The following is a 57,671-nucleotide window of genomic DNA, read 5'->3' as shown; positions in this document are numbered from 1 at the left end:
GACCGGCAGGCCCGCCACCGGCGATCAGCACATCGCAGAAGGCATAGCGGCTGGCATAGGTGTCGGGATCGGGCTCGGAAGGCGATTTGCCAAGACCGGCCGCGCCACGGATGAATGGCTCATAGACCTTGTTCCAGAAGCTCTTCGGCCACATGAAGGTCTTGTAGTAAAAGCCTGCCGAGAAGAACATGTAGAAGGCGTCGTTGATCGCGCCGACATCGTGCTTCAGCGACGGCCAGTGGTTCTGGGTTTCGGCCTTGAGGCCGTCATAGAGTTCCAGCACCGTTGCGCGGGTGTTCGGCTCGAAACGGCCCGGTCCGCGTGAAACGCCCATCAGCGCATTCGGCTCTTCGGAACCGGCGGAAAGAATGCCGCGCGGGCGGTGATATTTGAACGAACGACCGGCCAGATGCTCGCCATGGCTAAGCATGGCGGAAGCCAGCGTATCGCCCTCGAAGCCGGAATAGGACTTGCCGTTGAAGGTGAACCGCACGGACTTGGCCTTGTTGACGCGGCCTTTGTTATGAATGCGCATATCGGTCATTATTTCGTCTCCGCAGCCGGAGTTTCTGCCAAAGCAGGACGGGGTTCACCGGCCTTGTAGGTCATCGCGAACTTGTCGCTCACCGTGTCGCGCACCGCATTGAAGAAGCGGCCGCAGCCATTGATATGCCGCCAGCGTTCAAAATGGGTGCCGCGCGGATTGGAGCGCGTGAACAGGAAATCGCGCCATTCGTCGTCGGAAAGCGTCGATGGGTCGGCAGGGCGCGCAATATGCGCTTCGCCTGCATAGGCAAATTCCAGTTCCGGACGTTCCATCTCGCAATAAGGGCAACGGATTAAAAGCATATCATACCTCCCTTAGTGCGCGACGGCGGCGGCAGCCGCTTCGTCGATCAGGCGACCGGTGGTGAAGCGTTCAAGCGTGAAGGGTGCGTTGATCCAGTGCGGCTCATCGCGGGCAATCGTATGCGCGAAGACATGCGCCGAACCCGGCGTCGCCTTGAAGCCGCCCGTGCCCCAGCCGCAATTGACATAAAGCCCCGGCACCGGCGTCTTGCCGATGATCGGGGAGCGATCCGGCGTGACGTCGACGATACCGCCCCATTTGCGCAGCATCCGCATGCGGGTGAAGATCGGGAAGACTTCGCAGATGGCCGCAAGCGTATGCTCGATCAGCGGCAGGCCGCCGCGCTGGCTGTAGGACACATACTGGTCGGTGCCGGAACCGATCACCAGTTCGCCCTTGTCTGACTGGCTGATATAGGCGTGGACCGTGTTGGACATGACCACGCAGGGGAAGATCGGCTTGACCGGCTCGGACACCAGCGCCTGCAGCGGGAAGCTTTCAAGCGGCATGCGAACGCCTGCCGTGTCCATGACAATCGACGTGCTGCCCGCAGCAGAAACCGCCACCTTCTTCGCCTTGATGAAACCGCGTGGCGTATCGACGCCGGTGACGCGGCCCGAAGCATCGCGGCGGATAGCCGTGACCGGGCAATTCTGGATGATATCGACGCCGCGCTCGGTCGCGCCGCGCGCATAGCCCCAGGCGACCGCATCATGGCGGGCCACGCCGCCGCGCCGCTGCAAGGTGGCGCCCACAACCGGATAACGCGCAGTGGGGGAAATATCGAGCGGCGGGCAATATTCCTTCGCCTGCTCCTTGGTCAGCCATTCATTGTCGATGCCGTTGAGGCGGTTGGCATGGATATGACGCTTGAAGCTCTGCACGTCATGCACCGTATGCGCCAGCATCATGACGCCGCGCTGCGAGAACATGACGTTGTAGTTGAGGTCCTGGCTCAGCCCCTCCCACAGCTTCATCGCATGTTCGTAGAGATGCGCGCTCTCGTCATAGAGATAGTTGGAGCGGATGATGGTGGTGTTGCGGCCCGTATTGCCGCCGCCGAGCCAGCCCTTTTCGATGACGGCGACATTGGTGATGCCGTGCTCCTTGGCCAGATAATAGGCGGCACCCAGGCCATGCCCGCCCGCGCCGACGATGATTACGTCATATTCGGCCTTGGGTTCGGCATTGGGCCATTGCGGCTTCCAGTTCTTGTTGCCGGACAGCGCATTTTTAATAATCGAAGCTGCAGAAAAACGGGACATAGACAACCACCAGTTTCGCGACCGCAAGCGCCCTTCCGGCACATGCGAAGCCTTTGATGATATTTCTATTGTTTCCGTTTCAAACCCGACAGCAGGCTTGCGTCAAAAGACGCCACAAATACGACATGGCCACCATTTCGCGACATCCCGTCCGACGCCGGCGAGCCTGCCTGCGCCTGCAGCGGAACGGTAAAGCAGTTTCAAAAATGGCCCCTGTAAAATAGGACAACATTATTGTCCTTTTTCCTTTTCTTTTGTTGCGCAAAGGTCTACGCATTCTTTCGTAAAATCGCGTCCAAAATAAAAGAAACGCAAGAAAGGTGATTCCGTGACTAAGGAGAATCTACTCGAAAGCGCACTCGTTCGTCTGGACGAGGCGGCAAGCCACATCAACATCGATGCGGATGTCATCGAGAAGCTGAAATATGCACGTGAGACCATGAAAGTGCGACTGATGATTCGCATGGACGATGGCTCGCGCAAATCCTTTCTTGCGTGGCGCTGCCGCTACGACGACACGCGCGGACCGACCAAGGGCGGCATTCGCTACCATCCGGAATCGACCGCCGAAGAAGTCGAGACGCTGGCCTTCTGGATGACGTTCAAATGCGCGGTCATGAACCTTCCCTATGGCGGCGGCAAGGGTGCCATCCAGGTCGATCCGCGCCAGCTTTCTAAGGCTGAGCTTGAGCGCCTTTCGCGCGCCTATATCCAGGCTTTCTCCGGCATCATCGGCCCGGACCGCGATATTCCCGCACCCGACGTCTACACCAATTCCATGATCATGGGCTGGATGGCCGACGAATATTCCCAGATCGTCGGACAGTCCTCGCCTGCCGTCATCACCGGCAAGCCGCTGGCGCTCGGCGGTTCGCTCGGCCGCAACGATGCGACGGCGCGCGGCGGCTTCTATCTCGTGCGCCATCTGGCGCAGGATCTGGGCCTTGCTTCGCAGCTTCGCGTCACGGTTCAGGGTTTCGGCAATGCCGGACAGTTCATCGCCAAGCTGATGGCCGGCGACGGGCACAAGATCGTCGCCGTTTCGGATTCGTCCGGCGCCGTCTACTGCGCCGGCGGCCTTGATCTCGACCTGCTGATGCAGGCCAAGGAACAGGGCAAGTCGGTCGTTTCCACCGCCGGCAAGAATGGCCACGAAGCCATCTCCGCCGATGAGCTGCTTGCAGCCGAATGTGATGTTCTGGTGCCGAGCGCCATGGAAAACATGATCCATGCGGACAATGCGGCATCCATCAAGGCCAGGCTGATCGTCGAGCTCGCCAATGGCCCGGTGACGCCGGAAGCCGACAGGATACTGGGAGAAAACGGCGTCGTCGTTCTGCCGGATATTCTCGCCAATGCCGGTGGCGTGACGGTTTCCTATTTCGAATGGGTGCAGAACCGCCAGGGCTATTACTGGACGCTCGAAGAAATCCATGAGCGCCTGAAAACCATCATGGAACGCGAAGGCCGCGCCATCTGGAACCATGCCAAGCAGCATAATGTGACGGTCCGCTCGGCAGCCTATGTCCACGCGCTGCAGCGCCTTGCACAGGCCATCGAAGCACACGGCACGCAAAGCGATTTCATCGGCTGATCGAGCCCCCTGACATCACCCCTCCTGCCAGCCCGCTGTCAGGAGGGGTGTCGAACGACGGTTTCCTTTTCCCGCTCGCGCTATAGTTTACCTTCACGAGGAAAAACCAGCGCGATGGGATGAAAAGCATGTCGTACGGAAATCTATTCAAGGGAAGTGCCGTCGCACTTGCCCTCCTTGCGGGCGCAATCCAGTTTTCCAGCGTCGCGCATGCACAAGTGGTCGTCTCTTCCAAGATCGACACGGAAGGCGGCGTTCTCGGCAACATCATTCTGGCCGTTCTCAACGCAAACGGCATCCAGACCACGGATCGCATCCAGCTTGGCGCCACGCCCGTGGTGCGCAAGGCGATCACCGCAGGCGAAATCGACATTTATCCCGAATATACCGGCAATGCGGCCTTCTTCTTCAACAAGGCGGACGACCCGCTGTGGAAAGATGCCGCCAAGGCGTTCGAGACTGCGAAAAAGCTCGACTACGATGCCAACAAGATCGTCTGGCTCGCCCCCTCGCCGGCAAACAACACCTGGGGCATTGCGGTGCGCAAGGACGTCGCCGACGAAAACAAGCTTACGAATTTGAGCGAATTCGGAAAATACATTTCAGGCGGCGGAAAGGTCATTCTGGCCGCATCGTCGGAATTCGTGAATTCGGCGGCCGCCCTGCCAGCCTTCCAGACCGCCTACAGCTTCACCCTGAAACCCGACCAGCTGATCACGCTTTCAGGCGGCGACACGGCCGCGACCATCGCCGCCGCCGCCAACCAGACCAACGGCGCCAATGCGGCCATGGTCTACGGCACCGATGGCGGCATCGCGCCTTCCGGGCTTGTCGTGCTCGAGGACGACAAGCATGTGCAGCCGGTCTATCAGCCCGCCCCGATCATCCGGGAAGAGGTTTTGAAGAAAAACCCGAAAATCGAGGAGCTGCTGAAGCCGGTTTTCGCAAAGCTCGATCTCACGACCCTTCAGGAACTCAACGGCCGTGTGCAGCTCGGAGGTGAACCGGCAAAGGCGGTCGCTGAGGAGTTTCTCAAGACCAACGGTTTTCTGAAATAGGCGCGGGTATTTGCCGGGCATGAGTGCAGCAAATGAGACGATCCGGGCAAATGGCACGAAGGGCTTGCTTGCCCATATCGACAAGCTCGGACTGGTCATTGCGGCAATCGGCTTGTCGGGTTTGCTCCTGCCTTTTGCGAACTTTCGGGCAAACCGCATCGTTCACGGTGAGCCGCGCCATGTTTTCGACGCCCTGCCGACCGAACTGGCGCTGGCGCTTGCCGCTATCGTGGCGGGAGGGCTGCTGATCGGGCTTGTTCGCAGCAACAATTGGCTGCGGCTCGTGGCGGCTCTGTTCTGTCTTGCGACTGTGCTGGCGGCGATCGGGCTCACCGCGACATATCTCTCGCCCGAAGGAAACAATTACGCACGCGTTTCTCCGGCTTCCGGCTTCTGGCTATTGTTTTTTGCCAGCGCCCTTTATGTCGCCGATGGGCTGGTGCGGCTGCGGGCCGGTCCGTTCCTGCGTGTGGGACTGCTGGTCGTTGCAGGTCTGCTTCTGGCGCTTCTGCTTTCGTCGGGCCTGTGGGACAGCATCTCCTTCATGAAGGAATATCAAGGCCGGGCGGACAGCTTCTGGAATGAAGCACAACGGCACATAGCGCTGGCACTGGGCTCGCTCCTCGCGGCCACGGTGGTGGGCATTCCGCTCGGACTTGTCTGCCATCGCGTGCCCAAACTGCGCGCTTTCGTTCTGAACAGCCTCAATATCGTGCAGACCATTCCGTCGATGGCGCTGTTCGGCATCCTGATTGCGCCGCTGAGCTGGGTCGCCACCCAGTTTCCATGGGTCGGCGCCCTCGGCATTCGTGGCATCGGCGCGGCACCGGCATTCGTCGCGCTTTTTCTCTATTCGCTGCTGCCAATCGTGGCCAACACCGTGGCAGGGCTGGCGCAGGTGCCGGAGCCGGTGACGGATGCCGCGCGCGGCATGGGCATGACCCGCCTGCAACGCCTCTTCAAGACCGAGTTTCCGCTGGCATTTCCCGTTATCCTCACCGGCATACGCATCGTCATGGTGCAGAATATCGGCCTGACGACCATCGCGGCGCTGATCGGCGGCGGCGGCTTCGGAACTTTCGTCTTTCAGGGGATCGGCCAGACGGCGATGGACCTCGTCCTGTTGGGCGCCCTGCCGACCGTTCTTCTCGCCTTTGCAGCCGCCGTCATCCTCGATGCCGCGATAGAAATCACGGAGAAAGGCAGCTCCCTATGATCGAGTTCGACCATATCACGAAGCGCTATAACGGGCGCGCAGCGGTCGACGCCGTGTGCTTCACCATCGAGCCGCACAGCATCGCCGCCATTGTCGGGACGTCGGGATCGGGCAAAACCACCCTGCTGCGGATGGTCAATCGTCTGGTCGAGCCGACCGATGGAGAAATCCGCATCGATGGGCGCAGCATCATGGATGAACCCGGCCATGTCCTGCGGCGGCGGATCGGCTATGTCATCCAGCAGAACGGGCTTTTTCCGCACCGCACCGTGGCGGAGAATATTGCAACAGTTCCGCTGCTGCTCGGATGGGATAAACCGCGCATCGACAGACGCGTCGATGAATTGCTGGACCTCTTCCAGCTCGAGGCTGCCGACTATCGCGACCGCTATCCGCACGAACTTTCCGGAGGGCAGCAGCAGCGCGTCGGCGTGGCGCGAGCGCTTGCCGCCGGGCCGAACATTCTTCTCATGGACGAGCCCTTCGGGGCACTCGATCCGGTTATCCGGGCCAAGGCGCAGGAAGACCTGAAGGCGATCCAGAAGCGGCTCGGCACGACCATAATCCTTGTCACGCACGACATGGAGGAAGCGATCTCGCTGGGCGACCGGATCGCCGTCATGGATGATGGAAAACTGCTGCAATATGGTCCACCGGCGGAAATCCTTGCTCGTCCGGCAACCGATTTCGTCGAGCGTCTTGTCGGTACGGGCGAACGGCCCTTCCGTCTCCTTTCGCTGATGGACCTGAAAACCGTGCTCCAGCCGGGTGATGCGAGCGGTGAAACCCTGCCGGTAACGGCATCGCAACGCGATGCGCTTGCCGCACTCCTGTGGTCCGGGCGCAAGGCGCTTCCCGTTCTCGACGCGGAAGGACGCCCTCTCGGCCGGGTCACGCTCGACAGGCTTCTGCATCAGGCAGAGCGTCCGGCATGAGATTGCTCGTGTCCATTGTCCCGCGCCTCATGCTTCTGGGCATCCTGCTCCTGTTCCTGGCGCGGCCCCGGCTGTTCGAGCCGCTGTTTCGCCCGCTCGTCGATGAAGGCGTGCCAGCCATCTATGATCGCGCCAGCTTCGTGACATTGACCTTGCAGCATCTGGGCCTCGTGGCGCTCGCAACACTGGCCGCGACACTCGTGGCCGTCTCGTTGGCGATCTTCGTGACCAGAAAGCACGGCGCGGAGTTTCTGCCGCTTTCACGCAGCCTCGTGAACATAGGGCAGACTTTTCCTCCGGTCGCGGTGCTGGCGCTGGCCGTTCCCATCTTCGGTTTCGGGGACAAGCCGACCCTGATCGCCCTCTTCCTCTATGGCCTGCTTCCGATCTTTGAAAACACGCTGACAGGGCTGACCACCTTGCCATCGCCGGTTGTCGAAGCCGCGCGCGGCATGGGGATGACCAGCGCCCAAAGGCTAGTGAAAATCGAGGTTCCGCTGGCCATGCCGGTCATTCTGGCGGGCATCAGGCTTTCCGCCGTGATCAGCCTTGCGACTGCCACCATCGGGTCCACGGTCGCTGCCAGAACCCTTGGCGAAGTCATCATTGCCGGGCTGATTTCCAACAATCTCGCCTTCGTTTTGCAGGGCGGGCTCGTCGTGGCCGCACTTGCCATACTCATCTTCGATGGGTTTCAGGCAATTGAGCATTATCTCCTGAAACGTACCGGACGAACCGGAACCGCTCTTTGAAAGATGCCTCTGCATTCCTATATCCTTGGCTGGAACCAGCCAGCGAGGAACGGGATGAACATCGGGCAGGCAGCTGCAGCATCTGGCATATCGGCGAAGATGATCCGCCATTATGAAACAATCGGGCTCATCGAAGCCGCCGAGAGGACCGGTTCGGGTTACCGCGTCTATACGCAGAAAGATGTCGAAACCCTGCGCTTCATCCGCCGCAGCCGCGATCTCGGTTTTCAGGTTGAGCAGATCAAGGAACTGCTGGCGCTCTGGCGTGACCGCAACCGCGCATCGGCTGACGTGAAGAAGGTGGCGCTTGGGCATGTCGAGGAGCTGGAAGCCAAGATGCGCCAGTTGCAGGAAATGGCCGATACGCTGCGCTACCTCGCCAAGAACTGCCACGGCGACAACCGTCCCGATTGCCCGATCATCCACCAGCTTGCCGAAAACAGTGCCGAGGGCCGCAAACGTCCGGCTCCGCGCAAAGGCGAATTGCTGCACGGCAAGATCTGAGACCGTCAAATGAAAACGCCGGAATTGCTCCCGGCGTTTTTCATTCATATCGCTGCCTCAGCTCTTCGGCAGCGTATAGGCGATTACATAATCGCCCGGTTTGGTCCCGACCGAACCATGCCCGCCCGCCACCATCAGGACGAACTGCTGGTCGCCGACCGTATAGGTCATCGGGGTCGACTGGCCGCCAGCCGGAAGGCGGGCCTCCCAGAGCTGCTTGCCGGAAGTCAGGTCATAGGCGCGCAGATAGTCGTCCACCGCCGCGCCCAGGAAGACGACGCCGCCCGCGGTGATCATCGGGCCGCCGATACCCGGGACGCCTACCTTCAACGGAAGCGGAACCGGCGACATGTCGCGGATCGTCCCGTTGCGATGCTTGTAGGCAATCTTGCCGGTGCGCAGGTCCACCCCGGCGACATAGCCCCATGGCGGCGTCTGGCAGGGAATGCCGAGCGGACCGAGGAACGGCCCCATGAACACGCCATAGGGCGCGCCATCATTGCGGTTCAGGCCCTGCTCGCTTCCCTTTTCATCCTGTCCTTTCGGCGGAATATCGGCGCGTGGAACCAAACGGGAGGTGAAGGCGAGATAGGTCGGCATGCCGAACATCACCTGCCGGACCGGATCGACCGCCACGCTACCCCAGTTGAACACGCCGAAATTGCCGGGATAGACAATCGTTCCCCGCAATGAAGGCGGCGTGTAGCGGCCTTCGTAAAACAACTGGTGGAACTTGATGCGGCAGGCGAGCTGATCGAACATCGTCACGCCCCACATGTCGCTTTCGCGCAAGGGCGGCGGGCTGAAAGTCAGATCGGAGATCGGCTGCGTGGGAGCCGTATGGTCTTCCGGTATAGCGCCTGTCGGCGCCGGGATTTCCCTGACCGGAATGATCGGTTCGCCGGTGCGCCGATCGAGGACATAGAGATCGCCCTGCTTGGTCGGGCCGACCAGCGCCGGGACACCGTTGATATCCAGCAGGACCGGCTGGGCCGGAACGTCCATGTCCCACAGATCATGGTGGACCGTCTGGCGCACCCAGCGAACCTGTCCGGTGTTCACGTCGAGCGCAACGATGGAGGAGGAATATTTCTCCACATTCTCGCTGCGGTCCATGCCAAGCTGGTCCGGCACCTTATTGCCGAGCGGCACAAAGACCAGTCCGAGCTTTTCATCCACACTCGAAACGGACCAGCTGTTCGGCGAGTTCGTCGTATAGTGCTCGCCTTCGGGGAGCGGCGTGGTCACATCCGGATTGCCGGAATCCCAATTCCACAACAGCTGCCCGGTGCGGATATCGAAGGCGCGAATGACGCCCGACTGTTCCTGCGTCGAGTAATTGTCATTGACGGCGCCGCCGACGATGATCTTGTCCCCGACAACGACCGGGGGCGAGGTGGAGTAATAATAGCCTGCCGGATTATATTTCATGCCATGGCTGAGATCGAGCGTCCCGCCATTGGCGAAATCCGTGCAGATTTCCCCGGTTGCCGTATCCAGCGCAATCAACCTTGCATCGGACGTCGGCAGATAGACCCGCTCGGCGCATTTCGCGCCTGCCGTTGCCGTTGCATCCTTCCAGTAGCTGACGCCGCGGCAGGTCTGGTGCTGGCGGTCCGTATTGAAGCCGACCTTCGGGTCGAACTTCCACTTTTCCTTGCCGGTCGCCGCATCCAGCGCAATCGCCCAGTTATGCGGGGTGCACAGATAGAGCGAATCGCCAATCTTGAGCGGCGTGACCTGATAGGTCGTTTCGCCCACGTCCTGCGGCTGCTTCACGTCGCCGGTCTGGTACTGCCAGGCAACCTGGAGTTTGGCGACGTTCTCCGGCGTTACCTGCGTCAGCGGCGAATAGCGCTGGCCGTAAGGCGTTCGACCGTATTGATGCCATTCGCCATCGGGCACGTTGCCGCCGAGATCGGGCGTCGCAGCCACTTTTTCCGTCGGCAGGTCGCCTGCGATATTGTAGGTGTCCTGCGTTATCGCATAACCGGCAACCAGGATTGCGATCACCGATGCCACGGCCAGCGGCAGGCCGCTGTCGCCTGCCCCCTTGTTCAGTGGCCTCCTGATCCATGGCGTCAGCAGCCAGAATCCAAGCAGCACGATGACGCCGCCGCGTGCGCCGAGCTGCCACCAGTCGAAGCCGACTTCATAAACGGCCCAGCCAAGCGATCCGAGAATGACGAGAGCGTAAACCCATAGTGCGGCGCCGCTACGCCGCGAAAGCAGAACGGCGGTCAGCAGAAAGCCGATCGCCGAAAGTATATAATACCAGCTGCCGCCCAGCAGGGCGAGCCAGATGCCGCCTGCTCCGAGCGAAAACCCGATCAAAAGAAGTACGAGAGAAGTTAACCAGATAAGCAAGATGTTACCCCCTTCCAGTACAATCGGCGTTCCGTCGCCGATGCGGGAAAACCGTGCGGACCAACCGCTCACCAATTTCGAGGCATTCCTGATATGGCCAGATATGGTTGCAAGTCTCGCAGCATTCGGTCTGCCGGACAACTCCCTACTGCGTGCCTATCCACATAGGCGAACATGGAAAAAATCCAGAGCGGCAGGTGTATCTTTCTATTGTCCGATTAGGAGGCGCGATCAGGACAAATGAGCGCCGCCCGTGATTAAGGCAAAGTGGCGGCAAAGGGGGTTTGCGCACTCAAAAGGCGCAAAACTGCACACAAACATGCATTTTTTCGCTCGACAATTGTGGCGAAGGAATGGCGAAAATGTGCGACCTGTGTCTTTTACGCGGCTTTTTCGGGATATCAGGCAGAGCCGCGCATGATGAGATGGCTGTCCAGACGCCGGATTTCCTTCTCGACTGCCGCCCCGCTTTCCTGCGCATTGATCCGCGAGAAAAGCATGTCGAGACCCAGTTGCGCGATTTGCCGGTAGTCCTGCGCGACCGTCGTCAGCGGCGGACAGGTGAAGCGGCTGAGAGGATGGTCGTCGTGACCGGCGACCCGAAGATCGCAGCCTTCTTCGCGCCCGACATGTCGCCGCCGTTCGAATGCTGCGGAAATGACGCCAAAGGCCAGGCGATCATTGGCGCATAAAACGGTTCGCGTCGGAAACCCGCCGCGATCCAGAATCCGGCCTGCTTCCTGATAGCCCAGTTCCTCGAAATTCCAGTTCTTGGCCGTGATGGGAAGCACGATCGGCTCAACGCCCAGCCTCTCCATGGTTTCGATATAGGCCGAACGCCGTTCCAGCGCGTTCTGGTTTACCGCCGGCATTTCGAGGAAGCAGGGATGTTCGCCCGTTCGGTAGAGATATTCGGTAATGTTGCCGATGCTCTGGCGATTATCGGTGCCGACAAAGGGTTGATCGTCGCCGATACGGCTGTCGAGGAAAACCGCAGGCGTCGAATCCGACAGGCTGGAAAGCAGCTTCGCATCCGTCTCGAAACCGAGCGGAGCCATCAGAACGCCCGCGATCTTGAGAGACATGAGCGTGCGCATCGCCCGCGCCTCGAGTTTCCTCTCGCCATGCGACGACAGAACGATCGGCCAGTAGCCTTCCGCCAGGCAGCGCATTTCGATCTGGCGGATGATTTCCGCATAGAACGGATCGGAAATATGGGGGACGATGACGCCGATATTCTTGGGCTTCTTGCGGTTGAGGCTGACCGCGAAGATGTTGGGCTGATAGTTGTAATCCTTCAGCGCCTTTTCGATACGAAGGCGCGTCGAGGGCTTTACGCTTTCTGGATTGTCGAAATATTTCGAGACCGTGGGACGGGACAATCCGCTTGCGGCTGCGAACTCTTCCATCGTCCTGATCTTCTGTTCGGTCATGCCCTGCTTTTCCCCTCGGGGTATCATAGCGATTTTACGGCGCCATCCAATTTGTTTTCATGCGTAAATTTTTTTCCGTTGAGACGCAACAAATTTCGGCGGGCGGTCCTTCGGCGATCCACGCTTTCCTGTTCTTGCGGCGGCTCATCCGCGCTGATGACGTTCAAATTCAATCGTTATAATTTTTACACGTGAAAAATTTTATATTGACACGTTGAACAAGCTCTATCATGTCTAGGGAAGCTCTTCTTGAGCTGGAGGCCCTGCCCTTCGGGAGGTTTGAAGTTGGCGACAACTGATGAACCTGCAGGAAAAACCCTTGTTCATGTCCCTACAGAAGGACGCCCCGGCGAGCGCCGGTCATTCGGAGGAAATCATGTTTCGCAAATCGCTCAGCCGTATTCTCTTTTCCGGCGTAGCCCTGGCCATGATGGCAGGCGCTGCATCTGCCGAAGGCATCGGCGCATCGCTTCTCACCCAGCAGCATCCGTTCTACATCTCGCTCGCAGACGCGATGAAGAAGGAAGCGCAGGCAGAGAATGTGCCGCTGGAAATCGCCATCGCCAATCAGGACCTGAGCAAGCAGCTCGCCGATGTGGAAGATTTCATCACCAAGGGCGTCGACGTCATCGTCATCTCGCCGGTTGACAGCAAGGGCGTTCGCTCGGCCATCAACAAGGCCCAGAAGGCAGGAATCAAGGTCATTACCGTCGATGTTCCGGCCAACAATGTCGATGTGACCTCCTTCGTCGGCACGGACAATTTCGCAGGCGGCGAGAAGGCCGCCGAACTGATGGCGAAGTCCATCGGTGAAAAGGGCAATGTCGCCGTTATCGATTACCCGACGGTCCAGTCGGTCGTCGATCGCATCGAAGGCTTCAAGAAGGGCATCGCCAAATATCCGGACATCAAGATCGTTGCGATCCAGCCGGGCATCACCCGTCCGGAAGCCCTTTCGGCTGCTCAGAACATCCTGCAGGCCAACCCGGATATCGTCGGCATCTTCGGCTTCGGCGACGACGCCGCACTGGCCGCTGCCTCGGCGGTGAAGTCGGCCAAGCTTGAAAGCCAGGTCAAGGTCATCGGTTTCGACGGCATGGAAGAAGCCCGCAACGCCGTGAAGAACGACCCGGTCATGGTTGGCGTCATTGCCCAGTATCCCGACCAGATGGGCAAGGTTGCGGTTGAAACCGCTGCCAAGGTCATCAAGGGTGAGGAAGTTCCGGCCAAGCAGCCGATCGTTCCGGGTGTCGTCACCAAGGACGGCGAAACCAAGTAACACCGCGTGAAACAGCGACGCTCCTCCCAGTCGCTGTTTCCATTCTGCGTGCGGCGGCCCGGCGAACACCACGCGCCTGCCGCCGCCGCATCCCTTTTGATCGCGGATTTCGTTCGAGCGAAGTTCCGCCGATAGACTGACAACGGAGAATGGAGGCCCCAAGAGTGACAGATACTGTGACAGCCGCCAAATCCGAACGAAAAGCCGTTTCGGACACCGTTCTCGAGATTCGCGATGTGGCAAAATCCTTCGGCCCGGTGGTCGCGCTGAAGCGTATGAACCTGACCGTTCGTCGCGGCCGCGTCCATACGTTGCTCGGTGAGAACGGCGCCGGCAAATCCACGCTGATGAAGATCCTCGCCGGCGTGTTCAAGCCGACTTCAGGAACGATACAGCTCAAAGGCGCGTCTTATGCGCCGAAAGACCCGCGCGATGCCCGCGCAAACGGCATTGCCATCGTCTTTCAGGAACTGAGCCTGTCGCGCAATCTCAGCGTCGCCGAAAACATCTTCGCCAATCACGAGCCAAGCCGCTTCGGCTTCATCCGGGAGCGCGAGCTGAACGCCGCCGCCGAAAAGCTTATCCATGAGCTTGGCCTGCCGGTCGATGCGCGCGCGAAGGTCGGCGACCTGTCGATTGCCCAGCGCCAGCTCGTTGAAATCGCCAAGGGCCTCAGCCAGCCCGCAGACGTCGTCATTCTGGACGAGCCGACCTCGTCGCTTTCCGACAGCGAAGCGGAAATCCTGTTCTCGATCATCGAGCGCCTGAAAGCACGCGGCACCGCCGTCATCTACATCTCGCACCGCATGGAAGAAATCATGCGGCTTTCCGACGATATTACGGTCGTGCGCGACGGCGAATATGTCACGACCACCGAAAAGAGCGAGACCACCATCGAGCGGCTGATCGCCCTCATGGTCGGCCGTGAGATGAACGACATCTATCCGCCGCGCGTCGCGCCAAGACCATCGGCGAGCGTGGCGCCCATCCTAGAAACGAAGAACCTTTCGGTCGCGGGCAAGTTTCACGATGTTTCCATCGGTGTGAAGCCCGGTGAGGTTCTGGGCCTTTTCGGACTGGTCGGCTCCGGCCGTTCCGACGTCATGAAGGCGCTGTTCGGGATGCTGCGGCCAACGGGTGAAATCCGCCTCGACGGAAAGCCTGTTGCCCTCTCCTCGCCTTCCGACGCCATTCGCAACGGCATTGCTTTCGTGACCGAAAACCGCAAGGAAGAAGGCCTCGTTCTTCCGCACAGCGTGGAACGCAACATCAACATGGTCGGGCTCGGCCAGCTGGCAGGCCCGCTCGGGCTCATGCGTTCCAGTGCGGAGCGTTCTGCCGCCAGGGCGGAAGTGCTGCGGCTTGCCATCAAGACAGCTTCGCTGGATACGGTTGCCGGATCGCTCAGCGGCGGCAACCAGCAGAAGATCGTGCTGGCAAAATGGCTCCAGACAAAGCCGCGCATTCTCATTCTCGATGAGCCGACACGCGGCGTCGATGTCGGCGCGAAATTCGAAATCTACCGCATCATCCGTGAACTTGCCGCCAATGGCGCGGCGATCCTGATGGTTTCCTCCGAACTGCCGGAAGTGCTGGGCCTCAGCGACCGCGTGGCCGTCATGCACAACAGGCATGTCGCCGCCATCGTCGATGCCGATGGCCTTACGCCGGAAACCGTCATGAGCTACGCAGCAGGAATGCATCAATGAGCAACGCAGATATTCAGAAGAAAGCCGTGGACGCCGAAGTCCGCCGTTCGCTTTTCAGCTCCCCGCTGGTGCGCCAATATGGCGGCATCATCATCTCGCTGGCCGTGCTCTGCGTGGTCTTCGCGGTGCTCAATCCGCGCTTTCTCGCCTTTAACAATTTCATGAACATCATGCAGCAGGTGGCGGTGATCGCCGTCGCCGCCTATGGCATGACCTATGTGATCCTGCTCGGTGAAATCGATCTTTCCATCGGTTCGATCATCGCCGTATCCGGCATGGTGGCGGCACAGGCCTTCGCCATGGGCTTCGGCTTCGTGCCGACGGTCGTTTTCACCCTTGCGGCGGGTGCCATCATGGGCGGGCTGAACGGTGTGCTTTCGGCAAAGCTGATGCTGCCATCCTTCATCGTCACGGTCGCGACCATGGGCATCTATCGCGGCATGGTCAGCCTGCCGACCAATGGCGCGCCCGAAATCATCGACAATGATGCATGGCTTGCCATCGGTTCGGAAAGCTGGCTCGGCCTGCCGATCATCATCTGGATCGTCGGCGTCCTGTTCATCTTCAACTATATCCTCCTGTCGAAGACGGTCTTCGGTCGCCGCATCTATCTGTCGGGTGGCAACAAGGAAGCAGCGATCTATTCCGGTATCCGCGTCGACCGCATCAAGATCATCGTCTTCATGCTTTCCGGCGTCATGGCGGCGATCAGCGGCATCCTGCTTTCGTCGCGCCTGTCCTCGGCGCAGACCAATGCGGGCATGGGTTACGAACTCGACGCCATTGCCGCGGTCGTGCTTGGCGGCACCTCGCTTGCCGGCGGCGTCGGCACCATGGTCGGAACCATTCTTGGCGCGCTCATCATCGGCGTCATCAACAACGGCATGAACATGCTGTCCGTGCCCTATTTCTATCAGCTCATCGTCAAGGGCGTGGTCATTCTGGTCGCCGTCTGGCTCGACGTGCGCTCGAAATCCATGCGCACGTAATCGCGGTGCCCCATATGAAGAAGATCATCACCATCGGCGAGATCGTCGTCGAAATCATGGCCGTGGAAACCGGTAACGGTTTCAAGTCCGCCATCCCATTGATCGGCCCGTTCGCTTCCGGCGCGCCCGCGATCTTCATCGATCAGGCCGCCCGGATGGGCCAGCCATGCGGCATGGTCAGCGCGGTCGGCAATGACGATTTCGGCGCGCTCAATGTCGAGCGCCTGCAAAGAGACGGCGTGGATGTTTCGGCCATCGGCGTGCATCCGACAGCGGCGACCGGCAGCGCCTTCGTGCGCTATCGCCCGGACGGCAATCGCGATTTCATCTTCAATATCAAGCACAGCGCATGCAGCGCCATCGGCCTGACACCGGAAGCCGAAAGGCTGATCGAGACCGCCGATCACCTGCATATCATGGGTTCGGCGCTCTTCTCCGAAGGCATTGTCTCGGCGATCCACGAGGCGACGATCCGCATCAAGGCGAAGGGCGGCACCGTGTCCTTCGACCCGAATATCCGCAAGGAAATGCTGGAATTGCCCGGAATGCGCCAGGCATTGGCCCATGCGTTGGAGAATACCGACCTGTTCATGCCGAGCGGCCCGGAAATTTTCCTCTTCACCAGAGCGACCGAGGAAAAGGCCGCCGTGGAAGAACTGCTGGCGCGCGGCATCAAGGCCGTCGTCATCAAGCGCGGCGCGGAAGGCGCCAGCTATTTCGACCAGTCCGGCGAGGTTTTCGCGCCAGCGTTCAAGGTCGATGAAATCGACCCGACCGGCGCGGGCGACAGTTTTGGCGCGGCATTCGTCACCTGCTGGCTGCGCGACATGGCACCGAAGGACGCTCTCGTCATCGCCAATGCCACCGGCGCGCGCGCCGTTGGCGTCAAGGGGCCGATGGAGGGCACCTCGACCATGGCTGAAATCGATGCCTTCCTTCAGAAATACGGAGTTCCAGCATGAGCAGCACGAAAGTTCTGAGCGCACTTCCCGCACGTTACGCCAGCGGGGTTCGTGGCGGCATCACGTCGATCTGCTCTGCGCATCCTCTGGTGATCGAAGCAGCCCTGCTCGAAGGCGTGGCGACCGGCACGGATGTGCTGATCGAGGCCACCTGCAATCAGGTCAATCAGGATGGCGGCTATACCGGCATGACGCCTGCCGACTTCCGCCGTTTTGTGGAAGAAATCGCCACCCGCGTCGGCTTCGACACCAGGCGGCTCATTCTGGGCGGCGACCATCTTGGTCCCAACCCGTGGAAGCACCTGCCCGCCGAGGAAGCCCTTGCGAAGTCGGACGTCATGATCGACGCTTTCGTGCGCGCGGGCTTTACCAAGATCCATCTCGACACGTCGATGGGCTGCGCGGGCGAGCCGGTCGCCCTGCCCGATGCCGTGACCGCCGAGCGCGCGGCGCGGCTTGCAAAAGTTTCGGAAACTGCCGCCCGTGAAGCCGGCTACGATCTGCCGGTCTACATCATCGGCACCGAAGTGCCGATCCCCGGCGGCGCGATGGAAGAAATCGAAGAGCTGGAACTGACCAGGCCGGACGCGGCGGTCGAAACCGTCGCCATTCACCGCAAGGCTTTCGCAGCACTCGGACTGGACGATGCCTTTGCCCGCGCCATCGGCGTCGTGGTGCAGCCGGGTGTCGAGTTCGGCAACGAGAATGTCGTGTTCTACAATAGCGAGAAGGCGACGGCGCTGAGCGGCGTTCTCGGCGAAATGCCGCAATTCGTGTTCGAAGCCCATTCGACCGACTATCAGCCGGTGGAAGCGCTTTCCGATCTGGTTCACGACGGTTTCGCCATTTTGAAAGTCGGGCCGGGCCTGACTTTCGCGCTGCGCGAGGCGCTCTATGGCCTCGACCAGATTGCGGCTTTCCTTGACAAGCTGCCGGAAGAGGAAACCCTGCGCGGCAAGATGGAAGCGTTGCTTCTGGCCGAGCCGAAGAACTGGGAAAAATATTACCACGGCGATGGCGAGGAACTGCGTCTGCAGCGCCATTTCTCCTATAGCGACCGCATTCGCTATTACTGGCCGCATCCGGTGGCGACGGCTGCCGTGGACGCGCTTTTGAAGCGTCTGGAAGGCCGCAAGATACCGGAAACACTGATCAGCCAATATCTCGGCACGCTCTATCCGGCAGTCGCGGCTGGAGCGGTCGAAGCAACGCCGCATGCCTTGATGGTAGAAGCCGTCCGCAATGTTGTGCGGACATACGGCAAGGCTGTAGGCACCCACTAAAACAAAGGCGCGGTCAATACCGCGCCTTTCTTGTTCACGCCTCTATCGGGCTTTTGAAGGCCTTGAGCCGCAAGGCGTTGCTCAGGACAAAAATGCTCGAGAAAGCCATGGCGCCTGCCGCCAGAACCGGCGACAACAGCGTGCCGGTGAAGGGATAGAGAACACCCGCCGCGACGGGGATCAGTGCAACGTTATAGGCGAAGGCCCAGAACAGGTTCTCGCCGATATTGCGGATCGTCGCCTTCGATATGGCGATGGCATTGACCACGCCGCGCAGATCCCCCGACATCAGCACCACGTCAGCACTTTCAATCGCGATATCCGTTCCGGTGCCAATGGCGATACCGACATCGGCAGCGGCGAGTGCGGGCGCGTCGTTGATGCCATCGCCGACAAAGGCGATCCGCTTGCCGCCCGCCGAAAGGCGTTTCAGCGCCTCGACCTTGCCGTCCGGCAGCACTTCCGCAACCACTTCATCAATGCCCAGACGTTTGGCGATGGCCTCAGCCGTGCGGCGATTGTCGCCGGTGATCATCGCGACCTTCAGCCCCTGCTCGTGAAGGGCGGCAATCGCCGCTGGCGTGGTTTCCTTCATCGGATCGGCGACGGTGAGGATCGCCGCCAGCTTGCCGTCAATGGCCGCATAGAGCGGGGACTGTCCTTCATCGCCGAGGCGCTTCGCATCATCGGCAAAGGCAGCAACATCAGCCCCAAGCTTCGCCATGTAACGGTCGGCACCGATGGCCACCTCATGGCCGGAAACCTGCGCCTTCAAGCCGAAACCGGGGACTGCTTCAAAAGCCGATACGTCCGCGAGCTTCAATCCCTTCGCCTTCGCGGCTTCCACAATCGCGTCGGCGATCGGGTGTTCGGAGCGGGCTTCCACCGCTGCCACAAGCGCCAGAAGCTCGTCCCTGTCGAAGCCCTCGACCGTTGCGAAATGCGCGAGTGCGGGTTTACCTTGCGTCAGCGTGCCAGTCTTGTCGACGGCGATTACGGAAGCGTCGCGCAAGGTCTGCAAGGCATCACCACGGCGGAACAGGACGCCGAACTCGGCTGCGCGACCGGTGCCAACCATGATCGATGTCGGTGTGGCGAGGCCCATGGCGCACGGGCAGGCAATGATGAGAACCGCAATGGCGTTCACCAGCGCGTAACCCAGCATGCCCGTGCCGCCAATCGCCAGCCACAGGGCGAAGGTCAGGGCGGCGGCGACCATAACCGAGGGGACGAACCAGCCCGTCACCTTGTCGACCATGGCCTGAATGGGCAGCTTGTCGGCCTGCGCGTCCTCGACCATGCGGATGATCTGCGAAATCACCATGTCGCGGCCAACCTTGGTGGCGCGGAAGGTGAAGGCGCCGGTCTTGTTGATCGTGCCGCCCACCACTTCCGCGCCTTTTTCCTTGGCGACGGGCACAGGCTCGCCGGTGATCATCGATTCATCGACATAGGACGAACCTTCGATCACTTCGCCATCGACCGGCACTTTCTCGCCGGGACGAACCTGTACGACATCGCCTGCGCGCACATCTTCGAGCGGCACATCGACCGTTTCGCCGTCACGCACCACACGCGCCGATTTCGCCTGCAAGCCAACCAGCCGGCTGATAGCCGCACTGGTGCGCCCCTTGGCGCGCGCTTCCAGAAAACGCCCGATCAGGATCAGCGTGACGATGACGGCGGCGGCTTCAAAATAAATGTTTACCGTGCCTTCAGGCAGCACCGCCGGGAAAAAGGTCGCGACGACGGAGAAGCCCCAGGCCGCGAGCGTACCCACCACCACGAGCGAATTCATATCCGGCGTGCCGCGCAGGAGCGTCGGGATTCCCTTCCTGAAAAAGCGCAAACCGGGGCCAAACAGGACCAGCGTCGTGAGCACGAGTTGCAGATACCAGCTGTTCTGCATGCCGATGCGGTCCATGACGAACATATGAACCGCAGGGATGAGATGCGACCCCATTTCCAGCACGAAGACGGGCAATGTCAGAAGGGCGGCAAGGATGACGCTTTTCTTCAGCTCTGCCGCTTCCGCATCCCGCTTTTCGGACTGGGTTTCCTGCCTGTCGCTGCCTTGCCCGTCATCAAGCGACCGCGCCTCATAGCCGGCAGCTTCAACGGCCTTGACAAGCTCGTTGACCGACACCTGCCCGGCCAGATCGACATGCGCCCGCTCCGTTGCAAGGTTGACGCTGGCGCGGGTCACGCCCGGCACGCCGTTCAAAGCCTTCTCGACCTTGCTGACGCAGGACGCGCAGCTCATGCCCTCGATGGCCAGATCGATGCTGGCGGCTGGCACTTCATAACCCGCCTTGCGAATGGCATCGATCACCGACGGCAAATCCGGCGCGCCTTTGAAAGTCACGTCGGCGCGTTCAGTTGCGAGATTGACGGACACCTTGTCGACGCCAGGAACCTTGGCGACAGCTTTTTCCACGGACGACACGCATGAAGCGCAACTCATCCCTTCGACAGGGACAGGAAAGCTGATGGTTTCGTGATTTACAGGCTTGTTCATGGCAATCCCTTTCACCGCCCGGGAAGGGCATAATTCGAGAGTTGCTCCTTAAATAGTCCTTCCCACCGTTGGAAGGTCAAGCCTTTTCGACACAAGTTCCATATGGATATTGCGTTTGTCGCGAATGCGGCTCCCCACCCTTTCGGGAGATGTTTCTAGATCGGCAAGGTATTATGCGCCGCGACCAGCCCCAGCCCGGCATTGCTGCGATTCTGGATAAAGGAGTGCACGTCGCCCGCAGGCATTGGCCGACCGGTGAGGAAACCCTGAACCTCGCCAAACCGTTCCGACTTCAAGCGTTCAAGCTGCTGTGCGGTTTCCACGCCTTCTGCCGTGGTGACAATATTGAAACCGGCGCCAAGCGTCGCCACGGCCTGAATGATGGCGAGGTCACGCGTATCGACCTCGATGCCCGAAACGAAACTGCGGTCGATCTTGATCTTGTCGAACGGGAAGGAACGCAGATAGCTGAGCGACGAATAGCCGGTTCCAAAATCGTCCATCGCAATACGGACACCCAGCCGCCGAAGCTCGAACAGCAGCTCGATATTGTTCTTGCTGTTCGAGAGGAAGACCGATTCCGTGATTTCAAGCTCGAGCCTGTCTGGCGAAAGCCGCGCCGCTTCAAGCGCATCGGTAACCGATTGCAGGAGCGTCGTCTGGCTGAACTGGACCGGCGAGAGATTGACGGAAACCTTGATATCCTCCGGCCAGAGGACAGCTTCCCGGCAGGCCGCCCTCAAGACCCAGTCGCCAATCGGCCCGATCAGCCCGGTTTCTTCCGCCAGGGGAATGAACTCGGCCGGAGAAACCATGCCGCGCTCGGGATGACGCCAGCGGATCAGTGCCTCAAAGCCGGAAATCCTGCCGCTTTCAAGGTTGAAGATCGGCTGGTAGTGAAGCTCGAACTGTTCATCCAGCAATGCCTGCCGAAGCTCCCCGGTCATGACGTGACGCTTCTCGGCCGCCAGACGCAGGGAATGCTGATAAAAACGGAATGTGCGGCGTCCACCGGATTTTGACGCGTAAAGTGCCAGATCGGCGTTGCGCATCAACGCATCGGGATTGTCGCCATGCAGCGGCGCCTGGGAAATGCCCATGCTGCACGTTACAAATTCCGAATTGCCGACCAGTTTGAACGAGTCCTGAAAAGCCGAAAGCACGCGGTCGGCGAACATCGCGATCTGCCCCAGCGTGCCGCTGCGATAGACGATTGCAAACTCATCGCCGCCCAGCCGCGCGATGAATTCGTCCGGGGTCGTAATCTGTTTCAGCCGGCGCGCGACTTCCTGCAGAAGCTGGTCGCCCGCCTGATGGCCGATACTGTCGTTGATGTTCTTGAAATGATCGATATCGAGATAGAACAATGCGAAAGGCTCGGAATCGCCGCCCTTCTTCAGCAGGCTCTCGACGTGATGGGCGAAATAGGCCCGGTTCGGCAGGCCGGTCAGGCTGTCGTGCATGGCGATATGCGCCATGCGCTCCTCGATTTCGCGCCGCTCGGTCACATCCTCGAGAAGGCCGATCAAATAGCGAGGCTCGTCGCCTTCGACCGGCGGAATGGAGCATCTTATGATCCGCATCGTGCGCGAGGTTCCGTCCTTGCGCTCGACCTTCCGTTCGACGCTCAGCACGTCCCGGCGCCGCATCGCCATGCGGTCCTGCTCGAGAATGACGGCTGCCTCGCGCTTTGGGAAAAGATCGAGGTCGGTAGCGCCGAGGGCTTCTTCTATCGGCTGTCCGCTCGCCACGGATGCCGCCTGATTGAAGAGCACGTAACGACCATTATCCTGCATGTCCTTGACGAACACACCAAGCGGCAAGTTGTTGACGAGGCTGTCCAGCAAGGTCTGCGCGTGACTTGCCTGACGATTGGCCTCCGTCACTTCCGTCCTGTCCTGAACGATGGCGAGAATGGCTTCCTTGCCGTCGAACAGCACCTGACGTCCGTAAGTCAGAACATCAATGGTTTCACCATTGGCGCGCAGATGCTGCCAGCGCTCCGGGCGCTCAAGGTCGCTGCGATCACGAATGGCGGCAAGCATCCGGTCCCGCTCGGTTTGCGGGCGAATATCGAGCACGGTCATGGCCGGGATTTCGTCGGCTGTATAACCATAAAGCCGGTATGCGGCGTCATTCATCACGATGAAACGCAGCGTTTCCGGGTCATAAACCCACATGGGTGTCGGATGCGTCGTAAAAAGGATGCGGAAGTCCTGTTCGGACGTGCGCGCCATCGTACCTTCCGCCGAAGCCGAAGCGCCCCCCCGCTTCCTCATCGCATTCCCCTCATCCTACTGATCCTACAGGATTATACGGCTCCACTCCACGAGCGGCCCGTCTCGTTTGTTAGCACTATGAGCAACCCGATTCAGATGCACCCCGAGCATAGATTAAAGCCGAGAATTTTAATAAACCATATACAAATTGGGGGTCGATTTAAGGAATTTCTTTAAAATCAGACTTTTTCCATCGCTTGACCGTCTTCAACTTCCGGCCTATGCCTATAGGCGCAAAAATTCGTTGGGGTGCCTTCGAAGCAATATCAGGAAAAGTGCCAAGCGGTTTTCCGTCCGGTATTGCGACACAAAAGGCTGAGAGGTGCGTTCTCGCGCCAACCCATTGAACCTGATCCGGGTAATACCTGCGTAGGGAACGGAGTTTGGCGCGTCGCGGACGGGGCAACACCCCAAATGGAGTCTCGGCTCCGACCAGGTTCATGACGTCTCATCTTCCGTTCGGAATGAGAGACGATATGATGGACCAACAGAACAGTTTCTCCCGAACCAAATCAACGAGCGACCCGTCGCGATCCGTGCCGATATGCGTCACGATCGCCGGTTCCGACAGTAGCGGCGGCGCTGGCATTCAGGCCGACCTCAAGACATTTTCTGCACTCGGTGTCTATGGCGCAAGCGTCATCGCCGCGGTGACCGTGCAGAACACCCGCACGGTCAGCGCCGTGCACGACATCCCGCCCGCCATCGTTGCAGGACAGATCGACGCCGTTTTCAGCGATCTCGACGTGGCGGCGGTGAAGATCGGCATGGTCTCCGTGCCCGAAACCATCGAGGCCATCGCGCGCGGCCTTGCCCATTTTTCCGGCCCCATCGTTCTCGATCCGGTCATGGTGGCAAAGTCGGGCGCCGCGCTCCTGAGTGAAAACGCCATTGCATTGCTGCGCGAGAGGCTGGTGCCGCTCGCCACCTTGCTGACACCCAACCGGCCCGAAGCAGCCTGCCTGCTCGACGCCGGAGTGGCGCGCGACGACGCCGAAGCTGAGGCGCAGGGGCGCGCGCTGCTGGAACTTGGCGCAAAGGCCGTCTTGATGAAGGGCGGACATGCGGAAGGCGAAACCTGCGTCGATCTGCTGGTTCGCCGGGACCAGCCGACGCTCCGTGTCGAAGCACTGCGTATCCTGACCGCCAACACCCATGGCACAGGCTGCACGCTCTCTTCGGCCATTGCCGCGGAACTGGCCCGGAACCTGCCGCTGGAAAAGGCGGTGCTGAGCGCGCATGCCTATCTGCAAGCGGCAATCCGCGCCGCCGACAGCCTGAAGATCGGACATGGCCACGGGCCGGTGCATCATTTCCACGGCCTCTGGAAAACCCGGACCGAGGAGATTGCCTGATGCGCGTCACCATTATCGGAGCGGGTGTGGCCGGTCTTGCCACCGCCGCCGAGTTCACCGATCAGGGCCATGCTGTGACAGTCATTGCCCGCAGCCCGCAGATCGGCGCCGATTGCTGTTCGTGGCTTGCGGGCGGCATGCTGGCGCCATGGTGCGAGGGCGAAAGCGCCGAAGAACCCGTCGTGCGGCTTGGGCAGGAAGCACTCGGCTGGTGGGAAAAGCACGTCTCCGGAGTCAAGCGTGAAGGCACGCTCGTCCTGTCGCACACGCGCGATGCCAGCGAGTTGCGTCGCTTCGTCCGCCGGACGGAAGCCTTCGACACAATCGATCAAGCACGCATTGATGCGCTGGAACCCGATCTGGCCGGACGTTTCCGGCAGGGTCTGTTCTTCGCGCGTGAAGGGCATCTCGACCCGCGCAGAACATTGATCGAGCTGGCCGGAAACCTGCAACGAAAAGGTGTCGTCTTCCATCTCGGTACGGAAGCGGACGCAGGGACAATCGACGCGGATATCGTGGTCGATGCCCGGGGCCTTGCCGCACGGGATGCGCTGCCCGACCTGCGCGGCGTCAAGGGGGAAATGCTGGTTGTCCGATCCCGCGACATCAATCTTTCGCGGCCCGTGCGGCTCCTGCATCCGCGCATTCCGCTTTACATCGTGCCGCGCGGCGACGGCGTGCACATGATCGGCGCGACCATGATCGAAAGCGGCGAGCGGTCCGGGATCAGCGTGCGCTCCACTCTGGAACTCCTGAGTGCCGCCTATGCCCTGCATCCGGCCTTCGGCGAGGCGGAAATTCTCGAAACCGGGGTCGATGCGCGCCCGGCCTTTCCGGACAACCTGCCTCGCGTCAGACGGCGCGGCAAAACCATCTATGTCAACGGGCTTTACCGCCACGGCTTCCTGCTCTCGCCGGCGATGGCGCGCATGGCGGTCGCCGCTGCGACCGCACCCGAAACCAGGCCCGAATTTGTGGAGGACTATGCATGACAATCGTGCTGAACGGTGAAGTCGTCACCACGACAGCCGCCAATTTGGCGGCGCTGCTCATCGAAATCGAACTGGATGAAGCGGTTGTCGCAACGGCGCTCAACGGCGAATTCGTGGCCAGCGACGAGCGCGAAGCCGCGATCCTGTCGGCTGGCGACCGCATCGAAGTTCTGGCCCCGATGCAGGGAGGCTGAGATGCTGGAATTTTATGGCAAGAAGTTTGAAAGCCGCCTGCTGCTGGGCACGGCGCTATATCCGTCACCGGCCATATTGGCCGATGCGGTGCGCGCCTCGCAAAGCGGTATCGTCACCGTGTCGCTCAGGCGTGAAAGCGGCGAGGCCCGCGCCGGACAGGATTTCTGGGCGCTGATCCGGGAACTGGGCGTGCAGGTTCTGCCGAACACGGCGGGCTGTCACACGGCCCGCGAAGCTGTCACCACGGCAAAAATGGCGCGGGAAATCTTCGGCACCAACTGGATCAAGCTCGAAGTCATCGGCGACCATGACACATTGCAGCCCGACCCGTTCGGCCTTGTGGAAGCGGCGCGCGCGCTATGCGACGACGGTTTCGAGGTCTTTCCCTATATGAATGACGATCTGGTCGTCGCGGAAAAGCTTCTCGAAGCCGGTTGCAAAGTGCTGATGCCGTGGGGCGCGCCCATCGGCTCGGGCCGCGGCCTGAACAATCCTTATGCGCTCAAAACCATGCGGGCGCATTTCCCCGACATTCCGCTTGTCGTCGATGCAGGCATCGGCGTGCCTTCCCATGCAGCGGCAGCAATGGAGTTGGGCTATGACGCCGTGCTCATCAACACCGCCGTCGCCAAGGCTGGCGATCCGGTCGTCATGGCACGCGGTTTCGCGCTTGCCGTTGAAGCCGGTCGGCTCGCCTTCGAGGCGGACGCCATCGAAGCCCGCGACATGGCCGCACCATCCACCCCTCTTCTCGGAAAGGCATTTTTGTAATGGCCCTCGATCCGTTCTACCCGATCTTCGACAGCGCCAGATGGCTGGAGCGCATGGTGCCGCTTGGCGTCAGGCTGGTGCAGTTGCGCGTCAAGGACAAGAGCGAACCGGAACTGCGCGGTGAAATCCGCGCCGCCCGGGAGATATGCCTTGCCCATGACTGCCAGCTGATCGTCAACGACTATTGGAAACTGGCGCTGGAGGAAGGCTGCGACTTCATCCATCTCGGACAGGAAGACCTCGACGATGCCGATCTCGATGCCATTCGCGCCGGTGGCCTAAAGCTCGGCGTTTCAAGCCATGACGAGGCGGAGCTGGACCGCGCCTTGTCGTTGAAGCCTGACTATATCGCGCTTGGCCCCGTCTATCCGACCATCCTGAAAAAGATGAAATGGCACGAGCAGGGCCTGCCTCGCCTCGGCCAATGGAAGGCGCGCATCGGCGACATTCCGCTGGTGGGCATCGGCGGTATGAGCGTGGAGCGCGCGCCGGGCGTTTTCGAAGCAGGCGCCGACATCGTTTCCGTCGTCACCGACATCACACTCAATGCCGACCCTGAAAGCCGCCTGCGCCAATGGATCGAAACCACGCGCGCTTATGCAGGCCATGCTCTGGAGCAAACCCTATGAAAAAGACTGCCTTTGCCGCCCTGTTCGGCCTCGCCCTCACCACTGCCACTTCGGCTCACGCCGATGACAAGCTGAAGCTCATTCTCGACTGGTATGTGAACCCCGATCATGGCCCGATCATCGTTGCCGACAAGCTCGGCTACTTCAAGGATGCGGGGCTGGACGTGGAAATCGTCGCCCCTGCCGATGCCTCGACCCCGACCAAGATGGTCGCGGCGGGGCAGGCCGATCTCGCCGTCTCCTATCAGCAGCAGGTGCATCTTCAGGTCCATGAGGGGCTGCCGCTCGTCCGTGTCGGCACATTGATCGACTCGCCGCTCAACTGCCTGATGGCCCGCGACGACGGCTCGGTGAATTCCATTGCCGATCTCAAGGGCAAGAAGATCGGCTATTCGGTCGCGGGCGTGGAGGAAACGCTCCTCGGCACCATTCTCGGACAGCATGGCGTGAAGCTTTCCGACGTCGAGCTCATCAATGTGAATTTCTCGCTTGCGCCGTCGCTGATGTCGAAGCAAGTCGATGCGGTGATGGGTGCCTATCGCAATGTCGAACTGAACCAGATGGCCGTCGAAGGCGTGCCGGGCAAATGCTTCTTCGTCGAGGAAGAAGGCGTGCCGGTTTATGACGAGCTGGTCTATGTCGCAGCCACGACCGGGCTCGACGCGGCGGAAAAGGACAAGATTTCCCGCTTCCTGTCGGCCACCGAGAAGGCCGCGCAATATATCGTCAATCACCCGGACAAGGGTTTCGAGCTGTTCTCGTCCTACAGCACCGAACTCAAGGACGAATTGAACCAGCGCGCCTGGAAAGACACCGTCGCGCGCTTTTCACGCGCACCTGCCAGCCTCGATACCGGCCGCTGGCGTCGCTATGAGGCTTATCTCAAGGAGCACAATCTGGTGCCCTCCATCCTGCCGGTCGAAAAATTCGCCATCGACGTCAATGCCGAAGGGAGCAAGTCATGAGCCAGCCGCAGCCGCATTATTCATCCGAACTGTTCACGCGCCTTCGCGCAGCGACGCTTGATGACTGGAAGCCCTATATCGAGCATGAATTCGTGCGGGGCCTTGGCGATGGCACGTTACCCAAGGCGGCCTTCCTGCATTATCTGCGTCAGGATTATGTCTATCTGCATCACTATGCCCGCGCTTTCGCGCTCGGTGTGGTCAAGGCGAATACATTGCAGGAAACCCGGCTCTGCGCCCAGATCATGCATCGGCTGACGGTGACGGAGCTGCCGCTTCATGTCGGCATCTGCGGCCGCGAAGGCATCAGCGAGGACGCGCTTTACGCCACGAAGGAAGAGCCGGAAAACCTCGCCTACACGCGCTATGTGCTCGATTGCGGACAGGCGGGCGATTTCCTCGACCTGCTGACCGCGCTCGTGCCCTGCGCGCATGGCTATGGCGAGATCGGCCTCAATCTCGCTGTGACGGCCCGCCCCGGCACGCCCTATCAGGAGTGGATCGATACCTATGCGGGGCCTGATTATCAGGACATGTGCCACACGGTGGGCAAGCTGTTCGATCAGGCCGCGAGGGACCGCATCGGCGATGACTTCGAGAAAAGCCCGCGCTGGCCAAGGCTCTGCCAGATATTTGCCACCGCAAGCAGGCTCGAAGCGGAGTTCTGGTCGATGGGGTTGAAGGCCGGATAGTGACCGAAGCGCTCTCGAACCGAAGCCGAATGAAACGCGCTGCCGATGGTCTGCTATCGGCAGCGGTGGCGCTCGCCATCTGGCAGGCGGTGGTGAGCATCGGCCAGATGCCGCGCTTCATCCTGCCGGGTCCGCTTGATGTTGTGCAGGCGCTGATCGGCAATGCCGGGCTGATTGCCGAGAACGCCATCGCCACCATCGGCGAAGTGCTGGGCGGTCTTGCCCTTGGCAGTGCGGTCGGCATTGCGACCGCCATCTGCCTGATGATGTCACCGCTGGCGCAGCGCCTCGTCATGCCCGCCATGGTGTTCAGCCAGGCGATCCCGATCTTCGCGCTCGCCCCCATCCTGACCTTGTGGCTCGGCTATGGCCCTGCATCGAAGATTGCGGTCACGGTGCTGATGATCTTCTTTCCCGTCGTTTCGACCTTCTTCGATGGTATGCGGCGCACTGACAGCAGCCTGATCGACGCGGCGGAAATCCTGGGGGCCGGGCGCATGGCGATCCTGTTTCGCATCCGCATCCCCTCCGCCTTTCCTTCGCTGGCGTCGGGCCTGAGCCTCGCTGCGGTCTATGCCCCCATCGGCGCCGTAGTGGGCGAATGGGTGGGGGCATCCAAGGGGCTCGGCTATCTGATGCTGCTCGCCAATGGACGCGCCAAGGTGGACCTGATGTTCGCCTGCCTGTTCGTTCTGGCGGCTTTCACCATGCTGCTGCACGGCACGGTGTCGCATTTCGCCCGCAAACTTGCCGCCTGGCCGCGAAAAGCCGCATAAAAAAACCGGCGGGAAATCGCCGGTTTTCATGTTTGTTCAAACTGCCATCAGGCCAGCGTATAGGCCGTCTTCACCGTCGTGTAGAACTCGGCGGCGTAGCGGCCCTGCTCGCGCGGACCGTAGCTCGAACCCTTGCGCCCGCCGAACGGCACATGGAAATCGACGCCCGCGGTCGGCAGATTGACCATCACCATGCCCGCTTCCGAATTGCGCTTGAAATGCGTGGCGTGCTTCAGGCTCGTCGTGCAGATGCCCGACGACAGGCCGAAATTCGTATCGTTGGCGGTGGCAAGCGCTTCTTCATAATCCTTGACGCGGATGACGGAAGCGACCGGGCCGAAGATTTCCTCGCGGCTGATGCGCATCTGGTTGGTGGCTTCCGTGAACAGCGCGGGCTGGAGATAGAAGCCCGGCGTTTCGCGGTTGAGGCGTTCGCCGCCAAAGGCAAGCTTCGCGCCTTCCTTGCGGCCGATCTCGATATAGTCCATGTCCTGCTTGAGCTGGCTTTCATCGACCACCGGGCCGATATGGGTGCCCTGCTTCAGCGCATTGTCGACCACAACGGTCTTCAGCTTTTCAATGGCGGCGGCAACGAACTTGTCGTGGATGCCTTCCGTGACGATGATGCGCGAGGAAGCCGTGCAGCGCTGGCCGGTAGAGAAGAAGGCGGAATTGACGACCGATTCCACAGCCACATTGAGATCGGCGTCATCGAGAACCACGACCGGGTTCTTGCCGCCCATTTCGAGCTGGAAGCGACGATTGTGCTCGATGGATGCAGCCGCAACGCGCTTGCCCGTGCCGGTGGAACCGGTGAAGGTGACGGCATTGACGTCGGCGCTGTCCAGAATGGTCTGGCCGACCACGGAACCCTTGCCCATGACGAGATTGAGCACGCCCTTCGGAAGACCGGCGCGATGCAGGATATCGACAATCGCCCAGGAACAGCCCGGCACGAGGTCAGCCGGCTTGAAGACGATCGTGTTGCCATAGCAGAGCGCCGGCGCAATCTTCCATGCCGGAATGGCGATCGGGAAGTTCCACGGCGTGATGATGCCGACGACGCCGACAGGTTCGCGGGTGATTTCGACGCCGATGCCCGGGCGCGCAGAAGGCAGAACTTCGCCTGCCAGACGCAGGGCTTCGCCGGCGAAGAAATCGAAAATCTGGCTGGCGCGGATGGTTTCGCCGATGCCCTCGGCCAGCGTCTTGCCTTCCTCACGCGACAGAAGACGGCCAAGCTCGTCCTTGCGCGCCAGAATCTCGTCTGCGGTTTTACGCAGGATCGCATGGCGCTCCAGAATGCCGGAACGCGACCATGCCGGGAAAGCGGCTTTCGCGGCGGCAATGGCTGCCTTGGTGTCTTCAGCCGTTGCGCGCGCATAGGTTCCAACGACATCATTGGTGTCCGAAGGATTGATGTTGGCGATCCCGTCGCCGCCGACCCATTCGCCCGCGATCAGATTTTGATGTACCGTCATGAACTCTCCCTGTGCGCCGCACGGCTCTGATATATCTCAGAACGACCCTTCACCCATGAGCGGCGGAATTGCAAGACCGGAGCCGTCCTGTAACGCAAAAAGTGAAAATAAGCCCCGGGCCAAGGCCTTGAAAGGCCCGCCTTGCAAATTTGTCACAGTCAATGACCAGTTGGAAAAATTGTCATTTTTCGCCTTGGCAAATATTTTTGCTCATTTATTGTGCACCTATCCGCAACACTGGCAAGAGGTATGAGATGCGTGTCTATTACCCATTCCCGATGGTGCCCAGTGTTCGCGCGGGCGCTTCCAAGCTTTAAGTCCTTGGCCCGCGATGCAGGCTGAGGCCTGAACGCCCTCCCTAAAGGGGCACATTCCAAAACTTCCAAATTTGCCGCAGCCCTCACCGGCTGCTTGTTTTGTCTTTGTTTTCACGCATCGTCCGACGCTGAACCGCTTCGCACTTTTGCTGAAAATGCTTTTAAAGGAACCAGAATCCGCCCGAACGCGGCCTGGTATTGTAGATATGACTCGGTTTCGCATCAATTTCCGGGGACCTGCTTTCCGCAACGTCCTCGGCTACACTTTCGGCCACTGGCGAAGTCAGCCCGTGCGGCTGACGCTGATGATAATCGGCATGCTGCTCGCAACAGCCGCAGATGTTCTGACCCCGCTCTATTCCGGGCGGCTGGTCGACGCGCTTTCATTGGGCAATGACGGCGCATGGGATGCGGCCATTCATGCGCTGATCGTCCTGCTTGCGCTGGGTGCATTGGCGCTGATCACGCGCCAGCTGACCTTCTATGTCATCACCGACTTCACCTTGAAGATCATGAGCGACATGGCAGCCAGCTCGTTCCGCAGGCTGCAGCGGTTCTCGACCGACTGGCATGCCAATGCCTTTGCCGGATCGACCGTGCGCAAGGTCTCGCGGGCCATGTGGGCGCTCGACCTGCTCAACGATACGCTGATCGTGGCCCTGCTGCCATCGGTCCTGATGCTGCTCGGCTCGGTCGCACTTCTATCGTGGTACTGGCCGCTGATGGGCCTGCTGGTTGCCATCGGTTCGGTGCTGTTCATCGTCTGCACCATCGTGATCTCGCTCGGCTTCGTCGCCCCTGCGGCAACACTTGCCAATAGCTGGGACACGCGCATGGGCGGCGCTTTGGCCGATGCCATTTCGTGCAATGCGGTTGTGAAGGCGTTCGGTGCGGAAAGCCGCGAGGATATGCGTCTTGCCAAGGTCGTCACCAAGTGGCGCGGCCGCACACGCCGCACATGGCTGATCGGTACGCTGAACGGTTTCATCCAGGGTGCGAACCTTCTGGTGATGCGCGGCGTCGTCATTGCCTTTGCGCTCTATCTGTGGAGCCAGGGCAAGGCAACGGCGGGCGATATCACCTTCGTCCTGACCGCCTTCTTCATGTTGCAGGGCTATCTGCGCGATGTGGGCATGCATATCCGCAACCTGCAGCGCTCGGTCAACGACATGGAGGAACTGGTCGATATCGAGGCGCAGCCTTACGGTATTGCCGACAAGCCGGGTGCTCCGGCCATCAAAATTGGAAATGGCGAGATCACTTTCGATCACGTCACCTTCCATTATGGCAGTCACGAATCCGCCCTCTATCGCGACTTCTCGGTCAAGATCGAGGCTGGCGAGCGCGTCGGTCTGGTCGGTCATTCGGGTTCGGGCAAGACGACCTTCGTCAAGCTGATCCAGCGGCTTTACGATGTCAGCGGCGGCGCTATCCGCATTGACGGGCAGAACATTGCCGATGTCACACAGGCATCGCTCCGATCGCAGATCGCCATCGTGCAGCAGGAGCCGATCCTGTTTCACCGGACGCTGGCCGAGAACATCGCCTATGCCCGCCCCGGTGCGACGCAGGCCGAGATCGAGGAAGCTGCGAAGCTTGCGAGCGCGCACGACTTCATCAGCCGCCTGCCGAAAGGCTATGCAACGCTTGTCGGTGAACGCGGTGTGAAGCTTTCGGGTGGTGAGCGCCAGCGTGTCGCCATTGCCCGTGCGTTTCTGGCAAATGCACCGATCCTCATTCTGGACGAGGCGACGTCGAGCCTCGATTCGGAATCGGAGGTGCTGATCCAGCAGGCGATGGAACGGCTGATGGTGGGCCGCACGACGCTTGTCATCGCACACCGGCTTTCGACGGTTCGGGCGCTTGACCGGCTGCTGGTCTTCGACAAGGGCAAGATCCTCGAAGAAGGCGACCATGATGCGCTTATCCGCAAGCCGGAAGGCATCTACCGCCGCCTGTTCGAGCGTCAGGCGCTGGAACTGACCAAGGGGCTGGAAGACGTCTTTTCGTAATCCAGTCTCCCATGTCGCCACCGACAGGGCCGGATGATTCCGGCCCTGTCTTCATTTCATATTCCCTATCTGTTTGTTTTTTCGCATGTCTTCGACCCGAAACCGCTTTCCGCTTTCGGGAGACATGCTCCATTCATCATCCGTTCAGATCACGGTGCGTATCACTCGCGGCCCAAGCGTGGCCCAAACGTGAGTTGACATTTCCATGACAGAAATGTGACAGGATTTTTGTGAAGTCTCGGAGTTGGTGAGTAAAAACATGCCGGGTGTGATGGAAAATACCGCAGCGCGTCGCTGGAGCGATGCCGCGATTTTCGGGCCTGCCCGTATTGCCTGGCCGCTGCGTCTGGCCGCCATTGCGCTTGCTTCCATGGTGCTTTCGACCCTGCTGGTTTTCGCCATCGAATGGATCGTGCGCGGCTCGTTCACCGATACGATGCAGTTCTTCCGCACACCGCACAAGCCCGCATGGACGACCGTGGCGCTTTTCGTCGTCGTGCTCACCGCAAGCGACGCCATTTTCGGGCGCATCCATTATGGCTTCATCGTCGTCGGGCCGCTGGCGCTGATTGCCGCCACGACCGCCCGTGAAAAAAGCCTTTATCTCGGCGATCCGCTCTACCCGAGCGATTTTCTCTATGCCCGTCAGATCGTGGATCTTCTGCCGCTGCTGGTGCGCGACCGGCCATGGAGCGCGGTGGGCATAGCCCTGCTGCTCATCGCCTCGGCAGCCTTGATGATCACCGTGACGCTGTTCTGGTGGCGGCGTTTCGACCCGATCCCGTGGAAGGGGCGGATGCTGCGTCTTGCCTTCGCGCTGCCGCTGCTCGCCTGGTTCGCGGTCATTTCTGATTATGCGAGTTTTTCGCTGGCCCGGGACCGTCTGCGCATTCTGCCCATCATGTGGGACCAGAAGGAAAATTACGCGCATAACGGCTTCACCATGGCTTTCATCCTGAATGTGCCGATGGCAACCGTCTTCGCGCCGGAAGGTTATTCCCCGGAGGCGATTGCCGCCATCGAACCGCCCGCGCAGCTCATCCCTGCCGCATTCGACAGCCGCAAGCCGGACGTCATCATGGTGATGAGCGAATCCTTCTGGGATCCGACGCGCCTTCCCGGCGTGGCCTTCAGCGCCGATCCGATCCCGACAGTGCGTGCGGAACAGTCCGGCCATGTCTTCTCGCCGGAATTCGGCGGCATGACGGCCAATGTCGAGTTTGAAGCATTGACCGGGTTTTCCAAGGCGTTCCTGCCTTCGGGCAGCATTCCGTACCAGCAATATATCCGTCGCCCGCTTCCCTCGCTTGCAAGCTTTTTCAAGGATCAGGGTTACGCCACGCGGGCCATCCATCCCTATCGCCAATGGTTCTGGAACCGTGGTCCCGTCTATGAAAGCATGGGCTTCGACCGGTTCATGTCAGAGGAAAACATGCCGCCGCTGGAAAAGCGCGGTGCGCTGGCGTCCGACGCTGCCTTGACCGATGAAATCATCCGCGAAGCCGATTCCATGGATGCGCCGTTCTTCTTCTTCGCCGTTTCTCTTCAGGGACATGGCCCATATGAGGCCAACCGCTATCCAGATTCCAAACTCGAGGTGCAGACCGACGCCAGCGAGCATACCCGCCAGTCGATCCGTTCCTATTCGCAAGGAGCGATGGATGCCGATGCAAGCCTTGCAAGGCTGATGGAGTGGGCATCCAAGCGTGACCGCGAAACCATTCTCGTCTTCTTCGGCGACCATCTGCCGCCACTCGGCCCCGTCTATGTCGAGACCGGCTTCATGGCAAACCGGGTTGCAAGCCGCACCGCATCTGCCGAAGATATGATGCTGCAGCACGAAACCCCGCTGGTTCTCTGGTCAAACAAGCGTGGGGCCGAACGGGGAACGGGCACGATCAGCCCCGCCTTCCTGCCGCTGCACATTCTGGACATGGCCGGGATGCAGCACCCCTATTACACCGGCTTCCTGCGCCAGTTGCACGAGCGCTACCGGGTCGTTGACAATCATGCAGTGTTTGACCGGTCGGAGAATGCCGAAGAGGGCTGGCAACAACGGCCGCCCTTCCCGCCGCTGCTGCGCGATTATCAGATGCTGCAATATGACATGATCTTCGGCAGCAATTTCGCCCGCGAGCGCTTCTTCCCCCCGCATCCCGAACAGAGTTAGACAGGTCTATACCGGCGCCTTGCCGGACGACTGGCGAATGACGAGTTTATAATCAATCTGCCGCGAAGCCGACAAATGGCCGGTTTCGATCTGTTTCAAGAGCATGTCCGCCGCGTCGCGCGTCATCTCGAAAATCGGCTGGCGGACAGTGGTGATCTGCGGCGAGACCATGCTGGCGATAGCGCTGTCATCGAAGCCCACCACCGTCAGCTGGTCGGGTATCGCAAGATTATGGTCATAGGCGACCTGCATGACGGCAGCCGCCATATCGTCGTTTGACGCAAACACCGCCGTCGGCGGCTCATCGAGCGAAAGCAATTTCTTTCCGGCAGCAAGGCCGCTTGTGAAACTGAAACCACCCTGCACCTCGTAATCCGGGTTACGCCCGATCCCCGCCTGCTCCAGCGCGCGCCGATAGCCCGCCAGGCGCAGTTCCGCCGAACGATGGGTTGGATCGCCAATGACGATGGCGATCCGGCGGTGGCCGAGTTTCAGAAGATATTCCATGAGATCGAAGGCGGCAGCCCCGTCATCAATCGTGACGCTGTCGGTCGGATGGACATTCACATCGCCCGCCACCCGCGCAAACGGCATTGCCGATGCCGTCAGTTCGGCGAGGATTTCAGGATCGTCCGACATGGGCGGCGTCACGATGATGCCGTCGAGGCCGGAGGCGTGCGCCGTTTCGATCAGCGCGCCGCGAATATCATCCCGATTTTCGACGGGAAAGATCAGCAGGCGGTATCGCGTGTCGCGCAGCCGTTCCAGCGCGCCCATCTGCAATTCGGTGACGTAGCTGGCGCTCGGATTTTCGAAGAAAAGACCGATCAGGTGAGACCGGCGTTCGACAAGGTTGCGGGCGGCGGCATTGGGGCGGTATCGCAACTCGCTTCCGGCCTGCCGGACCTTTTCGCGGATGGCCTCGCGCACATTCGGTTCGTCATTATAGACGCGCGAAACTGTCTTGATCGACACACCGGCAAGGCGTGCCACATCATGAATGGTTGCTCGTTTTCCTGCTGCGGCCATATCGGATCGTCTCCCTCCCTCTCCGATCTATCCTTCTGTTTTCACGCATTATCCGACGCAAAACCGCTTCGCACTTTTGCTGGAAATGCTCTAACCGCTTCGCCGCAAAACGAAAAGAGAAATCAGGGAATTGAGCAGACCCGCGATCGCGTCAGAAAGCGAACCTCGCGGCCATTGTCGAGCGAAAACATGCCTCCGCGTCCGGGGACGACATCGATGATGAGTTCGGTATGTTTCCAGGCTTCATATTGCGGGCCGCTGATATAGACCGGAGCACCACCGATTTCTCCGAGCTTCACGTCCGTGTCGCCCACCATGAATTCGCCTTGCGGATAGCACATCGGCGATGACCCATCGCAACAACCACCCGACTGGTGGAACATGATCGGCCCATATTCGGCCTGCAATTCCCGGATGAGATCAAGTGCGGCCTGTGTGGCGCTCACCTGTCCGTGGTCCGTATCGGGGCTTTTCTCCGCCATATCCTCCTCCCGGGACGACGAGCGGGCACTTGTGCAATGCCCGCCCGGATGTGCATTCTACCGCACCCTTGATGCGGCACGGGGCATTATTGCGTGAGGTCCATGACCACGCGGCCTTCGATATTGCCCTGCCGCATATCGTCAAAGATGGAGTTGATATCCTCCAGCTTTTCGGTGCGGATGGTGGCTCGCACCTTGCCATCACCGGCAAAATCGAGCGACTCCTGCAGATCGAGCCGGGTGCCGACAATCGATCCGCGCACTGTAACGCCGTTCAGCACCATATTGAAGATGGAAAGCGGGAAGTCGCCGGGCGGCAGGCCGTTCAGCGAGACAGTGCCGCCGCGCGACACCATGCCCAGCGCCTGTTCGAAGGCGATCGGCGAAACCGCCGTAACCAGCACGCCCTGCGCGCCGCCGTCGGTTTCCTTCTTGATATAGGCCGCCGGATCGTTATGCGTCTTGGCGTTGACGGTTACAGTTGCGCCGAGCCTGCGCGCAAGATCGAGCTTTTTGTCGTCGATATCGACAGCAGCAACATTGAGCCCCATGGCCCTGGCATACTGCACCGCCATATGGCCCAGTCCGCCCACGCCGGAGATAACAACCCAGTCGCCAGGCTTCGTATCCGTAACCTTGAGACCCTTGTAGACCGTTACGCCCGCACACAGGACCGGCGCGATTTCGTTGAAATCGATGCTCTTCGGCAAATGGCCGACGAAATTGGGATCGGCAACCACATATTCGGCAAAGCCGCCATTGACCGAATAGCCCGTATTCTCCTGTGCCTCGCAGAGCGTTTCCCAGCCGCCCAGGCAATGGCGGCAATGCCCGCATGCGGTGTAGAGCCATGGAACGCCGACCCGGTCGCCTTCCTTCACGTGTTTGACACCGCTACCCACGGCAGAGACGTAACCGACGCCCTCATGGCCCGGAATGAACGGCGGATTGGGCTTGACCGGCCAATCGCCCTCGGCTGCGTGCAGATCGGTATGGCAAACGCCCGACGCCTGAATGGCGACCTGTATCTGGCCGGGGCCGGGTTCGGGCACCGGCACTTCTTCAATCGTCAGGGGCTTTCCGAATGCGCGCACCACGGCGGCTTTCATTGTCTTTGCCATGAAGTTTCTCCTTCGTTGTCGAACTGAGCTGGCTTCCTGGGGGACGGAAGAAATGTGAAAATTCGCAGTCATGGACAAAAGGTCGCCCGGGCGTTTCCGCCCAGGCCCCTTGGGAGGGTATTGGGAATCGTTAAAGTCGACGCAATACTGGCATGAAGAGCGATCCCGACCCTTGATTGAACGCAATGCGAAGACGTTTTCTCCGCATTGCGTCTGCCGGGAGTTCTAGAAGAAGCCCAGCTTCTTCGGGCTGTAGCTCACAAGCATGTTCTTGGTGTTCTGATAATGGTCGAGCATCTTCAGATGGTTTTCGCGACCGATACCCGACTGCTTGTAACCGCCGAATGCCGCATGGGCCGGATAGGCGTGGTAGCAGTTGGTCCACACACGGCCAGCCTGAATGGCCCGTCCGAAGCGATAGGCGCGGGTCCCGTCGCGGGTCCATATGCCGGCGCCGAGGCCGTAAAGCGTATCGTTGGCAATCGATAGCGCTTCGGCGTCGTCCTTGAAGGTAGCGACGGACACGACCGGACCGAAGATTTCCTCCTGGAAGATGCGCATCTTGTTGTTGCCCTTGAACACCGTCGGCTTGACGTAATAGCCACCGGCGAGATCGCCCGGCAGAATATTGCGCTCGCCGCCGGTCAGCACTTCGGCGCCTTCCTGACGGCCGATATCGAGATAGCTCAGGATTTTTTCCAGCTGCTCGCTGGATGCCTGCGCACCGATCATCGTGGCCGGATCGAGCGGGTCGCCCTGCACGATGGCCTCCACGCGCTTCAGCGCTTTCTCCATGAACTTGTCGTAGATCGATTCATGGACAAGCGCGCGGCTCGGACAGGTGCAGACTTCGCCCTGGTTGAGCGCGAACATCACGAAGCCTTCGATGGCCTTGTCGAGGAAATCATCATCTTCCGCGGCAACATCCTTGAAGAAGATATTCGGCGACTTGCCGCCCAGTTCCAGCGTAACCGGAATGAGGTTCTGGCTGGCATATTGCATGATCAGGCGTCCGGTCGTCGTTTCGCCGGTGAAGGCGATCTTGGCGATGCGCGGGCTCGAGGCGAGCGGCTTGCCTGCCTCGAGGCCGAAGCCGTTGACGACATTGACGACACCGGGCGGCAACAGATCGCCGATCAGCTCCATAAGCACCAGGATCGAAGCCGGAGTCTGCTCGGCCGGTTTCAGAACGACGCAGTTGCCTGCCGCAAGGGCGGGCGCAAGTTTCCACGTCGCCATGAGGATCGGGAAGTTCCAGGGAATGATCTGGCCGACGACACCGAGCGGTTCATGAAAATGATAGGCGACCGTGTCGTGATCGATTTCCGAAATGCCGCCTTCCTGGGCGCGAATGACGCCTGCGAAATAGCGGAAATGGTCTATAGCGAGCGGCAGGTCGGCATTGGTGGTTTCACGGATCGGCTTGCCGTTGTCCCACGTTTCGGCAGCCGCCAGCGCGGGCAGGTTTTCCTCAATCCGGTCGGCGATGCGATTGAGGATGAGCGCGCGTTCAGCCGCGCTCGTCTTGCCCCAGGCATCCTTGGCGGCATGCGCTGCGTCGAGCGCCGCTTCAATGTCAGCGGCATCCGAACGGGCTATTTCGCAAAGCACCTGTCCGTTGACGGGCGACGTGTTGTCGAAATAGCGCCCCGATTTAGGCTCGACCCATTTGCCGCCGATGAAGTTTCCGTAACGCTTTGCAAAAGCCGGCTTCACGGTCCGGCTGAATTCAACCTTGTTCATGACATCCTCCCAGAAACAACGCTGCTCCTACAGCGCTTCATGGTTGAGGATCGCGCGGGAGCGGGGAAGAGTCATCCCACGCATTCAAGCTCGCAAGATCATGTGTCGCAATATTGAGACAGTTTCGCCCGCCTATTTCAGCGTGGCTTCATCAATGGGCGCGAATGATCTTCAGACGGTTCAGCTTGCGGTGCAGCGTCGCCCGGCTGATGCCCAGAAGCTGCGCCGCAAAGGAAATATTACCCTCCGCGCGGGCCAGTGCCCGCAGGATCACCCCGCGCTCCGATTCCGCCATGTCCTCGCGCGGGTCGGCGGGCGTCCCCAGAAGATCTGCGGCGGGCAAGGGGCCTGCCAGTGCATCATCGTCAAGCTCCAGGGCAAGGCGCGCCGCGCGCGTCGCGCCGACGACGAGGTCGTCCTTGTCGACGGCGATCAGCGCGCCACCGGTGCGGTCCGGGCTTGGCGCCAGCATGATGCGCGCATCGGGAAAAGCCTGACGGAAATTTTCAGCCTCGATGCGGCGCGCAGCGTCGATAACGGCCACCGATATAAGCTGCGCAAAAGCCTCGGTCAGATCGGCGCGGCAGGAGGAGACATCAAGTGCTGCCATCAGGCGTCCCTGATGGTCATGGATGGGAGCGACCGTGCAGGAAAGCCCGATATTGCGCGTATGGAAATGCTGGTCGCGATGGATCGTCAGCGGGCGCTGTTCAACGATGCAGGTGCCGATGCCGTTGGTGCCTTCGCTCTGTTCGCTCCAGACAGCACCGGTCCAAAGCCCCCAACGGTAGAAGGTGTCGTCATCGCCCGGCGCGCCGCGCCGTTCGACCGGCACGCCTTCGCTGTCGGCCAGCAACACACAGCAGCCAACGCCGCCGACGGCCAGATAAAGGCGGTCCATACTGGCTTGCGCTATGCTGACGAGGCGTTCGATCCGTTGATGGGCGGTTCGGAACTCGCCATCGGAAAGTGTGCGCACCGATCCCGGTTCGGCAGGGTCGAGCCCGTGCAGTTCCGCCGAGCGCCGCCACGAGGCGACGAGAGCAGACCGTGCAGCCCCACCCGCCGTCGTGATTGCGGATTGGATGCGGTCAGCATGTGTCCGGTCGTGCGGTGTGCCCATCTTTTCCTCCCAGGAAGGCTGGAACCCGCTATATGGGAGAATAATGACTGCTCAAAACACAACTGGCAAGTGCGGCTAGAGCGGCTCCTATTCTAACAGAATCGCCGGAACCGCTCTAACTATTTGTTTTATCGCATTATCCAACGCAAAACCGTTTCACACTTTTGCTGGAAATGCTCTAAAGATCGAGAGGGGTCAGGCGACGCGCGCTGGCTTCAGATATTCCTCAAGCGAGGAAACATCCGCCGCATTGAGGCGAAGACCCAGTTTCGTGCGCCGCCACAAGATATCCTCGGCGCTGACTGCCCACTCATTTTCCTGAAGATACCGCACTTCGGCTTCGTAAAGGTCGGCGCCGAAATATTGTCCGAGGTCGGTCAGGGAAGCGGCACCCTTGAGCAGGCTGTGGATGCGCGTTCCATATTGCCGGAACAGCCGTCGCGCATGGGCCGGGGCGAGGAAGGAATAAGCGGCGTTTACCTTCTGCAACTCACGCTCGAACTCGACATCCACGAAATCGCCGCCGGGCAACGGGGCGGCATGGGTCCATGGCGCTCCCTTCTGCCCCAGCCGCTGCTCGATCTTCTCCAGCATATGTTCGGCAAGCCGGCGCGCCGTGGTCAGCTTGCCGCCGAACACATTGATCAGGGGAGCAAGCCCATCGGGCGCATCCTCTTTCAGCACGTAATCGCGGGTCGCTTCCTGCGCCTTGCTCGCGCCGTCATCATAAAGCGGACGCACACCGGAATAGGTCCACACGATATCCGCGCGACTGACGGGTTCCTTGAAATATTCGCTGGCGGCCGCACAGAGATAGTCGGTTTCGCTGTCGGTGATCGCGACCTTGGCCGGATCGCCCTCATAATCCTGATCGGTCGTGCCGATCAGGGTAAAATCATCTTCATAAGGAATGGCGAAGATGATGCGCCCGTCATTGTTCTGGAAGAAATAGGAGCGCGGATCGGAAAATTTCCTGCGCACCACGATATGGCTGCCCTGAACGAGGCGGACATTGTGAAGCTGGCGATCTCCCTCCACGCCCTGCAGCACCTTGTCGGCCCACGGACCGGCGGCATTGACCAGCAGGCGGGCGCGAACTTCCTCGCGCTCGTGCGTGTCGGTATCTTCCAATGTGATGGTCCAGCATTCCCGGTCACGGCGGGCCGCCACGACCCTGGTCCGGGTGCGGATCATCGCGCCGCGATCCGCCGCATCCCGGGCGGTCAGGGCAACGAAGCGCGCATCGTCGACCCAGCAGTCCGAATATTCAAATGCCTTGGTAAAAAGCGGCTTCAAGGGCGCGGCCGCCGGATCGGAGCGCATATCGAGCGTCCGCGTGGCGGCAAGTTTTTTGCGTCCGCCCAGATGGTCGTAGAGGAACAGCCCCAGTCTCAGCAGCCATGCAGGGCGCACTCCGCCCTTGTGATAAGGCAGCACGAACCGCATCGGATGAATGATGTGCGGTGCATTGGCCCACAGCACTTCCCGCTCCATAAGCGCCTCGCGCACCAGACGAAATTCATAATGCTCGAGATAGCGCAATCCGCCATGGATGAGTTTGGTGGCCCGCGAGGATGTGCCGCTGGCCAGGTCGTTCATCTCGGCCAGGCCAACCGAAAATCCCCGGCCAATCGCGTCGCGCGCGATACCGCATCCATTGATGCCGCCGCCGATTACAAAAATGTCGAATAGTTTCTCTTGCGCCATGGCGAACCCCGAAGACCACTCTCCGAAAACCAAAGCGAATATAATTCATTTAATACGAAAGCAAATCGAAAATAAACGAAACTAGGACTCTTTTTCCGCTGTCGGGCTTTCGCCAAGGGTTTCAATCAGTTCGACCTCGTTTTCCCGGCACAGGTTCCGCAACTGGTCCGACGGGCAGTGATCGGTAATGAATGTGTCGATCTGCGATATATGGCCGATGCGCACCGGCGCCGTGCGCTCCAGCTTTGTGGCGTCGGTCACGAGGATGACATGCCGGGCATTGGCAATGATGGCCTGCGCCACTTTCACTTCGCGGAAATCGAAATCGAGCAGCGCCCCGTCTTCGTCCATGGCCGAGGCTCCGATGATCGCGTAATCGACCTTGAACTGCCGGATGAAATCAACGGCGGCTTCGCCGACGATCCCCCCGTCCGACGGACGCACGACACCGCCCGCGACCACTACCTCGATCGAGGCGTGAACCCGCAATGTATTGGCAACATTGATATTATTGGTGATGACCATAAGATTGTCATGGTCGACCAGTGCCTGGCTGACGGCCTCGGTCGTGGTGCCGATATTGATGAACAATGAAGCGCCATCGGGAATGATCTCCGCGGCAGCGCGCCCGATCGCTTCCTTCTCATGCGCCGCGATGCGACGCCGCGCCTCATATTCCATGTTCTCGACACCGGACGGATAGAGCGCCCCACCATGGATGCGGCGCAGCATCCGAGCCCGGCAGAGGTCGTTCAGGTCCTTGCGCACCGTTTGCGGCGTCACCTCGAATGCCGCGGCAAGATCGTCCACCAGAACCTGCCCCTGTTTGCGAGCGAGCTCTAGAATTGCGTTGTGACGGGGAGTGAGCTGCATTGTTGTCCTGAGGCTGGCATTATTCTGATCGCGTCCGGATAATTTCGCGGTTTTTCAATAGAAAGCAACCACTTCAGCCGGAACAATTTTCGACATAGGCCGCCTTTCTTCAGCGGCTGAAGCAGAATGGCCGGTTTGCCCAGCGCGAAAACGCGGGAAAAATCTGCACGTCAGGCAAGCGGGACCGGGTGCCGGCGCTCCCAATGTGGAGTAACGACACCGGACCAAACGAGAAATGATGATTTAATCGAGATCGAATTTTTCGCCATACATCCGGTGCAGCTTGCAAGCCACTTCCGTACGGTTTGCGGCGCCGATCTTCTTCATGATGTTATGGACATGCGCCTTCACTGTACCCTCGCTCATGCCGAGCTCGAAGGCGATGATCTTGTTCGACTTGCCGATCCGGATCGCATGGACAACCTCGATCTCGCGCGCGGTGAGCAGTTCTCCCAGAACGTCGTCGTCGATATCGGCCGGCGCGGTCTGAAAAACCATGGAAGCGGGCACATACATGCCGCCGGCGGTGGCAAGATGAATGGCCTCGACACAGACTTTTATATCGACCGAGGTGGGAATATAGCCGCGAGCGCCGATTTCCATGGCACGCACGACCTGAGCCCACTCCTCGCGTTCAGCGAGAAACACGACCGGCACCGGACGCCAGAGCTCGATCACAGCCTGCAGCTTTTCTGAGAAAAATGGGTCCGCCAGTCGCTTCGAACCTATATTGATCAGAACAACAGCAATATCCTCGGTTGGATCTGCCAGTTCGATCGTCGCTTGTGTTTCCACGGGAAGCTTGAGCCCGTTCAGCACAAGCCCGTTATAAAGACATTGCCGTTCAAGATTGCTCTTGCATACCAGCAACAGGCGCCGTTCCCGTACGGCCTCAATACCCGAAGCACCCCCCCTGTCATCCCCGTGCTCCGGAGCAGTCCAAATGCTATCCCCTCTTACTTCCAACATGTGATGCTCCCGGCATACTCAAGTTGCTCTATGTTTATGCATCCTACTATTACTTTCGTCAGAGACGAGTGTTTTCCAATGCTTACATGGATAGAGCCCTAACCATGACCAGCGTGAATATTGCTATCGGGAAATAATCGTGTCATTAACTTATGTTAGCAATGCATAAAATTTATGACCACTTGTAAGAAAGACTTGAACGGCAGGAGATATAGCCTCTATATCTTTGGTTTAGTTGATTTCCGATTTTACTGAAATTTGAGAAGCTCAAGACGGAATTTGAGTAACTCTTGCTCAAGGATATTCATGCTCACTGGCAGAAATATCCCTCGATTATTCATGTGTTCTTCCAAGCGGAAGATCGCCCTGTAGTTTTCAGAAAATGTTTGGAGCGCATTTCGATTTGCTTAGATGAGATCAGCGCCCTAACTGTTCGTCTTAATGCGCATTCTCGCCGAAAGGCCGTTTCACACATATCAAAATTTGCTCCAACGGGTTAAAAATGCACAGTGGCAGACAGACCACAGACCCATCGACTGAAGCGCTCATTGGTTTATTGGAGGCCTCTCCAATTTTCGCCAAGCTCGGAGCGCGGGAGATAGACGCGCTTTCTTCTCTCACCATTATCGAAGGCGACTTTGCCGCCGATGCCGCGATCATCAGGCAGGGAGAACAAATCAGAAGCCTCCATCTCGTGCGTTCCGGCTGGGGATGTGTCTATCGCGATCTGGCCAGCGGCGAGAGGCAGATCATCGACTTCCCCATGCGAAGCGATTTTCTGGGGCTGCGAACGGCGGACGGTTACAGCTATAACACCATCACGGCAATCACGCCCATGTCGGTGTTCGAAATTCCGCTCGTCTCTCTCGAGGCCTCCATTGAATACGCGCCGCGCCTCAGCCTGATCTTCATAGAGCTTCTCGCGCGCCAGCGATCCCTGCTTATCGAGCATCTTACCAATATCGGGTGCCGGGCTGCCTTCGTCCGCACCGCGCATCTGTTTCTCGAACTTTCCGACCGCGTGCAATCTTCGGGGATGGGCGATGCAAATTCCTTCTACTGCCCGCTGACACAATATCAGCTTGCCGATGCACTGGGGCTGACGCCAATTCATCTCAACCGGATGCTGCGCGACTTGCGGGAAGAAGGGCTGATCCTGTTCCGCTCAAACCGGGTGGAAATTCTGGACCGGAAGCGCGTGGCCGCCCTTGCCCAGTACGACGGAGAGTTCATGCGGATGTCGGTTTTCGGGAAAGAAGAATGACAACCGATGTAAGTACTCTATCCCACAGACCCCACATTAATTGTAGGTGCTGTTGTTTCCCGCTTTATTTCCGCTTTGGCGCTCTCCTCGGCAGTTCACCCTCTGGCCGAGGCGGATATGGCTTCAAGTTTTTAGGCGGCGACCATGAGTTGACCTTCGGTAGCGACTTTTTGATGCCTCGCTGATGAAGGTAAAGACCTGCTGTCAAGTACGCGTCCTCAAGCGCTCCGTGCCGCTTTCCGATACGTGATAAACCTATTCGGGCCAAGCAGTCATCGAGCTTGGCGGACTGGCCAGACCATATTTCTCGGGACCGCTCCATGGTGCAGAATACCGGATGGGGGAGCATATCCACTTCCGCCTTCCGAAACTCCCGTTGCACATAGCGCATATCGAAATCTGCGTTATGTGCCACGATTTCATCCGCCCAATCGAACCACTTACGGATTGGAGCGGCAAGATCAGAAAACAAGTCCTGATATCGTGTCATCCAATTATCGTAGCCATGCACGGCTTCCGCCTGCGGATGGCTGTCTTTCCTTGGATCGAATATCAGATGTAGAGACTGGTGAAGAAGTTCATCACCTTCGATTTTGACCGCCCCTATGGTCACGATCCGGTCGTATGGCAACAGTCCAGTCGTTTCAGTATCGACTACAATTACTCGCTTCTTGCGTGTATGGACCGCTGGGTTTGATAACTCGTCCATGCCTCCCCCCTATTTTTCGGGAATGAAGCATATTTCAGGTTGCATAATGGTGTAGCTTTTCGCCGCAGCATAGAAAAATCGCCCCGTAGGGCGCCATCTTGCATTTCAATGGGAGAAGATCACCAAGCCGAAACCAATAATCGGGGAATATCCAAGTTTCTCAGTAACTTGAAAGATGGTCGGAGTGAGAGGATTCGAACCTCCGACCCCCTCGTCCCGAACGAGGTGCGCTACCAGGCTGCGCTACACTCCGTGACCATGTGGCCTTGACCATTGAGGCGGCTTATAACGCTCCAGATTTCAAGCCGCAAGAGCATCTTGTCGTTTTTTTGAATGCCGAACCCGAAAAGCTGGAAAGAGCTTCAAACGGTCTCGAAAACCGGCAGCGTCCCGCCGCCAAACGCCACAAAATTGGGGTTGGCAAAACCGCCGACACCTTCGCTGGCGCGCTGGCCATAGGAGAGCGGTATCCCCTCGAAAGTGGTCGTTAGACCACCTGCGGCGCGCAGCACGGCATCGCCTGCCGCCGTATCCCACTCCATGGTGGGACCAAAACGCGGGTAAATATCGGCTTCGCCGCTGGCAATAAGGCAGAACTTCAGCGACGAACCGATGGAAACGCAGTTGGTAATCCGGTTGTCGTTCAAGAATTTTTCCGTTTCCGGGTTTTTATGGGACCGGCTGCAGACCGCCACCTGCTCGGCTCCATGAACGCGCACCCCTATCCCCCGCCGTGTTCCCAGCGCGTGATCCTTGGTCGTGGTTATTTCTTCCGCACCGCTGCCGGTTCCGACAAACAAGCGATTGCGAACGGGTGCATAAACGATGCCCAGAACCGGAGCGCCATCCTCGATCAGGCCAATATTCACCGTGAAATCGCCGTTGCGCAGCAGGAATTCACGGGTTCCATCCAGAGGATCGACCAGTAGAAACCGCCGTCCCAGTTGCGCGGGCAGGCGTCCCGCCGCCACTTCCTCTTCAGCCACAACCGGAATATCCGGGGCGACCGAAGCCAGTGCGGAAAGGATGATGGCCTCCGCGTCACGATCTGCTTCCGTGACCGGAGAAGAATCTTTCTTGCTGTGAACCGCGCAACCATTGGCATAGTGCTTCATGATCGTGCGGCCCGCCTCCAATGCGGCTTCCAGCAGCACGGCAAGCATTGCTTCGGCGCTCGGATCGGCTTTCGGGGAGGCTGAAATCTTCATTTGCTCAGATTGACCAGGTATCGCTGCCATAACTGCCGATGATACCACGTTCGGCAAGATACTTTTCTACTTCCGCGACGAGTTCGTCAACGTCCCGGCCCGTCGTGTTCAGCCGGAGCTCGGGCGATACCGGCGGCTCATACGGAGAATCGATGCCCGTAAAAGCCTTTATCTCGCCACGCAGGGCCTGCGCATAAAGCCCTTTCGGATCGCGGGCAATGCATTCCTCTATCGGCGTATCGACGAAGATTTCGACAAATTCACCTTCAGGCAGCCGGGAACGAATGCGATCCCGCTCGGCCCGAAAAGGCGAGATGAAGGAGACGAGCACCACCAGACCTGCATCGGTCATCAAGCGGGCGACCTCACCGACACGGCGGATATTTTCTGCCCTGTCTTCCTCGGAAAAACCCAGATCGCTGTTGAGCCCGTGGCGAACATTGTCGCCGTCGAGCAGATAGGTGTGCTTGCCGAGCGCATGCAGCCGTTGTTCCAGCCGGTTGGCGATGGTGGATTTGCCGGAGCCGGACAGGCCGGTAAACCAAAGCACAGCCGGTTTCTGAAATTTCTGTGCCGCGCGCGTCTGCTTGTCGAGATCGAAGGACTGCAGGTGCACATTCGTCGCTTGACGAAGCGCGCTGTCGATCATTCCAGCCCCAACGGTCGCATTGGTAAGCCGGTCGATCAGGACGAATGCCCCCGTTACGCGATTGTCGGCGTATGGGTCGAATGCAATCTGATCCACGGTCTGGAGATGGCAAAGCCCGATCTCGTTGAGGTCGAGGCGGGATGCATCCTTCCGGGTGAAGCTGTCAACGTCGGTCCTGTACACGATCTCATTGATCGTTACCGGCGTCTGATCGGTCTCGGTGCGCAGCAGATAGGAGCGGCCGGGATGCAAGGCATCCTCACCGAACCAGACTATATTGGCGGAGAAACGATCCGCCACTTCCGGCCGCGATTCCGTCCCCACCAGCATATTGCCGCGCGAGACCTCGATCTCATCCTCGAGCACCAAAGTGACAGCCTGTCCTTCGGAAGCCCGTGTCAGATCGCCGTCATAGGTGGCAATGCGCTTCACGCGGGATGCCTTGCCTGATTTGGCTACCACGACGGCATCGCCGACGCTGATCGAACCGGATGCGACGGTGCCGGAGAAACCGCGAAAATCGAGATTGGGCCGGTTCACATATTGCACCGGGAACCGAAAGGGCTTTGCCGCCACTTCCATGTCGATGCGCACGGTTTCCAGATGTTCGAGCAGATGCGGCCCCTGATACCAGCCCATGCGGGCGGATGGCAGGGTGACATTGTCGCCAAAGCGTGCCGAAAGCGGGATCGGCTGGATGCTGGCAAAGCCAAGCTCCTTTGCGAAGCCCATATAATCGGCAACGATGCGCTCAAAGGCCTCTTGCGAGAAATCGACGAGATCGATCTTGTTCACCGCCAGAACGATGTGGCGAATACCGAGCGCCGACGCAATGAAGGAATGGCGGCGTGTCTGGGTCAGCACACCCTGACGGGCATCGACCAGCACGATGGCAAGATCGGCTGTCGATGCGCCGGTCGCCATGTTGCGCGTATATTGCGCATGACCCGGCGTGTCAGCGACGATGAACTTGCGGCGGGGCGTCGAAAAGAAGCGATAGGCGACGTCGATGGTGATGCCCTGCTCCCGCTCGGCCTCCAGACCGTCCACCAGAAGCGCGAAGTCGAAATCGTCATCGGTCGTTCCGAACTTGCGGCTGTCGTTCTTCAATGACGCTAGCTGGTCCTCGAAGATCAGTTTCGTGTCGTAAAGCAGACGCCCGATGAGCGTTGACTTTCCATCATCCACCGAGCCGCAGGTGAGGAAGCGCAGCAGTGTCTTGCGTTCCTGATCGGCCAGAAAATCGCTGACTGCGGCATTGGTCGCAACAGGCTTGATTATAGCATTCATCAGAAATAGCCCTCGCGCTTCTTCTTCTCCATCGACCCGGCCTCGTCGCGATCGATGGCGCGACCTTGTCGCTCGGATGTACGGGCGATCAACATTTCCTCGACAATCCCGGAGAGGTCCGCCGCACTGGATTCAATTGCGCCGGTCAGCGGATAGCAGCCAAGCGTGCGGAATCGCACCAGACGGTTTTCCACCTGTTCGCCCGGACGCAATTTCATGCGCTCGTCATCGACCATGATCAGCATGCCATCGCGCTCGACCACCGGGCGATGCGCTGCAAAATAAAGCGGGACGATGGGGATGCTCTCTTGCAGGATATATTGCCAGATATCGAGTTCGGTCCAGTTCGAGAGCGGAAAGACGCGGATCGATTCTCCAGCGGAAACCCGCGTATTGTAAATCTTCCACATTTCAGGCCGCTGATTCTTCGGGTCCCAACCGTGCTGTGCGTTACGGAAGGAAAAGATACGCTCCTTGGCGCGTGATTTTTCTTCGTCGCGGCGGGCGCCGCCAAAAGCAGCATCGAACTTGTACTTGTCCAGCGCCTGCCGCAAGGCAACCGTTTTCATCACATGGGTATGGACATTCGACCCGTGGCTGAAAGGGCCGATGCCCTCGCGCACGCCATCCTCGTTGATATGCACGAGCAGCTCAAAACCCTTTTCGCGGGCCTGCGCATCGCGAAACTCGGTCATTTCGCGGAACTTCCAAGTCGTATCGACATGCAGAAAGGGAAATGGCGGCGGCGCCGGATAGAATGCCTTCATCGCCAGATGCAGCATCACCGACGAATCCTTGCCGACCGAGTAAAGCATCACAGGGTTGGAAAATGTTGCCGCAACCTCACGAAAAATATGGATCGCCTCCGCTTCGAGGCGCTGCAGATGCGTCAGGTTCTTGGTCAGGGATGCATGATGCACGACTACTTACTCCCGGCAACCGGATGGGGTCCAGAGCAGTTCCATCCAAACGGAGTTTGGAACCGCTCTATCTCTTTGTTTTTTCGCATTATCCAACGCAAAACCGCTTTGCGCTTTTGGCTGGAAATGCTCGAACGCGGGAGGGATGCCCAAGGTCAGAAAACGGGCCTTCATCCGGCGCAGATGCGGCAAAAGCCACAGTGCGCGCATTGTCGTGAAATGATGCGGGAAAGTGAAAGAAACCTATCGCGTATTGCAACTGGCTTGCGCGAAAAACTTACCGTATTTGCAAGCGGGGCCGGAACAAACTTGCGCGTGCTCGCAAAAGCCGATTTTCCGCCAAGTTACGGAAAATCCTACAATTTTTGTGCTATTAAACAAATTTTCCGTTCCGGAGCCGCCCGTCCGCCGGACGGCTCCAGAGCAAATTATTATCTGGCGAGGCTTGCCTGAACATCGTTCAGCGCCGCCTCCAGTGCGGACACCATCGTATCGATCTGCTGATCGTTGATGATGAGCGGCGGGCAGAAGGCGAGCGTGTCGCCCATTGCGCGCGAAATCACGCCGCGTTCCTGCAGGGCTGCATTGGCCTGTGCGCCCAACGCGCCTGCTTGTTCAAGGCCTGTCTTGGCCTGCTTGTCTGTGACAAGCTCGACACCGGCAATAAGACCGACGCCGCGCACTTCGCCGACCAGCGGGTGATCCTGCAAATCACGCAGGCGCTTCTGCATATAGGCGCCGCGGTCCCGCGCATTGGCAACCAGTTGGCGCTCTTCGATGATCGCAAGGTTTTCCAATGCCACAGCCGCCGCCACCGGATGGCCCGATGCGGTGAAGCCGGTGCCAAGTGTGCCGATCTTGTGGCTCTCTTCGGCAATCGGCGCGTAGACGCGCTCGTTGATGAGGAATGCGGAGATTGGCAGATAGGATGACGAAAGCTGCTTCGACATGACCAGGATGTCCGGCTTGATGTCAAACGTCTGGCTGCCGAACAGGTTGCCTGTCCGCCCGAAACCGCAAATGACTTCGTCGGCGACCAGCAGAATGTCGTAGCGCTTGAGAACAGCCTGTACCTTTTCCCAATAGGTTCTGGGCGGCACGACCACGCCGCCAGCGCCCATCACCGGCTCGCCGATGAAAGCGGCAATGGTGTGCGGACCTTCCGCGAGAATCAGTTGTTCCAGTTCATCGGCCAGCCGCGTTGCGAACTGCTCCTCGGTCTCACCCGCCTGCCCTTCGCGATAATGATGCGGACAGCCCGTATGCAATATCCGGTCGATCGGCAGGTCGAAGGAGCGGTGATTGTTGGGCAGGCCTGTCAGGCTGGCTGAGGCAATCGTCACGCCGTGATAACCGCGCTTGCGCGAGATGATTTTCTTGCGCTCCGGTTCGCCCAGCGCGTTGGAACGATACCAGATCAGCTTGATGACGGTATCGTTGGCTTCGGAACCTGAATTGGTGAAATAAGCCTTGCTCATCGGCACGGGAGCCATCGAAACGAGCTTTTCTGCCAGATCGATGACGGGACCATGCGAACGATAGGAGAAGGTATGATAGAAGGGCAGCTTCTTCATCTGCCGCGCAGCCGCTTCCGCCAGACGCGGCTCCGAAAAGCCGACGCCGACACTCCAAAGCCCGGCCATCGCCTCGATGTAACGCTTGCCCGTTACATCCTCGACATAAATGCCGTCGCCGCGCTCGATGACAAGCGGGCCCTCCGCCTCAAGTCGGACAGCATCGGTGTAGGAATGCAGATGGTAACGGATATCGCGGGCTTCGAGAGAGTTTGGCTGAGCAGTCATTCATTGATCCTCCGGAAAGATAATGAATTTGTAGCCCGTTTCAGAAAAAGCGCAAACCGGAAGCTGCTGAAAAATGCCCTTCGGAACAAACCGCCGAGGGACTTAGGAAATATTTAGAGAAGTCCGAACGTGCGCGCCTTGGCGACCGCCTGAACCTTATTGACCGCAACCAGCTTTGTAAGCACGTTGCTGATGTGAAAATTCACCGTGCGTGTGGATATATTGAGGATCGTGCCGATGATTTCGGCAGTTTTCCCTTCACTCGTCCAGCGCAGGATTTCCCGCTCACGCATCGTCAGGTTCACTTCCGACACGCAGTTCATGGTTGGAACATCGAGATGTTCATACATGGCCAGATGCAGCATATTGGCTACGGTCTGCAATTGACGCCGCAACATTGAAATCTCGCCGGACGACAGCGCCGGACCGCTTCTGAGAAAGGACAGCATTCCAAACACGCCTTGCGCGGCCCAGCACGGTTGCGAAATACCGACCCTGATGCCGAATCGCTGGGCATCTGTCCATATCTGCGGAGCCTCCGCAAACAGCTTCGATGACCAGACCAGCGGCTCGATGCTGTTCAACGCCTTGCGAACCAACGGATCTATGTCCGCATATTTTCTGTCGGCATAATGATCGGTCCATTCCTGGGGCAACGAGCCAAAACTAAGCCATTTGACCACGCCGTTCAGCAGTGGAATGCGCATGAGATAGGCCGTGTGTGCAAATCCGCACTGTCTGGCATAGGTGTTTATGTATTCAAGGAGCTGTCCGGCATCGTCAGCAGATTGCATGGATTCATAAATTTGTTCCCATTTCATTGCAGACATCCCAATTAAAGACTAATTTTGAATTTATTAAAATGTAGCGCCCTTACACAAAACAGTTGCGCAGTGGATGGCTATCACAACCATCAGTTTCTGACTATATAGCAAAATAGTCTCATATGAACTCAAAGCGATAAATTGTGAATATTTTTATCACAACAGTCAGTTACTAAATTAGCACTAAATGAAATACTTTGACTTCCCATACAGCCGTGAGCAGGTCTGCGCTTCCGCTGCCGGAATAGCCAAAAACCTCCAACTGTTTCTTGTAAGCACTTCCGAATGGAACCCGTTTCATACGCCGCTGGAAATGCTCCTGCACCGCCGAACCTGAAACCGATTTGCATTCAGGAACAGTAGAGCCCTCTGACAGGTTCGGCAAACCTGTCAGAATGACTAGTATTTGAGATATGATTAATAAACGCCGATGAGCGAGAGGTCCGCGACGGCCGGTCAGGCCGCCGCATCCTCGTCTTTTCCAGCACCCGGCAAATAATTGAGTATAGGACCGAGCCAGCGCTCCACTTCCTCGACCGCCATGCCCTTGCGCGCAGCATAATCCTCGACCTGATCGCGCTCCACCTTGGCCACGCCGAAATAGTAGCTTTCCGGATGGCCGATATAGAGACCCGATACCGAGGACCCAGGCCACATGGCGTAGCTTTCGGTCAGTTCCACGCCCGTATTCGCAGTCGCGTCCAAAAGGCGGAAAAGTGTCGTCTTTTCGGTATGGTCCGGCTGGGCCGGATAACCCGGAGCCGGACGAATGCCCTTATACGGCTCTCCGATCAGCTCTTCCGGCGTATAGGTTTCGTCGGAAGCATAGGCCCAGAACTCCTTGCGCACCCGCTCGTGCATCAATTCGGCAAAGGCTTCCGCGAAGCGGTCAGCCAGTGCCTTCACCAGAATGGCCGAGTAATCATCGTTGGCGCGCTCAAAACGTTCGGCTATCGCCACTTCTCCAATGCCCGCAGTCACGACGAAGCCGCCGACATAATCCTGCTTTCCGCTCTCGACCGGCGCCACGAAATCGGACATGGCCACGTTTGGACGACCATCGCGCTTGCTCAATTGCTGGCGCAGCGTGAAGAAGGTGGCAAGTTCCTGCTTCCGGCTTTCATCGGTGAAAAGACGAATATCGTCCCCTACCGCATTGGCTGGCCAGAAGCCGACGACAGCTTTCGGCGCGAACCATTTTTCGTCGATGATCTTTTTCAGCATCGCCTGCGCATCGGCCCAGAGCTGGCGAGCGGCCTCGCCCTGCTTTTCATCTTCCAGAATCGCCGGATAGCGGCCCTTCAGTTCCCATGTCTGGAAGAAAGGCGTCCAGTCGATATAGCGGGCGATCTCCGTCAGGTCGTAATCATCGAAGGTTCTTGTGCCGGTAAAAGTCGGCTTTGTCGGTACGAAGCTCTCCCAGTCGAGCTTGTGTGCATTGGCGCGAGCGCGGGCAAGCGGCAGGCGCTGCTTTTCCGCTTCGTTGCGGGCATGGGCGGCTGCTACCTTGGCATATTCCCCGCGCAGGCCATCAATATAGGCCTGCTTGCCTTCCGGCGACAGCAGGCTGGATACCACGCCGACGGCGCGGCTGGCATCGATGACATAAACAGCCTGCCCACGTTCGTAGCGCGGATGGATTTTCACCGCCGTATGAACACGGCTGGTCGTGGCGCCGCCGATCAGCAGCGGAATGTCGAAACCTTCCCGTTCCATTTCCGCAGCGACATGCACCATTTCATCAAGCGACGGCGTGATGAGGCCCGAAAGGCCGATCACATCCACTTTTTCGTCACGCGCCACCTGCAAAATCTTCTGCGAAGGCACCATGACGCCGAGATCGATGATCTCGTAATTGTTGCAGGCCAGCACGACGCCAACGATATTCTTGCCGATATCGTGCACATCGCCCTTGACCGTTGCCATCAGCACCTTGCCGGCGCTCTGACGTTCACCGCCACCGATGCCATTTTCGGCGTTAAGGCGTTTTTCCTCTTCCATGTAAGGCAGGAGCACGGCCACGGCCTGCTTCATCACGCGGGCGGACTTCACCACCTGCGGCAAGAACATCTTGCCCGCGCCGAACAGATCGCCAACCACGTTCATGCCGGCCATCAGCGGGCCTTCGATGACATGCAGGGGGCGTTCGGCAGACTGGCGCGCTTCTTCCGTATCGGCTTCGATATATTCGGTAATGCCGTTGACCAGCGCATGTTCAAGACGCTTTTCAACCGGCCATTCGCGCCATGTCAGATCCTGCGCCTTGGCTTCCTTCGAGCCGGAGTCGCGGAACCGCTCGGCGATTTCCAGCAGGCGCTCGGTCGAATCGGAGCGGCGATTGAGCACCACATCCTCGCAAGCCTCTCGCAGCTCGGGATCGATCGTGTCGTAGACCGCCAGCTGCCCGGCATTGACGATGCCCACATCCATGCCCGCCTGGATGGCATGATAGAGGAACACGGCATGCATCGCCTCACGGACCGGCTCATTGCCTCGGAACGAGAAGGACAGGTTCGACACCCCGCCCGACACATGCACATGCGGCAGGGTGGCGATGATCTGCCGGGTCGCCTCGATAAAGTCGACGCCGTAATTATTGTGTTCCTCGATACCGGTCGCGACGGCAAAGATATTCGGATCGAAGATGATGTCTTCCGGTGCAAAACCGACCTGTTCCGTCAGGATTTTGTAAGCGCGGGTACAGATTTCGACCTTGCGGGCTTCCGTGTCGGCCTGCCCGGTTTCATCGAAAGCCATCACGACCACCGCCGCGCCATAGGCACGGACAAGCCTGGCGTGATGAATGAAGGCTTCCTCGCCTTCCTTCATCGAGATGGAATTGACCACCGCCTTGCCCTGAACGCATTTCAGGCCAGCCTCGATCACCTCCCATTTGGAGCTGTCGATCATGATCGGCACGCGGGCAATATCCGGCTCGGCGGCAATCAGATTGAGGAATTCGACCATCGCCTTTTCGGAATCGATCAGGCCCTCATCCATATTGATGTCGATGATCTGCGCGCCATTGGCGACCTGATCCCGCGCGACATCGAGGGCTGCAGAGAAATCACCGGCCTTGATCAGCTTGCGGAAACGCGCGGAACCGGTCACGTTGGTGCGCTCGCCCACATTGACGAAGGGAATGTCCTTAGTCAGCGTGAATGGCTCAAGGCCGGACAGACGCATCAGCGGCGCAACTTTGACGGGCTTGCGTGGCGGGTGTTTTGCGACAGCCTCGGCGATGGCGCGGATGTGTTCCGGCGTCGAACCGCAGCAACCGCCAACCACATTGACCAGACCGTCACGGGCAAAGCCCTCGATCTGTGCGGCCATTGCTTCCGGCGTTTCATCATACTGGCCGAACTCGTTCGGCAGACCGGCATTCGGATAGGCGCAGACAAAGGTATCGGCAATCGACGACAATTCGTCGAGATGCGCACGCATGGCATTGGCACCCAGCGCACAGTTGAGACCGATAGTGAATGGCTTGGCATGACGCAGCGAATGCCAGAATGCGGTCGGCGTCTGGCCCGACAGCGTGCGGCCGGAAAGATCGGTGATCGTGCCGGAAATCATTACCGGTAGAAAAATGCCTTTTTCCGCAAACACTTCTTCACAAGCAAAGACGGCCGCCTTGGCATTGAGCGTATCGAAGATGGTTTCAATCAGGATGATGTCGGAGCCGCCGTCGATCAGCCCCCTGATCTGCTCGGCATAGGCAATGCGCAGGTCGTCGAAGGTGACAGCACGAAAACCGGGATTATTGACATCCGGCGACAGGCTTGCGGTGCGGTTTGTCGGCCCGAGAGCACCGGCAACGAAGCGGCGGCGACCATCCTTCTGCTCGGCACGCAGGGCGGCGCGGCGGGCAAGGCGCGCGCCATCCCGGTTCAACTCATAGACCTGATCTTCCATGCCGTAATCGGCCTGCGCAATCCTCGTGGAGGAGAAGGTGTTGGTTTCGAGAATATCCGCGCCCGCAATGGCGTAGGCGTAGTGGATTTCCTCGATAGCCTTGGGCTGCGTCAGTGTCAGAAGGTCGTTGTTGCCCTGAAGCTGGCAATCGCAGGCACCGAAACGCTCACCGCGAAAATGCTCTTCATGAAAACCAAGCCCCTGGATCTGGGTTCCCATCGCGCCATCGAGGATCAGGATGCGCTCACGCGCCGCCTTGGTGAGAGCTGCCAGTACTTCGGAGCCATCCGGCTGCGCTGCCGTTGCACCAAAAAGACCTTCGAGGGAAGAGGCCATAAAACACCGCCTGTATTCTGTCTGTTACCAGGCAACGGGGCCGGTTCGCGACGTCAAACCGGAATTGCCTGCCATACGCATCTTGCGAAGGTCGCTTAATGACATAAACATATCTTTATGTCAATTCGGAAGCCGTTCTCCAATCGCGTTGCCGGGACATCAACGATCTGTTGCTGGGTCCAAGAAATTGTGACTGCAGTGGGCCACCGCTCTGCCATAATGTCGGGCGTAAAATGGGCGCAGGGACGAAATGTATTGTTTATTTTTGCGCGCATCCTGACCGAAGGCGGTTTCGCATTCTCGGGATGCGCTGTGAGGAGAGACCAATGAAAAAGTTTGCTTATTCCCTGTTTGCCGCC

At 59.3% G+C, this 57,671-nt stretch carries 47 protein-coding genes, 1 tRNA gene and 1 riboswitch (2 of these 49 running past the window's edge); of the genes, 24 read left to right on the top strand and 24 right to left on the bottom strand.

Going from position 1 to position 57,671, the window contains the following annotated elements; translation table 11 throughout:
- The 3 genes in view from JNC63_RS07140 to JNC63_RS07130 are tightly spaced (at most 12 nt apart) and all read right to left on the bottom strand, a layout consistent with a single transcriptional unit that may run on beyond the window.
- On the bottom strand, window positions 1-544 hold the 5' portion of the coding sequence (locus JNC63_RS07140) for a sarcosine oxidase subunit alpha (protein ID WP_021586321.1). The gene continues 2,456 nt to the left of window position 1, outside the view; only the first 544 of its 3,000 coding nucleotides appear in the window; the start codon lies at window positions 542-544; its stop codon lies off the left edge, out of view.
- The gene (locus tag JNC63_RS07135; RefSeq protein ID WP_025089722.1) at window positions 544-849 is read right to left on the bottom strand and encodes a sarcosine oxidase subunit delta; all 306 of its coding nucleotides are present in this window, start codon (window positions 847-849) and stop codon (window positions 544-546) included. The genes JNC63_RS07140 and JNC63_RS07135 overlap by 1 nt, the downstream gene beginning before the upstream one ends.
- 12 nt (window positions 850-861) lie before the next feature.
- On the bottom strand, window positions 862-2,115 hold the full coding sequence (locus tag JNC63_RS07130; protein ID WP_021586323.1) for a sarcosine oxidase subunit beta family protein: 1,254 nt from the start codon (window positions 2,113-2,115) through the stop codon (window positions 862-864).
- Window positions 2,116-2,443: 328 nt separating this feature from the next.
- Here JNC63_RS07130 and JNC63_RS07125 point away from each other — a divergent pair, with 328 nt between their 5' ends.
- The 6 genes from JNC63_RS07125 to cueR all read left to right on the top strand — a co-directional run bounded on the left by JNC63_RS07125 (window position 2,444) and on the right by cueR (window position 8,174).
- On the top strand, window positions 2,444-3,709 hold the full coding sequence (locus JNC63_RS07125; RefSeq protein WP_021586324.1) for a Glu/Leu/Phe/Val family dehydrogenase: 1,266 nt from the start codon (window positions 2,444-2,446) through the stop codon (window positions 3,707-3,709).
- A 128-nt stretch (window positions 3,710-3,837) separates the two neighbouring features.
- Window positions 3,838-4,767 carry a glycine betaine ABC transporter substrate-binding protein OsmF gene (gene osmF / locus JNC63_RS07120; protein WP_025089723.1) on the top strand — a complete coding sequence of 310 codons (930 nt, stop codon included), beginning with the start codon at window positions 3,838-3,840 and terminating at the stop codon, window positions 4,765-4,767.
- Between the two features lie 19 nt (window positions 4,768-4,786).
- Window positions 4,787-5,983 carry an ABC transporter permease gene (locus tag JNC63_RS07115; protein ID WP_021586325.1) on the top strand — a complete coding sequence of 399 codons (1,197 nt, stop codon included), beginning with the start codon at window positions 4,787-4,789 and terminating at the stop codon, window positions 5,981-5,983.
- Window positions 5,980-6,918 carry an ABC transporter ATP-binding protein gene (locus JNC63_RS07110; protein ID WP_021586326.1) on the top strand — a complete coding sequence of 313 codons (939 nt, stop codon included), beginning with the start codon at window positions 5,980-5,982 and terminating at the stop codon, window positions 6,916-6,918. The genes JNC63_RS07115 and JNC63_RS07110 overlap by 4 nt, the downstream gene beginning before the upstream one ends.
- Window positions 6,915-7,670: an ABC transporter permease gene (locus JNC63_RS07105; RefSeq protein ID WP_021586327.1), complete on the top strand. Its 756-nt coding sequence runs from the start codon at window positions 6,915-6,917 to the stop codon at window positions 7,668-7,670. Before JNC63_RS07110 ends, JNC63_RS07105 begins: the two co-directional genes overlap by 4 nt.
- Before the next feature lie 54 nt (window positions 7,671-7,724).
- The gene (gene cueR / locus JNC63_RS07100; RefSeq protein ID WP_006470808.1) at window positions 7,725-8,174 is read left to right on the top strand and encodes a Cu(I)-responsive transcriptional regulator; all 450 of its coding nucleotides are present in this window, start codon (window positions 7,725-7,727) and stop codon (window positions 8,172-8,174) included.
- Between the two features lie 57 nt (window positions 8,175-8,231).
- Here cueR and JNC63_RS07095 read toward each other — a convergent pair whose 3' ends face one another.
- Window positions 8,232-10,541: a glucose/quinate/shikimate family membrane-bound PQQ-dependent dehydrogenase gene (locus JNC63_RS07095; protein WP_025089725.1), complete on the bottom strand. Its 2,310-nt coding sequence runs from the start codon at window positions 10,539-10,541 to the stop codon at window positions 8,232-8,234.
- A 401-nt stretch (window positions 10,542-10,942) separates the two neighbouring features.
- Window positions 10,943-11,974, bottom strand: coding sequence for a LacI family DNA-binding transcriptional regulator (locus JNC63_RS07090; RefSeq protein WP_006470810.1), 1,032 nt, complete (start codon window positions 11,972-11,974; stop codon window positions 10,943-10,945).
- A gap of 376 nt (window positions 11,975-12,350) precedes the next feature.
- Between JNC63_RS07090 and JNC63_RS07085 the strand changes: the two genes are divergently transcribed.
- The 5 genes from JNC63_RS07085 to JNC63_RS07065 all read left to right on the top strand — a co-directional run bounded on the left by JNC63_RS07085 (window position 12,351) and on the right by JNC63_RS07065 (window position 18,196).
- The gene (locus JNC63_RS07085) at window positions 12,351-13,253 is read left to right on the top strand and encodes a substrate-binding domain-containing protein (protein WP_025089726.1); all 903 of its coding nucleotides are present in this window, start codon (window positions 12,351-12,353) and stop codon (window positions 13,251-13,253) included.
- A 149-nt stretch (window positions 13,254-13,402) separates the two neighbouring features.
- Window positions 13,403-14,962, top strand: coding sequence for a sugar ABC transporter ATP-binding protein (locus JNC63_RS07080; protein ID WP_031346502.1), 1,560 nt, complete (start codon window positions 13,403-13,405; stop codon window positions 14,960-14,962).
- Window positions 14,959-15,951 carry an ABC transporter permease gene (locus JNC63_RS07075; protein ID WP_006465947.1) on the top strand — a complete coding sequence of 331 codons (993 nt, stop codon included), beginning with the start codon at window positions 14,959-14,961 and terminating at the stop codon, window positions 15,949-15,951. Before JNC63_RS07080 ends, JNC63_RS07075 begins: the two co-directional genes overlap by 4 nt.
- Window positions 15,952-15,965: 14 nt before the next feature.
- Window positions 15,966-16,913, top strand: coding sequence for a tagatose kinase (locus tag JNC63_RS07070; protein ID WP_021586332.1), 948 nt, complete (start codon window positions 15,966-15,968; stop codon window positions 16,911-16,913).
- A complete protein-coding gene (locus JNC63_RS07065; protein ID WP_021586333.1) occupies window positions 16,910-18,196 on the top strand; it encodes a D-tagatose-bisphosphate aldolase, class II, non-catalytic subunit in 1,287 nt (428 codons plus the stop codon). The genes JNC63_RS07070 and JNC63_RS07065 overlap by 4 nt, the downstream gene beginning before the upstream one ends.
- Window positions 18,197-18,230: 34 nt before the next feature.
- Here the strand turns inward: JNC63_RS07065 and JNC63_RS07060 are convergent, their stop codons facing one another.
- Both JNC63_RS07060 and JNC63_RS07055 read right to left on the bottom strand, forming a co-directional pair.
- Window positions 18,231-20,714 carry a heavy metal translocating P-type ATPase gene (locus tag JNC63_RS07060; protein ID WP_021586334.1) on the bottom strand — a complete coding sequence of 828 codons (2,484 nt, stop codon included), beginning with the start codon at window positions 20,712-20,714 and terminating at the stop codon, window positions 18,231-18,233.
- A gap of 155 nt (window positions 20,715-20,869) precedes the next feature.
- Entirely contained in the window at window positions 20,870-22,993 is a 2,124-nt protein-coding gene (locus JNC63_RS07055; RefSeq protein WP_006465944.1) for a putative bifunctional diguanylate cyclase/phosphodiesterase, read from the bottom strand.
- A gap of 235 nt (window positions 22,994-23,228) precedes the next feature.
- Window positions 23,229-23,386, top strand: a riboswitch (TPP riboswitch).
- 86 nt (window positions 23,387-23,472) lie between these two features.
- Here JNC63_RS07055 and thiD point away from each other — a divergent pair.
- Genes thiD through JNC63_RS07015 form a run of 8 tightly spaced genes read left to right on the top strand, consistent with a single transcriptional unit; the run spans window position 23,473 to window position 29,368 of the window.
- The gene (thiD, locus tag JNC63_RS07050; RefSeq protein WP_025089728.1) at window positions 23,473-24,348 is read left to right on the top strand and encodes a bifunctional hydroxymethylpyrimidine kinase/phosphomethylpyrimidine kinase; all 876 of its coding nucleotides are present in this window, start codon (window positions 23,473-23,475) and stop codon (window positions 24,346-24,348) included.
- Window positions 24,348-25,340 (top strand): glycine oxidase ThiO, encoded by a 993-nt coding sequence (gene thiO, locus JNC63_RS07045; RefSeq protein WP_021586336.1) that lies wholly within the window; start codon window positions 24,348-24,350, stop codon window positions 25,338-25,340. Before thiD ends, thiO begins: the two co-directional genes overlap by 1 nt.
- Complete coding sequence (gene thiS, locus JNC63_RS07040; protein ID WP_021586337.1) at window positions 25,337-25,534, top strand: sulfur carrier protein ThiS; 198 nt, start codon at window positions 25,337-25,339, stop codon at window positions 25,532-25,534. The genes thiO and thiS overlap by 4 nt, the downstream gene beginning before the upstream one ends.
- A gap of 1 nt (window position 25,535) precedes the next feature.
- Window positions 25,536-26,306 carry a thiazole synthase gene (locus JNC63_RS07035; protein ID WP_021586338.1) on the top strand — a complete coding sequence of 257 codons (771 nt, stop codon included), beginning with the start codon at window positions 25,536-25,538 and terminating at the stop codon, window positions 26,304-26,306.
- Window positions 26,306-26,935, top strand: coding sequence for a thiamine phosphate synthase (locus JNC63_RS07030; protein WP_021586339.1), 630 nt, complete (start codon window positions 26,306-26,308; stop codon window positions 26,933-26,935). The genes JNC63_RS07035 and JNC63_RS07030 overlap by 1 nt, the downstream gene beginning before the upstream one ends.
- Window positions 26,932-27,900, top strand: a complete 969-nt coding sequence (locus JNC63_RS07025) for an ABC transporter substrate-binding protein (protein ID WP_021586340.1) — start codon at window positions 26,932-26,934, stop codon at window positions 27,898-27,900. The genes JNC63_RS07030 and JNC63_RS07025 overlap by 4 nt, the downstream gene beginning before the upstream one ends.
- Complete coding sequence (gene tenA, locus JNC63_RS07020; protein WP_021586341.1) at window positions 27,897-28,592, top strand: thiaminase II; 696 nt, start codon at window positions 27,897-27,899, stop codon at window positions 28,590-28,592. Before JNC63_RS07025 ends, tenA begins: the two co-directional genes overlap by 4 nt.
- Window positions 28,593-28,621: 29 nt before the next feature.
- Window positions 28,622-29,368, top strand: a complete 747-nt coding sequence (locus JNC63_RS07015) for an ABC transporter permease (protein WP_152849740.1) — start codon at window positions 28,622-28,624, stop codon at window positions 29,366-29,368.
- Window positions 29,369-29,415: 47 nt separating this feature from the next.
- On the opposite strand, the gene JNC63_RS07010 is transcribed toward JNC63_RS07015, so the two are convergent.
- Window positions 29,416-30,849 (bottom strand): aldehyde dehydrogenase family protein, encoded by a 1,434-nt coding sequence (locus JNC63_RS07010; RefSeq protein ID WP_006465935.1) that lies wholly within the window; start codon window positions 30,847-30,849, stop codon window positions 29,416-29,418.
- A gap of 523 nt (window positions 30,850-31,372) precedes the next feature.
- Between JNC63_RS07010 and JNC63_RS07005 the strand changes: the two genes are divergently transcribed.
- Both JNC63_RS07005 and JNC63_RS07000 read left to right on the top strand, forming a co-directional pair.
- Window positions 31,373-33,178, top strand: a complete 1,806-nt coding sequence (locus tag JNC63_RS07005) for an ABC transporter ATP-binding protein (RefSeq protein ID WP_021586343.1) — start codon at window positions 31,373-31,375, stop codon at window positions 33,176-33,178.
- A gap of 259 nt (window positions 33,179-33,437) precedes the next feature.
- Window positions 33,438-35,348, top strand: coding sequence for an LTA synthase family protein (locus tag JNC63_RS07000; protein ID WP_021586344.1), 1,911 nt, complete (start codon window positions 33,438-33,440; stop codon window positions 35,346-35,348).
- Between the two features lie 6 nt (window positions 35,349-35,354).
- On the opposite strand, the gene JNC63_RS06995 is transcribed toward JNC63_RS07000, so the two are convergent.
- From JNC63_RS06995 to JNC63_RS06960, 8 genes are all read right to left on the bottom strand, one after another.
- The gene (locus tag JNC63_RS06995; protein WP_021586345.1) at window positions 35,355-36,377 is read right to left on the bottom strand and encodes a LacI family DNA-binding transcriptional regulator; all 1,023 of its coding nucleotides are present in this window, start codon (window positions 36,375-36,377) and stop codon (window positions 35,355-35,357) included.
- Between the two features lie 122 nt (window positions 36,378-36,499).
- Entirely contained in the window at window positions 36,500-36,859 is a 360-nt protein-coding gene (locus tag JNC63_RS06990) for a DUF779 domain-containing protein (protein ID WP_021586346.1), read from the bottom strand.
- A gap of 86 nt (window positions 36,860-36,945) precedes the next feature.
- Window positions 36,946-37,980 carry an alcohol dehydrogenase AdhP gene (adhP, locus tag JNC63_RS06985; RefSeq protein WP_021586347.1) on the bottom strand — a complete coding sequence of 345 codons (1,035 nt, stop codon included), beginning with the start codon at window positions 37,978-37,980 and terminating at the stop codon, window positions 36,946-36,948.
- Window positions 37,981-38,205: 225 nt separating this feature from the next.
- A complete protein-coding gene (gene adh, locus JNC63_RS06980; protein WP_021586348.1) occupies window positions 38,206-39,723 on the bottom strand; it encodes an aldehyde dehydrogenase in 1,518 nt (505 codons plus the stop codon).
- Window positions 39,724-39,874: 151 nt separating this feature from the next.
- Window positions 39,875-40,846, bottom strand: coding sequence for a GAF domain-containing protein (locus JNC63_RS06975; protein WP_021586349.1), 972 nt, complete (start codon window positions 40,844-40,846; stop codon window positions 39,875-39,877).
- Between the two features lie 195 nt (window positions 40,847-41,041).
- A complete protein-coding gene (gene glpD, locus JNC63_RS06970; RefSeq protein ID WP_021586350.1) occupies window positions 41,042-42,553 on the bottom strand; it encodes a glycerol-3-phosphate dehydrogenase in 1,512 nt (503 codons plus the stop codon).
- A gap of 81 nt (window positions 42,554-42,634) precedes the next feature.
- Window positions 42,635-43,426, bottom strand: coding sequence for a DeoR/GlpR family DNA-binding transcription regulator (locus JNC63_RS06965; RefSeq protein WP_025089729.1), 792 nt, complete (start codon window positions 43,424-43,426; stop codon window positions 42,635-42,637).
- A gap of 243 nt (window positions 43,427-43,669) precedes the next feature.
- Window positions 43,670-44,395, bottom strand: coding sequence for a response regulator transcription factor (locus JNC63_RS06960; RefSeq protein WP_006465924.1), 726 nt, complete (start codon window positions 44,393-44,395; stop codon window positions 43,670-43,672).
- A gap of 502 nt (window positions 44,396-44,897) precedes the next feature.
- Here JNC63_RS06960 and JNC63_RS06955 point away from each other — a divergent pair.
- Complete coding sequence (locus tag JNC63_RS06955) at window positions 44,898-45,659, top strand: Crp/Fnr family transcriptional regulator (protein ID WP_006470823.1); 762 nt, start codon at window positions 44,898-44,900, stop codon at window positions 45,657-45,659.
- Window positions 45,660-45,723: 64 nt separating this feature from the next.
- Here the strand turns inward: JNC63_RS06955 and JNC63_RS06950 are convergent, their stop codons facing one another.
- The 5 genes from JNC63_RS06950 to cysD form a co-directional block, all read right to left on the bottom strand.
- The gene (locus JNC63_RS06950; protein WP_021586355.1) at window positions 45,724-46,368 is read right to left on the bottom strand and encodes a 3'-5' exonuclease; all 645 of its coding nucleotides are present in this window, start codon (window positions 46,366-46,368) and stop codon (window positions 45,724-45,726) included.
- 176 nt (window positions 46,369-46,544) lie between these two features.
- Window positions 46,545-46,621, bottom strand: a tRNA-Pro gene (locus tag JNC63_RS06945).
- 109 nt (window positions 46,622-46,730) lie between these two features.
- On the bottom strand, window positions 46,731-47,576 hold the full coding sequence (gene cysQ, locus JNC63_RS06940) for a 3'(2'),5'-bisphosphate nucleotidase CysQ (protein WP_021586356.1): 846 nt from the start codon (window positions 47,574-47,576) through the stop codon (window positions 46,731-46,733).
- 4 nt (window positions 47,577-47,580) lie between these two features.
- Window positions 47,581-49,515, bottom strand: a complete 1,935-nt coding sequence (cysN, locus tag JNC63_RS06935) for a sulfate adenylyltransferase subunit CysN (RefSeq protein WP_021586357.1) — start codon at window positions 49,513-49,515, stop codon at window positions 47,581-47,583.
- A complete protein-coding gene (gene cysD, locus JNC63_RS06930; protein ID WP_021586358.1) occupies window positions 49,515-50,435 on the bottom strand; it encodes a sulfate adenylyltransferase subunit CysD in 921 nt (306 codons plus the stop codon). The genes cysN and cysD overlap by 1 nt, the downstream gene beginning before the upstream one ends.
- On the opposite strand from cysD, the gene JNC63_RS06925 reads away from it, so the two are divergent.
- The gene (locus JNC63_RS06925) at window positions 50,400-50,888 is read left to right on the top strand and encodes a hypothetical protein (RefSeq protein WP_162178181.1); all 489 of its coding nucleotides are present in this window, start codon (window positions 50,400-50,402) and stop codon (window positions 50,886-50,888) included. The genes cysD and JNC63_RS06925 overlap by 36 nt on opposite strands.
- Here JNC63_RS06925 and JNC63_RS06920 read toward each other — a convergent pair.
- The 3 genes from JNC63_RS06920 to metH form a co-directional block, all read right to left on the bottom strand.
- On the bottom strand, window positions 50,867-52,237 hold the full coding sequence (locus JNC63_RS06920; protein ID WP_021586359.1) for an aspartate aminotransferase family protein: 1,371 nt from the start codon (window positions 52,235-52,237) through the stop codon (window positions 50,867-50,869). The two genes, JNC63_RS06925 and JNC63_RS06920, sit on opposite strands and share 22 nt — an antisense overlap.
- Window positions 52,238-52,350: 113 nt before the next feature.
- Window positions 52,351-53,058 (bottom strand): LuxR family transcriptional regulator, encoded by a 708-nt coding sequence (locus JNC63_RS06915; RefSeq protein ID WP_021586360.1) that lies wholly within the window; start codon window positions 53,056-53,058, stop codon window positions 52,351-52,353.
- A 459-nt stretch (window positions 53,059-53,517) separates the two neighbouring features.
- Entirely contained in the window at window positions 53,518-57,312 is a 3,795-nt protein-coding gene (metH, locus tag JNC63_RS06910) for a methionine synthase (RefSeq protein WP_021586361.1), read from the bottom strand.
- Window positions 57,313-57,638: 326 nt separating this feature from the next.
- Between metH and JNC63_RS06905 the strand changes: the two genes are divergently transcribed.
- On the top strand, window positions 57,639-57,671 hold the 5' end (the start) of the coding sequence (locus JNC63_RS06905; protein ID WP_021586362.1) for a BA14K family protein. It continues 387 nt past the right edge of the window; the window shows 33 of its 420 coding nt (coding positions 1-33); the start codon lies at window positions 57,639-57,641; its stop codon lies beyond the right edge, outside the window.

This window comes from Brucella ciceri, from assembly GCF_041930145.1.
In the GTDB taxonomy this organism is placed as follows: domain Bacteria; phylum Pseudomonadota; class Alphaproteobacteria; order Rhizobiales; family Rhizobiaceae; genus Brucella; species Brucella intermedia.
This window is presented reverse-complemented; position numbering and strand designations above follow the sequence as displayed.

What these genes read in the sequence shown, in the direction of transcription:
- osmF (WP_025089723.1), top strand. Translation starts at nt 3,838, where the DNA reads ATGTCGTACGGAAATCTATTCAAGGGAAGTGCCGTCGCACTTGCCCTC.
- JNC63_RS07075 (WP_006465947.1), top strand. Translation starts at nt 14,959, where the DNA reads ATGAGCAACGCAGATATTCAGAAGAAAGCCGTGGACGCCGAAGTCCGC.
- JNC63_RS06965 (WP_025089729.1), bottom strand. Translation starts at nt 43,426, where the DNA reads ATGCAGCTCACTCCCCGTCACAACGCAATTCTAGAGCTCGCTCGCAAA.
- glpD (WP_021586350.1), bottom strand. Translation starts at nt 42,553, where the DNA reads ATGGCGCAAGAGAAACTATTCGACATTTTTGTAATCGGCGGCGGCATC.
- JNC63_RS07060 (WP_021586334.1), bottom strand. Translation starts at nt 20,714, where the DNA reads ATGAACAAGCCTGTAAATCACGAAACCATCAGCTTTCCTGTCCCTGTC.
- JNC63_RS07030 (WP_021586339.1), top strand. Translation starts at nt 26,306, where the DNA reads ATGGCCCTCGATCCGTTCTACCCGATCTTCGACAGCGCCAGATGGCTG.
- thiO (WP_021586336.1), top strand. Translation starts at nt 24,348, where the DNA reads ATGCGCGTCACCATTATCGGAGCGGGTGTGGCCGGTCTTGCCACCGCC.
- JNC63_RS07090 (WP_006470810.1), bottom strand. Translation starts at nt 11,974, where the DNA reads ATGACCGAACAGAAGATCAGGACGATGGAAGAGTTCGCAGCCGCAAGC.
- adhP (WP_021586347.1), bottom strand. Translation starts at nt 37,980, where the DNA reads ATGGCAAAGACAATGAAAGCCGCCGTGGTGCGCGCATTCGGAAAGCCC.
- adh (WP_021586348.1), bottom strand. Translation starts at nt 39,723, where the DNA reads ATGAACAAGGTTGAATTCAGCCGGACCGTGAAGCCGGCTTTTGCAAAG.
- JNC63_RS07085 (WP_025089726.1), top strand. Translation starts at nt 12,351, where the DNA reads ATGTTTCGCAAATCGCTCAGCCGTATTCTCTTTTCCGGCGTAGCCCTG.
- JNC63_RS06920 (WP_021586359.1), bottom strand. Translation starts at nt 52,237, where the DNA reads ATGACTGCTCAGCCAAACTCTCTCGAAGCCCGCGATATCCGTTACCAT.
- JNC63_RS06960 (WP_006465924.1), bottom strand. Translation starts at nt 44,395, where the DNA reads ATGTTGGAAGTAAGAGGGGATAGCATTTGGACTGCTCCGGAGCACGGG.
- JNC63_RS07015 (WP_152849740.1), top strand. Translation starts at nt 28,622, where the DNA reads ATGAAACGCGCTGCCGATGGTCTGCTATCGGCAGCGGTGGCGCTCGCC.
- JNC63_RS06995 (WP_021586345.1), bottom strand. Translation starts at nt 36,377, where the DNA reads ATGGCCGCAGCAGGAAAACGAGCAACCATTCATGATGTGGCACGCCTT.
- JNC63_RS07035 (WP_021586338.1), top strand. Translation starts at nt 25,536, where the DNA reads ATGCTGGAATTTTATGGCAAGAAGTTTGAAAGCCGCCTGCTGCTGGGC.
- cysQ (WP_021586356.1), bottom strand. Translation starts at nt 47,576, where the DNA reads ATGAAGATTTCAGCCTCCCCGAAAGCCGATCCGAGCGCCGAAGCAATG.
- JNC63_RS07135 (WP_025089722.1), bottom strand. Translation starts at nt 849, where the DNA reads ATGCTTTTAATCCGTTGCCCTTATTGCGAGATGGAACGTCCGGAACTG.
- JNC63_RS07080 (WP_031346502.1), top strand. Translation starts at nt 13,403, where the DNA reads ATGGAGGCCCCAAGAGTGACAGATACTGTGACAGCCGCCAAATCCGAA.
- JNC63_RS07070 (WP_021586332.1), top strand. Translation starts at nt 15,966, where the DNA reads ATGAAGAAGATCATCACCATCGGCGAGATCGTCGTCGAAATCATGGCC.
- JNC63_RS06925 (WP_162178181.1), top strand. Translation starts at nt 50,400, where the DNA reads ATGCGTCAGGTTCTTGGTCAGGGATGCATGATGCACGACTACTTACTC.
- JNC63_RS07105 (WP_021586327.1), top strand. Translation starts at nt 6,915, where the DNA reads ATGAGATTGCTCGTGTCCATTGTCCCGCGCCTCATGCTTCTGGGCATC.
- JNC63_RS06915 (WP_021586360.1), bottom strand. Translation starts at nt 53,058, where the DNA reads ATGAAATGGGAACAAATTTATGAATCCATGCAATCTGCTGACGATGCC.
- metH (WP_021586361.1), bottom strand. Translation starts at nt 57,312, where the DNA reads ATGGCCTCTTCCCTCGAAGGTCTTTTTGGTGCAACGGCAGCGCAGCCG.
- thiD (WP_025089728.1), top strand. Translation starts at nt 23,473, where the DNA reads ATGGACCAACAGAACAGTTTCTCCCGAACCAAATCAACGAGCGACCCG.
- JNC63_RS06975 (WP_021586349.1), bottom strand. Translation starts at nt 40,846, where the DNA reads ATGGGCACACCGCACGACCGGACACATGCTGACCGCATCCAATCCGCA.
- cueR (WP_006470808.1), top strand. Translation starts at nt 7,725, where the DNA reads ATGAACATCGGGCAGGCAGCTGCAGCATCTGGCATATCGGCGAAGATG.
- JNC63_RS07000 (WP_021586344.1), top strand. Translation starts at nt 33,438, where the DNA reads ATGCCGGGTGTGATGGAAAATACCGCAGCGCGTCGCTGGAGCGATGCC.
- JNC63_RS07010 (WP_006465935.1), bottom strand. Translation starts at nt 30,849, where the DNA reads ATGACGGTACATCAAAATCTGATCGCGGGCGAATGGGTCGGCGGCGAC.
- JNC63_RS07025 (WP_021586340.1), top strand. Translation starts at nt 26,932, where the DNA reads ATGAAAAAGACTGCCTTTGCCGCCCTGTTCGGCCTCGCCCTCACCACT.
- JNC63_RS06950 (WP_021586355.1), bottom strand. Translation starts at nt 46,368, where the DNA reads ATGGACGAGTTATCAAACCCAGCGGTCCATACACGCAAGAAGCGAGTA.
- JNC63_RS06990 (WP_021586346.1), bottom strand. Translation starts at nt 36,859, where the DNA reads ATGGCGGAGAAAAGCCCCGATACGGACCACGGACAGGTGAGCGCCACA.
- JNC63_RS07130 (WP_021586323.1), bottom strand. Translation starts at nt 2,115, where the DNA reads ATGTCCCGTTTTTCTGCAGCTTCGATTATTAAAAATGCGCTGTCCGGC.
- thiS (WP_021586337.1), top strand. Translation starts at nt 25,337, where the DNA reads ATGACAATCGTGCTGAACGGTGAAGTCGTCACCACGACAGCCGCCAAT.
- JNC63_RS06955 (WP_006470823.1), top strand. Translation starts at nt 44,898, where the DNA reads ATGCACAGTGGCAGACAGACCACAGACCCATCGACTGAAGCGCTCATT.
- JNC63_RS07110 (WP_021586326.1), top strand. Translation starts at nt 5,980, where the DNA reads ATGATCGAGTTCGACCATATCACGAAGCGCTATAACGGGCGCGCAGCG.
- tenA (WP_021586341.1), top strand. Translation starts at nt 27,897, where the DNA reads ATGAGCCAGCCGCAGCCGCATTATTCATCCGAACTGTTCACGCGCCTT.
- JNC63_RS07005 (WP_021586343.1), top strand. Translation starts at nt 31,373, where the DNA reads ATGACTCGGTTTCGCATCAATTTCCGGGGACCTGCTTTCCGCAACGTC.
- JNC63_RS07065 (WP_021586333.1), top strand. Translation starts at nt 16,910, where the DNA reads ATGAGCAGCACGAAAGTTCTGAGCGCACTTCCCGCACGTTACGCCAGC.
- JNC63_RS07055 (WP_006465944.1), bottom strand. Translation starts at nt 22,993, where the DNA reads ATGAGGAAGCGGGGGGGCGCTTCGGCTTCGGCGGAAGGTACGATGGCG.
- JNC63_RS07115 (WP_021586325.1), top strand. Translation starts at nt 4,787, where the DNA reads ATGAGTGCAGCAAATGAGACGATCCGGGCAAATGGCACGAAGGGCTTG.
- cysN (WP_021586357.1), bottom strand. Translation starts at nt 49,515, where the DNA reads ATGAATGCTATAATCAAGCCTGTTGCGACCAATGCCGCAGTCAGCGAT.